Annotated in this window: 45 protein-coding genes (2 of these 45 cut by a window edge); 20 read left to right on the top strand and 25 right to left on the bottom strand. The window is 57.2% G+C overall.

All coding sequences use genetic code 11. The features are described from left to right. Positions 1-2000: the 3' portion of a hypothetical protein gene (locus ACRZ95_RS13685; protein WP_170679589.1), read on the top strand. 361 nt of this gene lie to the left of the window's left edge; the window shows 2000 of its 2361 coding nt (coding positions 362-2361); its start codon lies off the left edge, out of view; its stop codon occupies positions 1998-2000. Positions 2001-2003: 3 nt separating this feature from the next. Beyond that, entirely contained in the window at positions 2004-3803 is a 1800-nt protein-coding gene (locus ACRZ95_RS13680) for a DUF2357 domain-containing protein (RefSeq protein WP_170679587.1), read from the top strand. 53 nt (positions 3804-3856) lie between these two features. Here ACRZ95_RS13680 and ACRZ95_RS13675 read toward each other — a convergent pair whose 3' ends face one another. Further along, entirely contained in the window at positions 3857-4330 is a 474-nt protein-coding gene (locus ACRZ95_RS13675; RefSeq protein ID WP_170679585.1) for a DNA mismatch endonuclease Vsr, read from the bottom strand. A gap of 516 nt (positions 4331-4846) precedes the next feature. On the opposite strand from ACRZ95_RS13675, the gene ACRZ95_RS13670 reads away from it, so the two are divergent. Next, positions 4847-5683, top strand: a complete 837-nt coding sequence (locus ACRZ95_RS13670; RefSeq protein ID WP_170679583.1) for a pPIWI-associating nuclease domain-containing protein — start codon at positions 4847-4849, stop codon at positions 5681-5683. Between the two features lie 374 nt (positions 5684-6057). Here ACRZ95_RS13670 and ACRZ95_RS13665 read toward each other — a convergent pair whose 3' ends face one another. The 3 genes from ACRZ95_RS13665 to ACRZ95_RS13655 all read right to left on the bottom strand — a co-directional run bounded on the left by ACRZ95_RS13665 (position 6058) and on the right by ACRZ95_RS13655 (position 11007). Next, a complete protein-coding gene (locus ACRZ95_RS13665) occupies positions 6058-7302 on the bottom strand; it encodes a hypothetical protein (protein ID WP_170679581.1) in 1245 nt (414 codons plus the stop codon). Beyond that, a complete protein-coding gene (locus tag ACRZ95_RS13660) occupies positions 7299-7706 on the bottom strand; it encodes a plasmid mobilization protein (RefSeq protein WP_170679579.1) in 408 nt (135 codons plus the stop codon). Before ACRZ95_RS13660 ends, ACRZ95_RS13665 begins: the two co-directional genes overlap by 4 nt. Positions 7707-8130: 424 nt before the next feature. After that, entirely contained in the window at positions 8131-11007 is a 2877-nt protein-coding gene (locus tag ACRZ95_RS13655; RefSeq protein WP_170679577.1) for a toll/interleukin-1 receptor domain-containing protein, read from the bottom strand. Positions 11008-11110: 103 nt separating this feature from the next. Between ACRZ95_RS13655 and ACRZ95_RS13650 the strand changes: the two genes are divergently transcribed. The 3 genes from ACRZ95_RS13650 (at position 11111) to ACRZ95_RS13640 (ending at position 12857) form a co-directional block, all read left to right on the top strand. Further along, positions 11111-11497 carry a hypothetical protein gene (locus tag ACRZ95_RS13650; protein ID WP_170679575.1) on the top strand — a complete coding sequence of 129 codons (387 nt, stop codon included), beginning with the start codon at positions 11111-11113 and terminating at the stop codon, positions 11495-11497. Positions 11498-11556: 59 nt separating this feature from the next. Then, on the top strand, positions 11557-12006 hold the full coding sequence (locus tag ACRZ95_RS13645; RefSeq protein WP_170679573.1) for a hypothetical protein: 450 nt from the start codon (positions 11557-11559) through the stop codon (positions 12004-12006). Positions 12007-12179: 173 nt separating this feature from the next. Further along, positions 12180-12857, top strand: a complete 678-nt coding sequence (locus ACRZ95_RS13640; protein ID WP_170679571.1) for an NUDIX hydrolase — start codon at positions 12180-12182, stop codon at positions 12855-12857. Between the two features lie 494 nt (positions 12858-13351). On the opposite strand, the gene ACRZ95_RS13635 is transcribed toward ACRZ95_RS13640, so the two are convergent. The 7 genes from ACRZ95_RS13635 to ACRZ95_RS13605 form a co-directional block, all read right to left on the bottom strand. Then, positions 13352-13579 (bottom strand): hypothetical protein, encoded by a 228-nt coding sequence (locus tag ACRZ95_RS13635; RefSeq protein WP_170679569.1) that lies wholly within the window; start codon positions 13577-13579, stop codon positions 13352-13354. Positions 13580-13656: 77 nt separating this feature from the next. Further along, positions 13657-14904, bottom strand: coding sequence for a hypothetical protein (locus ACRZ95_RS13630; RefSeq protein WP_170679567.1), 1248 nt, complete (start codon positions 14902-14904; stop codon positions 13657-13659). Between the two features lie 642 nt (positions 14905-15546). Further along, positions 15547-16089, bottom strand: coding sequence for a DUF3833 domain-containing protein (locus ACRZ95_RS13625; protein ID WP_170679565.1), 543 nt, complete (start codon positions 16087-16089; stop codon positions 15547-15549). Further along, positions 16086-16703 carry a DUF3833 domain-containing protein gene (locus ACRZ95_RS13620; protein ID WP_170679563.1) on the bottom strand — a complete coding sequence of 206 codons (618 nt, stop codon included), beginning with the start codon at positions 16701-16703 and terminating at the stop codon, positions 16086-16088. Before ACRZ95_RS13620 ends, ACRZ95_RS13625 begins: the two co-directional genes overlap by 4 nt. After that, entirely contained in the window at positions 16700-17923 is a 1224-nt protein-coding gene (locus ACRZ95_RS13615) for an MFS transporter (RefSeq protein WP_170679561.1), read from the bottom strand. The genes ACRZ95_RS13620 and ACRZ95_RS13615 overlap by 4 nt, the downstream gene beginning before the upstream one ends. Then, positions 17923-18366 carry a hypothetical protein gene (locus tag ACRZ95_RS13610; protein WP_480555068.1) on the bottom strand — a complete coding sequence of 148 codons (444 nt, stop codon included), beginning with the start codon at positions 18364-18366 and terminating at the stop codon, positions 17923-17925. The genes ACRZ95_RS13615 and ACRZ95_RS13610 overlap by 1 nt, the downstream gene beginning before the upstream one ends. 55 nt (positions 18367-18421) lie before the next feature. Beyond that, positions 18422-19753 carry an FAD-dependent oxidoreductase gene (locus tag ACRZ95_RS13605; protein ID WP_170679559.1) on the bottom strand — a complete coding sequence of 444 codons (1332 nt, stop codon included), beginning with the start codon at positions 19751-19753 and terminating at the stop codon, positions 18422-18424. A 228-nt stretch (positions 19754-19981) separates the two neighbouring features. On the opposite strand from ACRZ95_RS13605, the gene ACRZ95_RS13600 reads away from it, so the two are divergent. Next, positions 19982-20707, top strand: a complete 726-nt coding sequence (locus tag ACRZ95_RS13600; RefSeq protein WP_170679557.1) for an SDR family NAD(P)-dependent oxidoreductase — start codon at positions 19982-19984, stop codon at positions 20705-20707. 16 nt (positions 20708-20723) lie between these two features. Here ACRZ95_RS13600 and ACRZ95_RS13595 read toward each other — a convergent pair whose 3' ends face one another. Next, the gene (locus ACRZ95_RS13595; RefSeq protein ID WP_170679555.1) at positions 20724-22376 is read right to left on the bottom strand and encodes a Y-family DNA polymerase; all 1653 of its coding nucleotides are present in this window, start codon (positions 22374-22376) and stop codon (positions 20724-20726) included. Positions 22377-22437: 61 nt separating this feature from the next. Then, positions 22438-22725, bottom strand: a complete 288-nt coding sequence (locus ACRZ95_RS13590) for an I78 family peptidase inhibitor (RefSeq protein WP_170679552.1) — start codon at positions 22723-22725, stop codon at positions 22438-22440. A gap of 130 nt (positions 22726-22855) precedes the next feature. On the opposite strand from ACRZ95_RS13590, the gene ACRZ95_RS13585 reads away from it, so the two are divergent. Further along, entirely contained in the window at positions 22856-23968 is a 1113-nt protein-coding gene (locus tag ACRZ95_RS13585) for an S-(hydroxymethyl)glutathione dehydrogenase/class III alcohol dehydrogenase (RefSeq protein ID WP_170379545.1), read from the top strand. Between the two features lie 54 nt (positions 23969-24022). Here the strand turns inward: ACRZ95_RS13585 and ACRZ95_RS13580 are convergent, their stop codons facing one another. The 3 genes from ACRZ95_RS13580 to ACRZ95_RS13570 form a co-directional block, all read right to left on the bottom strand. After that, positions 24023-24961, bottom strand: a complete 939-nt coding sequence (locus ACRZ95_RS13580; RefSeq protein WP_170528657.1) for a DMT family transporter — start codon at positions 24959-24961, stop codon at positions 24023-24025. A 142-nt stretch (positions 24962-25103) separates the two neighbouring features. Continuing rightward, positions 25104-25517, bottom strand: coding sequence for a group III truncated hemoglobin (locus ACRZ95_RS13575; RefSeq protein ID WP_170679550.1), 414 nt, complete (start codon positions 25515-25517; stop codon positions 25104-25106). Between the two features lie 48 nt (positions 25518-25565). Next, on the bottom strand, positions 25566-28484 hold the full coding sequence (locus ACRZ95_RS13570) for an error-prone DNA polymerase (protein WP_170679548.1): 2919 nt from the start codon (positions 28482-28484) through the stop codon (positions 25566-25568). Between the two features lie 111 nt (positions 28485-28595). On the opposite strand from ACRZ95_RS13570, the gene ACRZ95_RS13565 reads away from it, so the two are divergent. Next, positions 28596-29060, top strand: a complete 465-nt coding sequence (locus ACRZ95_RS13565; protein ID WP_170679546.1) for a DUF1203 domain-containing protein — start codon at positions 28596-28598, stop codon at positions 29058-29060. Here the strand turns inward: ACRZ95_RS13565 and ACRZ95_RS13560 are convergent. Further along, positions 29057-30049, bottom strand: a complete 993-nt coding sequence (locus ACRZ95_RS13560) for an ABC transporter ATP-binding protein (RefSeq protein ID WP_170679544.1) — start codon at positions 30047-30049, stop codon at positions 29057-29059. The two genes, ACRZ95_RS13565 and ACRZ95_RS13560, sit on opposite strands and share 4 nt — an antisense overlap. Before the next feature lie 87 nt (positions 30050-30136). Here ACRZ95_RS13560 and ACRZ95_RS13555 point away from each other — a divergent pair, with 87 nt between their 5' ends. The 4 genes from ACRZ95_RS13555 (at position 30137) to polA (ending at position 34563) form a co-directional block, all read left to right on the top strand. After that, positions 30137-30316 carry a zinc-finger domain-containing protein gene (locus ACRZ95_RS13555; RefSeq protein ID WP_170379537.1) on the top strand — a complete coding sequence of 60 codons (180 nt, stop codon included), beginning with the start codon at positions 30137-30139 and terminating at the stop codon, positions 30314-30316. 90 nt (positions 30317-30406) lie between these two features. Next, the gene (locus tag ACRZ95_RS13550; RefSeq protein WP_170679542.1) at positions 30407-31069 is read left to right on the top strand and encodes a YrbL family protein; all 663 of its coding nucleotides are present in this window, start codon (positions 30407-30409) and stop codon (positions 31067-31069) included. Positions 31070-31223: 154 nt separating this feature from the next. Continuing rightward, positions 31224-31694 (top strand): hypothetical protein, encoded by a 471-nt coding sequence (locus tag ACRZ95_RS13545; protein ID WP_170679540.1) that lies wholly within the window; start codon positions 31224-31226, stop codon positions 31692-31694. Positions 31695-31764: 70 nt separating this feature from the next. Next, positions 31765-34563: a DNA polymerase I gene (gene polA, locus ACRZ95_RS13540; protein ID WP_170679538.1), complete on the top strand. Its 2799-nt coding sequence runs from the start codon at positions 31765-31767 to the stop codon at positions 34561-34563. Positions 34564-34606: 43 nt separating this feature from the next. Here the strand turns inward: polA and ACRZ95_RS13535 are convergent, their stop codons facing one another. Both ACRZ95_RS13535 and ACRZ95_RS13530 read right to left on the bottom strand, forming a co-directional pair. Next, positions 34607-34837 carry a DUF2798 domain-containing protein gene (locus ACRZ95_RS13535; RefSeq protein ID WP_170379529.1) on the bottom strand — a complete coding sequence of 77 codons (231 nt, stop codon included), beginning with the start codon at positions 34835-34837 and terminating at the stop codon, positions 34607-34609. 49 nt (positions 34838-34886) lie between these two features. Then, positions 34887-35666, bottom strand: a complete 780-nt coding sequence (locus ACRZ95_RS13530) for a TIM barrel protein (RefSeq protein ID WP_170679536.1) — start codon at positions 35664-35666, stop codon at positions 34887-34889. Positions 35667-35883: 217 nt separating this feature from the next. On the opposite strand from ACRZ95_RS13530, the gene ACRZ95_RS13525 reads away from it, so the two are divergent. Continuing rightward, entirely contained in the window at positions 35884-36783 is a 900-nt protein-coding gene (locus ACRZ95_RS13525; RefSeq protein ID WP_480555063.1) for a DMT family transporter, read from the top strand. On the opposite strand, the gene ACRZ95_RS13520 is transcribed toward ACRZ95_RS13525, so the two are convergent. Next, a complete protein-coding gene (locus tag ACRZ95_RS13520; protein WP_480555061.1) occupies positions 36780-37370 on the bottom strand; it encodes a DUF1285 domain-containing protein in 591 nt (196 codons plus the stop codon). The genes ACRZ95_RS13525 and ACRZ95_RS13520 overlap by 4 nt on opposite strands. Positions 37371-37422: 52 nt before the next feature. Between ACRZ95_RS13520 and ACRZ95_RS13515 the strand changes: the two genes are divergently transcribed. From ACRZ95_RS13515 to ACRZ95_RS13500, 4 genes are read left to right on the top strand one after another with little or no spacing between them, the layout of a single operon-like run. Further along, positions 37423-38430, top strand: coding sequence for an AAA family ATPase (locus ACRZ95_RS13515; protein WP_170679529.1), 1008 nt, complete (start codon positions 37423-37425; stop codon positions 38428-38430). After that, a complete protein-coding gene (locus ACRZ95_RS13510; RefSeq protein ID WP_170679527.1) occupies positions 38427-39302 on the top strand; it encodes a DUF58 domain-containing protein in 876 nt (291 codons plus the stop codon). The genes ACRZ95_RS13515 and ACRZ95_RS13510 overlap by 4 nt, the downstream gene beginning before the upstream one ends. Beyond that, the gene (locus ACRZ95_RS13505) at positions 39299-42061 is read left to right on the top strand and encodes a DUF4159 domain-containing protein (protein WP_170679525.1); all 2763 of its coding nucleotides are present in this window, start codon (positions 39299-39301) and stop codon (positions 42059-42061) included. The genes ACRZ95_RS13510 and ACRZ95_RS13505 overlap by 4 nt, the downstream gene beginning before the upstream one ends. Continuing rightward, the gene (locus ACRZ95_RS13500) at positions 42058-44100 is read left to right on the top strand and encodes a hypothetical protein (RefSeq protein ID WP_170679523.1); all 2043 of its coding nucleotides are present in this window, start codon (positions 42058-42060) and stop codon (positions 44098-44100) included. Before ACRZ95_RS13505 ends, ACRZ95_RS13500 begins: the two co-directional genes overlap by 4 nt. Before the next feature lie 43 nt (positions 44101-44143). Here ACRZ95_RS13500 and pbpC read toward each other — a convergent pair whose 3' ends face one another. Next, positions 44144-46204, bottom strand: coding sequence for a penicillin-binding protein 1C (pbpC, locus tag ACRZ95_RS13495; RefSeq protein ID WP_480555058.1), 2061 nt, complete (start codon positions 46202-46204; stop codon positions 44144-44146). Beyond that, a complete protein-coding gene (locus ACRZ95_RS13490; RefSeq protein WP_170679520.1) occupies positions 46201-51624 on the bottom strand; it encodes an alpha-2-macroglobulin family protein in 5424 nt (1807 codons plus the stop codon). Before ACRZ95_RS13490 ends, pbpC begins: the two co-directional genes overlap by 4 nt. A gap of 116 nt (positions 51625-51740) precedes the next feature. On the opposite strand from ACRZ95_RS13490, the gene ACRZ95_RS13485 reads away from it, so the two are divergent. After that, positions 51741-53948 carry a response regulator gene (locus ACRZ95_RS13485; protein WP_170679518.1) on the top strand — a complete coding sequence of 736 codons (2208 nt, stop codon included), beginning with the start codon at positions 51741-51743 and terminating at the stop codon, positions 53946-53948. 73 nt (positions 53949-54021) lie between these two features. On the opposite strand, the gene yaaA is transcribed toward ACRZ95_RS13485, so the two are convergent. From yaaA to ACRZ95_RS13470, 3 genes are all read right to left on the bottom strand, one after another. After that, on the bottom strand, positions 54022-54792 hold the full coding sequence (gene yaaA / locus ACRZ95_RS13480) for a peroxide stress protein YaaA (protein WP_170679516.1): 771 nt from the start codon (positions 54790-54792) through the stop codon (positions 54022-54024). 33 nt (positions 54793-54825) lie between these two features. Then, positions 54826-56865 carry a DNA helicase RecQ gene (gene recQ, locus ACRZ95_RS13475; protein WP_170679514.1) on the bottom strand — a complete coding sequence of 680 codons (2040 nt, stop codon included), beginning with the start codon at positions 56863-56865 and terminating at the stop codon, positions 54826-54828. Between the two features lie 78 nt (positions 56866-56943). After that, entirely contained in the window at positions 56944-57231 is a 288-nt protein-coding gene (locus ACRZ95_RS13470; RefSeq protein WP_170472916.1) for a YggT family protein, read from the bottom strand. A gap of 129 nt (positions 57232-57360) precedes the next feature. Here ACRZ95_RS13470 and ACRZ95_RS13465 point away from each other — a divergent pair, with 129 nt between their 5' ends. Next, positions 57361-57671: the beginning of an MFS transporter gene (locus ACRZ95_RS13465; protein ID WP_170679512.1), read on the top strand. The gene runs 1057 nt beyond the window's last position; the window shows 311 of its 1368 coding nt (coding positions 1-311); it begins with the start codon at positions 57361-57363; its stop codon lies off the right edge, out of view.

Genomic DNA, 57671 nt, shown 5'->3' with positions numbered 1-57671 from the left:
TTGGGGTTCTAGTCCAACTGGAGTCATACCCTGGAGAAGAAAGGTTTTTATCTTACGAAGAATTTGCCTATCTTTGGAATGACGATCAAAAATGGAGCTTATCTCCACAAAAGTTATTTCATGAGGTCGTTACAAATAGAGAGTCCCAAGTTTTTACCGGAAATAGGATTTGGCTCGGGGACCTGGAAGACGAGTATGGCATCCCGAGAGACAACATGGGAACGTTTTTCACTAAGTGTTTGGGTCAAACAGGTCTTTTTGAGTTCAAAAAACAAGATGGTGGAAACGCGGGCGTAGCAATTGCCATCAGCCAAGACCTCGATGCAGTACGAAGAGGACGAATACGGTTTATCATCGATAATGAACGTTTGTTCGACGGAGGCGACTGGCCGACGTACATACAAAATCCAAATGACGATCTGCCCGCAGCGGTCTCACGGAAAGATCAGACCGACTTTCTTCCCTCGACAGCGGAAGATTTAGAACAGTCAGATGAACCGATAGAAAATCTGGTGGAATCATTCGTGGCATCAGCACGGCTTTCGGGATTAAACTTCGACAAGGAGCTAGTGAAACGGTTCGTCGCTTCCTTGATCGCCAAGCGTTTTGTAATTCTGACTGGTCTCAGTGGGTCGGGGAAAACAAAACTGGCTCAGGCATTTGCCCGTTGGCTCACGAGTCGTTCAGATTTTGACAACTCAGACGTAAATGTGGGTGATACGATCCCCAGCGAGAAAACCAACTATACTGTTACCGGTGTGGGAACTACTAGTATTGAATTGGATAGTGAAGCTTCGAAGCGGGTTTGCCTTCCATTTGGTCTCATCGAGGAATGGGTCACTGCGATAAAGGAAAACAAGTTAGATCGTGATACATCAGCGAGGAGCATTCGCGAGTTAGTAGCGAAGAACAGCGAGTACAGTAGTCAGCTAAATTCTTTCGAAACTCACCTTAAAGCCCTCGCTTTCTTTTTCCAGGATGCAGTAAGAACCGGCAGTGTTGAAGGGCAATATGAACTAATTTCGGTTGGACCAGATTGGACAAGCCGAGAGTCTTGCCTTGGCTACGTGGACGGGATTAATCCCAATAGATATGTGCGAGGGACTGCACTAGTTGATTTGGTGCTTTTAGCTACCGCCAACCCGCACAAGCCCTATTTCGTAGTTTTGGATGAGATGAACCTGTCTCACGTTGAACGCTATTTTGCAGATTTCTTGTCTTCTTCAGAAAGTGGAGAGGATATATTCTTACACAGCGAAGCAAGTGATATTGACGGCGTTCCAGCTTCGATTAACTGGCCCAGGAATCTATTCGTGGTGGGAACAGTTAACGTCGATGAGACCACGTACACGTTTTCTCCCAAGGTTCTAGATCGAGCTAATACAATAGAGTTTCGTGTGAATCGCAGCCAACTCGACGCTTACTTGGAGGCCCCTAAAGGAGCTGTCTCGCTTAACGCAATCGATGGTAAAGGTACAAAATTCTCAAAGGCCTTTTCTCAGACTGCTTCAGAATTAGATGCTTCTACGGAAGAGCAAAAAAAGTTGCTGTTCGAATTGCAGTTGCTGTTTGATATTCTTTCCAAATTTGGCTTTGAGTTCGGCTTCAGAACCGCTTTTGAAATAAAGAGATTTGCTAAAGCCTTCACTAGATTGGATGAGGGCTCCGATCAGTTCAATGAAATGCTCGATGCCCAACTCCTTCAAAAAATTCTACCAAGGTTTCATGGATCGCGGCGCAAATTGGAGGGTCCACTTTGCGCTCTGGCCCAATATTGCATCCTTGATCGATCTTGGAACGATGATGAAATTCTTGGTAACGGAGACGAGCTGAGAGAACGTTCATTTGAAGCGAGCACTCTTGTTGAAACGAAGTTTCACCCTTTGTCACCGGAATTCGAAGGCGCGGAAGGCGTCCTGTTGCCTTTAAGTTTTGACAAGATTCGGCGCATGCTAAGGCGTTTGGAAGAAGAAGGCTTTGCCAGCTTCGCTGAGGCTTAACAGATGCATCCTGAGGTAGTGATACCGCTCCTTGGCCCCAAAGGAAGAACTATAGCCAACCTACGCGTTGTATCGACGTCGCGGTCGGTTTCGGATCAATCGATTAGCATCCTGAACGAGACTGAGGCGAAACTGTGGGGCGAGGAGCCCATCCAGTTGCTCGAAGGTCGGAGTTACGATTATGAGATCGAGTTTCCATCAGAAGGGATGTCATTGGCAGGGGGCGTTTTTCAACCGGGACGTCTAAGCAGCGGACTTGTCGAGCGCGGCAGGTTGGAGACAGGTGAATTCACTGGGTGTTTGCCTATCGTGCTTTATGATGCGCACGGTCAACTGAGCGGCAAAAATGCAATCGAGGTTAGATCGATCAAACTCGATTACCGTTCGCACTACCGCACGATGCTCGAGGACATTGCAAACCACACAATTGATCTACTCCTTGATGTTCGAACGCCGTCTTTCACTCGGCTTAACTCCGGTCAATCAAGGGACCCATCAACACAAATTCAAAAGTTTTTTTTGATTAAGAACAGCATCGAAAGTCAGACGTTCATGAATGCGATGTTGAGAATAATACATCGACCTCACGAGAAGACTGTTCGAACCGAGCTCGAAACTCCAGTTTCACGGGGCATCCGCCCCCGGTCATCCTCAATTCGAGAGCTTTCCTACCGGCAGCCAAGAGAGAGAACCCCGTCTGATCATCCTCTGTCAAACAAATTGGGGAGCTTACCTCGTTCAGTTCGTCAGCATCATGCGGCTCCAACACGTGACACCGCTGAAAACCGTTTCGTGAAGTTTATGCTGCGCTATTTAGATCAATTTTTGGCTGATGCGTACAAGAGTATTTCAGACTCCGATGCCCTCAGGTACAAGTCCATACTTTTAGGCATTGCGTCGACCCGATCTACTCTGGCGCCACTACTTTCAAACGACTTGTTTAAAGAGGTTTCTAATCACTTTAATGGGGTCCCGTTTTCTAGCCCTGTATTGCTCAGAAAACCGGGCTATCGGGAGTTATTTCAGATCTGGTTGTCATTGCAGGTAGCCGTTCAGATTTTGTGGGAAGGAGCTAACGATGTCTTTTTGGGTGGAAAAAAAGATGTCGCTACACTGTATGAGTACTGGGTGTTTTTTGAACTTTGGGGGATTGTAAAAGAGATTTTTCAAATGTCGGATTCCTCACTTGGTACACTGATAGATGTGGGTTACAACGGTTTGTTTATGAAGCTCAAATCAGGAAAAAGACTTGATTTCTTAGGGCAATGTAACAGTTCATCGACCAAGTTAAGTGTTCGCTTCTCATACAATCGCACGTTCTCGAGAAAGTCGAAGCCTAAGGGCGATCCTGCAAAAAGCCACCCCAACCCTGGTACTTGGACCAAAACAATGCGCCCCGACTACACCGTTTCTCTGTGGCCCGCGGAAATGTCCGAAGAGCAAGCCGAGTTCTCAGAGGCCATCAAACACATCCATTTTGATGCAAAATACCGCGTGAACATTATTTCCGAAGTCTTCGGAGATGAAAAAGAAGATGAAAGAGAAACACGCAGCGAAAAATCTACTGCCAAACGTAGTGACCTATTAAAGATGCATGCTTATCGGGATGCAATTAGGAGAAGTGTCAGCGCGTTTGTTTTGTATCCTGGTGACGAAGACTGCTGTTGGAGGCAGTTTGAAGAAATTATTCCCGGCTTGGGCGCGATTGCAATTCGTCCTGGTGATCCGACTTCCCGCGATGCGCTGAAAAGCTATCTCTTGGAGGTCTCCAACTACGTGGCGTCTCCACATAAAGTCACCTAGTCGCGCTTGTCTTATCTCCTGGAGCGTTGGAATGCAGTACGGCAATTGCAGAGCTAGTCAGCATCATTGTGCAATAGTATTTGCGCGGAAAATTCTTTGTGTGGCCCCACTGAATTGCAAATGAAATCTGCAACCTGCTGAACCAATACCTCGCTGATGTGAGGCATTATTGCGCACTCCCAAACCACAGCCGTACGCCAGCCTAGGACATGTAGTCGCCTGATCGCCTTTACATCCCTTTGTCTGTTAGCCTCAAATTTTCGACTCCAGAACTCGGTATTTGTAGCCGGTGTTGTGGCCTTCGAACAGCCAGTATGCTGGTGCCAGAAACAGCCATGAACAAAGATAACTGTATTCCATCTGGGTAAAACGATATCCGGCGTACCGGGCAAAGTTCGCGCATTGACTCGAAAACGAAAACCTTCCCGGTGTAACGCCTTTCTGAGGCCAACCTCCGGCTTGGTGTTCTTGCTCCGAATGCTCGACATCATTCGGGATCTGGTTTGGCTTTCAACAATGTCTGTCATTGAACTGGCATAACACTTTCATCGACGAATTCGAGCTTTCCTTTCGCGTTGAACCCGGTGCAGGGCTTTCTTGAAGTGACATGCTTAAAAAACGAATGCGGCCGTCTAGTAATCTAGCAACCTTATTAAACCGGAAACTCCATCGGCACAAATCGAGCCCTTGCAGCTGGATAGGTGACTGAGGGGCCAATGGAAGCGCGACTTTCTCGTTCAGTCGGAGCCGTTGGGCGACCGCAACTGTTGTCGATCCCGCTAGCACCCTGGCAACAATCCGTCAGTTTAAAGCGAGCGGCTAGTTCAGCGGTCCTTTTTTCATGCCCATTTTGAAACGCCCATCAAATACTAGTAGGCGTTGTGTAAAAATTGCTTACGAAACCTCTTGAGCGAGAAAATGAAGGCGTGACTACCAAGTTTCAGTTAAGCGAACTATGTAGAGCCGACTTTACTTTTAATTGAAGAAGGTGAAATTTGATCTGCAAATGGCTGTGTCGATTTTGCCTAAAGGACGACCGAAAAGTGACTAACGAAGGTACACTGGATTCAATTCGAGAATTCTCAGGTTCAAAGGATGATGAGTTTTTGAAGGCGCTTATGTTTAGCGTCGAGCGGCTGTTGTTGGATGACAAAAATCCGGCTCGGCTCAACTTAATCGCTTCGTGCTTTCGAGAGATTTTGACCTATCAGCTCGATATGTTTGCCCCTCACGACGATGTGCAAAAAAGTTCATGGTATGTGCAAGATCCGACTGCCCAAAAAGCGACGCGCGCGCAACGCATTCGTTATGCGGTGTCCGCAGGTTTGCCAGACACTACACTTATTGAAATTGGTGTTAATGACCTTTACTCGCCCAAGGAGCTCAGAGACCTGTACAACGAAGCCAGCAAGTACACACACGTTAGGCCGGATCGGCTAGGTCACTCGGATGAGGAAGCCGAGCGTTTTGTAGTTGATGGCATTAGCAGCCTAGAAGACTTTCTTATTGAGATTGATGAAATCCGCAACCAAGTCGGGCAGCACTTGCAAGATGCTATTTCAGAGCACACCGTTCAAGAATTCATCAGAACTGTAATTGACGAGCTCGATATTCTGTCGACCCATACTCGAGTGGAAGGCTTACCAATGATAGATGAGTGGTATGTAGAGAACATAGGACACACACAGGTTCAGATTAAAGTTATAGGTGAAGTGGAGGTCGAACTGAATTATGGCTCAGGAGGAGACCGTCGACGTAGTGAGGGAGCAACTTTGTATGAAGAGTTTCCTTACACGATGATCATTCAATGTTCCGTCGAGAAGATTAAGAGTCTGGAGACGGTGAGTGTGGAGGTTGACACGTCTTCTTGGTACGAATGATCATCAAGAAACCAAGCTCCCAGGTATGAAATTTCATTTGACGAAGTCTTTGATGGCCGATGCGTGCAAAATCCGTGCCGTCCTTCGTGAAACAGCTAGTAAGCGACCAATCTGAATCACAAAAATCGAGTAAGTCCACTAGTGCTAACGAAGTTTTTTGGTCAGCTCGAAAAGTTTCGGGTCATACCAGGTGTCACATTGTTGATTAGACTGTGCCTGCTTGGAACCCTCGCCATCTGCATTTGCGTCGCTCCTTCGTGAGCGCGCCAGTAGTGGCCGTTGAACGAGACAGGGGCTTTGGTTCGGGCAGTGAAATATCTAGTCGACGGCACCTTTGAAAGCGGATCTCCGGCAGGTTGTGAATTTCCATCGCTTTACATTTTTGGTGCATACGAAGCTGGCCTACCACCAGCTCGTAGAATACGGACAAGGGCGGCGACTCTGTCTGCCTGGCGCTTTAGGATTGCGGCCAGTTTTCGCATTAGATTTGGGTCGCGAATGTCGGGGATTGGCTCAAGGCCGGTAGCGTCAAACGCGGCGGCGCTGTTTCTGCCGAGTTTGTCGATTTTTGATTTTAGATAATCGGCTGCTGAGGCCAACTCTTGTTCTTCGCTTAGGTCTTGGTGATCGCTTGAAAGATTTTCAGAAGCGCATTCTGGCGCTGTATGATTGCTGTGTTGCTCTTCAATACCCGGTTCTGGCTCTCGATGATCTGAGATAGTAGATCCCGAATTGAGGTTTGATCTTTCGGTGTGTTCGAATCTTCGTTCATGTAAAAACTCCTTTGTTTCATGTATGAATTGAGCGACTTCTGGCGGTTTGATTTTCAAGGTGCGGTTGGCGTTATGATCCTTCATGCCTTTAGGCAATTCGATCATTATGTGTGATCGGCCCCTGCCTTCCGCAACTGCGTCGGCTAGCCCCAAATCCTGTTGGTCGATAAACTCTGCCAGCACTGCGGGCTGCTGGTGGCGGGGCAATTTAGCCAGTTCCTTGAGCCTCTGACGCAATGCCGGCAGGTTGAACCCTTGCCGCTTCGCGACTTGGTGATCATTTGAGGAGTAAGCCGCCTTCGGCTTATTCTGGTCGCGAAAAGCTGCGGCCAGTTGATCGGCTAGCTCGTTTTTGCCCATCTCACGCAAGCGCATTTCGGCAAAGTCATTGCTCGCTCCGCCGGTGAGCTTGTGACTGAATTGCAGCTCACAAAGGCGCGAAACCGTTTCGTCTTTCGCTTTCGATCTGAACAGTTTGTAAGTCTTTCCGCTCTCGCTGTCTTGAGCCGGTCTCACTAAGTGGTAATGATCATGCAGGCGCCCATCGGCACGGCGACTTTGGTGGCGGGTCAGCGTTTCGGGGTCATTGGGGTTGAATCTGTATTCTTCGCGGATTGCCGTGATGGCGGCGGCGATCTGGTCGGTGGACAGCTCCTGGTCGGGGGATATGATAATGTGTAGCAAGCCGTTTTTTCGACCTTTGAGCTGAGCAAAATCATCAGAGACCAAGAGTTGATCAGCTTCGTCGCGGATCACTTCGAGATATTCATTCTCGCCCTGCTGTGTGACATAGCTGCAAATTCGGAGGCCGTCCCCCGATTTTATGCCACCCGTTTTGATAATCATTTTGACTGCTTCAGCTTGCCCAACTCCTCACGAAGTTCGGCCAAAGGCTCCGCCCATGCTGAGATTCCGGCCGTGATAGCTTCGCCCATTTTGCCGAATTGAGCGGAGTTCAGGGCGCCGCTTCGGTGTGCCTCGTTGATGCGCCGCTGACATTGGTTGATGTTGGCCGCGATGCCGACAAGTTGGCGATTGATAGCTTCGAGTTTTGAACCGTTTGGTGGCGCAAATGCAGTACGGCTAAAGATCATAAAGCGAGCAAAATCAGCCTGGCTCAGTTCGTTTTCGCGCGCCCAGATCTTGAGCTTGTCGGCTTCGCTGTCGGTCAAGCGCATTTTGAACATGCGGGACCGACGAAGCTGGTGGCCCGGTAATCCTTCCGGGGTCTGCGGGGTCGTGTAGGTCATTACAAAAATCCTCGTATTTGTGTGGCTCGGTGGGGGTCAAGGGGGAGGCATAGCCTACCCTTTGCAAGTTTCCGACAAGACCCCGCAGGGGTCTGTCAGTCCCACTTGCTTCCCTTCAATGGACAACTACTAAGCAAATTGTCGGAAACCAATAAAATACAAGCTTTCTATCAACATACGGCTAGTGTTCGGCGCATATCCCGTGGGACTAGTGCAATATCTACAAGACAAAATTAACCACTTGATAAGCTGTCTAACCGACAGCTCTGGTAAATTTCGAACGTAAGAAAAATTCCAAAGTTATGTTCAGGCCAGACCTGTGTGCAAGCTGAAGACAAATTTTTGGCATAGAGAAATCAGTATTGGCCAACACATCAGTACCGAACAGATGAAAGGTTTTATTCTTCAGAGCTGTTGTCCCAGATTAAGGCACAAAGTTCCTGCAAATTTCTTCGCTAAACTGAGTATTATACTCAGACTGAACCGCATTTTTGGGAATCGGCATAGAGGCGCAAGCGATTTCGAATATCGTTCCGCCTCCCTCGGGAAGCTCAAACAGTTGGAATTGTCCGTCATCGGTTGAGATGAGTACAAGCTTGCCATCGGCGGAGGGCTGAATGGTTTCAACAGATCTTATGTCGGCTGGAGATCCCATCCATACTGTCGCATCGTTTTCGAGGTCGCCATAAAATAGGGAATAATTCTCTCCCACAACGTTCTTACCTCCTCGTATGACGCGATATCCTCTCATGCTGAAGGTCTGTTCAACATGGTCTACCCCGGGAATAACCAATGAATCTATGGGTTTGACCAAAGTTCCATTCGAATGCAAGTTTTGCCAGTTTTCGTAGTTTTCGAAGGTTTCTATCTTTAGTGTACCGTGATCGAAGGCGAGTTTAGAATACTCGTCCAGCGAGAGTACATCACTTCGCCAAACCGATTTTGCACCTTGTTCACCATTGAGTTCGAAGATTTCTAAGCCCCGTTCCGCGTAAGAAACCAGTACTTCGCTATCATTTCTTAAGATGGTTATCCCATTGACTAAACCGTCGTTTGGAAGCTGATAGCTAAGTAGTTTTTTACCGCTAACGGACGATATTGTGTCAACCCTTCCATCTTGGTTTGCTACGATAACTGTCTCGCCAGACGAGCTAATAGCAATAGAAACTTGTCTGGCGGATTGTCTCCCCAGGTCAAAGTGACTTGTATGGTCTTCACTAATTCTGTGAATCAAAAGTTGGCTCGTTCCGCCGTATTCTGTTTGATCTAAAACTGCCACAAAGGTGTTTGCATCATCAGAAAGACCGAAGATTTCGTACCCACCGAACTCACTAAACTTCTTACTCCAGAGATGCTGGCTGTATCGCAGTAACCTGATGTTTTCGCCAATGCTAGTAATTGCAAGTCTGTCATCTAGAAAACGTGCATTTTGGTCTAAGTACTGCCCCTTAATCCCGTAAGAGAATACTTCTACCTTATTTGCGATATCAAAAACATGTACCCTTTCACCGGTATCAGCAATTAGATTGCTGCCATCAGGACTAATCGCGACTGAAGAAACAACGTCATCCACGCTCATGACTCCTGGAGTCTCACCCGATGAAAAAAATCTACCAAAAGCTCTCTGGAATGAGTTGACTGTGTCTGTCGTGCTTAGAATTTCTATATTGCTTCGCCCCGAACCATCCGGCTCGTTTACTGAGATGACAAGTTGACTTAAATCTGCGTTAAAGCTGGCTGCATCGATGTAGTCCACCAATTTGGCAGTTGTGACCTCGTTTGTTTCCAGGTCAACGAATGTTGTATCACCACTTGCGAATGCAATCGCCAGTTTTTTCTCGTCTTCTGAGAACGCCATCGCAATCGGACTCCCTCCATGCTGAAGTGGGGCCGGAATTCGAACCCATTCTTCAAGTGAAAGGTCTCTGATGGAAAGCATTGGTCCACCCGAGAATTGGGCAACGACGGCTCCATATCTTCCAGTGGCACTCAAAGCGACAATAGGGGCGTATGGCTGTGAATTTGGTAACTCCAGAGTCAACATGTCTGACTTGGAGGGTTCGTTCAAATTGTTAAAGAGAACACCGTGAATGACCTTACCATTCTCTGGGGCTTCACCATCCTGGCGAAAGGTGTTTGCAACCCACTGCTCGTTTCTACTTACCAAAATCGGCCCCGACTTCCATTGAGCATTCTGTAGATCAGGACGAAACTTGGCCAGATAGTCGGCCAATACCGTTCTCTCAGAAATATGAGGCAACACATCTGAAAAATTCTGTTCTTGTAAGTCGATCACTGTCACGGTTCCCAATTCATCGCCGAGATAAATGGAGTTTCTTGTTTGGCTTGGGAAGAAAAACCGCCAGCGATTTGAAAAACGTAAGACTTCTGCCTGGTTGGATAGCGCATTAGATAATACTTCCAAAGCTCCCGAGCTATCCACGGACTCTGATGCTATTTTGTCATGTATAGCCCATGCGGACATTACTTTAACGATTGCTTCAGTCATATCGCCCTTTAGTATGTACTCCCTTGCTTCTGCAATGTTCCCATTGAATTTTTCGCCTAATAATTGGTTTTCTTGATCTCTCCTGTCTAAGTAGCTGAAAATGCTAAAAATAACTAAAAATGCAGCGACAACAGACGACAAAAGACCGGCTACTTTTTTGACGCGGTTGTTCCTAATATACTTTTTGGCCGGATTGAAAATCGACTGGCGTTCAATTCCAAGAATATCTGAGATCAAGTTCGCCCAGTCTGAACTCTGCTCCCAAAACCAATGTTTGCTTCTGAAGTCTGGTACAAGCGGGTTACCGTTTTCTTTGTGCTTTCCATCAATAAAATCAAGATCACGGATTGCAGTTGGAAAACAATCTAACTCACCTCCTTTATCAGATGGGCTTCCTGCAATGATCACTGGGTGAATATCTCGTACTCGACCTCTGTCGATGAACTGTTGAACCTCTTGGTTAACCTTCGAGTTTTTTTGTGCTGCGTTAGGAGAGCAAAGTACGATCAGTTTCTGAGACCGATTGACCTGCTCTGAAATAACGGCGTCCGCTTCACCGCGGTTTTTTGGCATGTCGTCTTTATCTAAGAAGACTTTGCCGCCGGTTCCTGAAGCAGGATGAGTTATTGCTTCAGCCATAAGCCTCTTATTGGCGACTAAACGAAGCAGCATCCGCTTAAAGCGACGAGCCTGCCGTTCGTCATACTTAGAATAGCTGATGAACACCCAATAATCTAGCTCAGCCAATGTAATAACCCTCAATCCGAAAAAAAGACTAACATTTTTCCCCATTGAATCAACATCCTATGTGAAAAGTGTAGATTTTCCAACTTAGTGTATTGACGACACTTACTGTTTGTGTAAAAAATACACTTACTAAAACATGGAGAGAAAAATGAAACAGAATTTCTATTCGATCATCGCTTCCGTAATGGTATCGGCAACGGCCAATGCGGCTACAGCTGAAACTTACTCGGTCTGGGAAGGCATGTATGTTGAAGCTGGCAGTCAATACGTGTTCCATGAATACCTGGAGCGTGGTGTGACTTACGAAGTTGACCTGTACGGTTGGGACGAAAATGGTGACCTGGACTTTGAAGTCCATGGCCAAAACCAGTTCGGCCAAATCACGAAGATTGTTGAGCGCAAATCGAACCATAACTTCGAGTTTGTGCGCTTCACTGCCCCCTATTCTGGCTACTTCAATTTCTTGATTGAAAACTGGAACAAGCCTTCGGCGCAGTACTACGACTTCGCGATCATGGAAGTGGTTTGGCACTAAAGATTGCCAAACGACACAGTATGAGTTTCCGACAACTGACCTAAGTATAGGAGAAAAAAATGAAAATGTTTACCAAAGTACCGCTTGCCGCAGTCACGATTGCGATTGCGGCAAGTAGTGTCAACACCGCAAGCGCTGAAGGTTTTCTGGCTGGATTGGCGCGCGACATTGGCATTATCGACGAAAACCAACGGCGCGCTTTGGATGATTGGCATGCTGCCAACGGTAGCCCGTTGGATCGCGTTCCCGGGGCTGCACTAAGTATGGTTAACCCAGGTCTTGGAGCCGCTTACGAGGCCAACCAACAGTTCATCCAGATGAAAGATCAATGGGAGCAAAACTACGCGACCGGCTCGTTCCCTCCGGCAGTAAACCCGGGTCACTACTCAGTGCCCATGCTTCCTGGCGGTGCTCCGCTACCCGTTCTGAAGGGAAACACATTTGGCGGCGTTAACAGCATCGCCACTATGCCTCACCCGGATGTGCAGACGATTTGGATGGGCAACTAAAAGATGCTGAATAAGCTAGTGTTCAGAACTGCGTTGGGCAGAAGACCACTGCCCAATGCACTTTTTTCTTTTAACCCTTTTTTGTATATAGACGATCAAAAAAAGCAAAATTTCTTCCTTGAGCGAACTCCGATATATGTTAGTGTACACCATACACGAACAAGGGCAGAGCATTGAGTTATAGCTACCAATACCCGCACCCAGCAGTGACAGTAGATACTGTAGTCTTCTCTGTTTTGGACGAAGCGCTACAAGTCCTTCTTATTCAAAGACGCAGTGAACCGTTTAAGGACTGGTGGGCACTACCTGGGGGATATGTACGTATTGACGAAGACCTCGAACAGGCTGCCCGACGAGAGTTGTTAGAAGAAACCGCTGTAAGGACTGAACAGCTGCAAGGAATGCCGTTTTTTCAGTTTAGCGCATACGGACAGCCGGACAGAGATCCCAGAGAACGCACGATAACTGTCTCGTTTTTGACGGTAGTGCCTATGAATAGAGTTGCTCTAAAAGCAGCGACAGACGCGAAAGATACTAAGTGGTTCGCTGTGAGTAACCTTCCAACGCTGGCTTTTGATCATGACAAGATACTAGAAGATGCGCGGAAATCGCTTGGCAAGCTCACGTCCGAAGGCCCAGAAACAGGGGGGGCAGCGGCGTTTTCTTTTCTTCCAGACGAATTCACTCTTTCGCAAGCACAATCAGTTTTTGAGGTGTTAAAGGGAGAAAAGCTAGACAAACGAAATTTTAGAAAATGGGTAACTTCAAACTGGGACCTGGTGAACTTGAATAAGAAAAGCTCTGGTGGAAGGCATAGGCCTGCTGAGCTATACTCTCTCAAAGACACCTAACTCGGCTGTCAGATACCAGCTTCACAGCTACAATGAACTTATTTCCCTGGAGGATTTCTCAGCCACTGGGCTCCTAAACTGATAAATCAGGATCAATTCTTATTTCCCAGGCAATGATCTCTTCGACCTCACTACAGCCTGACCCTTTGGAATCCTTTGGCAATTCCGGGAGGCTTTCTAGAATGTCAATTACCCGAGCAGGACCATCTCGGCATTGTTCTTTCCACCAACCGGATCTTAGGCGAAGCTCGTCGACAAATTTAGCAGCGACCGTATTGCCGCATTCCCGGCATTCCCAGTCGCTGTTGTTTTTGTTGTGATACTGCGGGCCGCAAGTTGAGCAACGAAGCATCAGGTGCTGTGTCGGAATTGGTAAATCCATACTCTGATAATAGTTCAGAATGATGAAAATAACGTTCTATTGAACCTATGGTACGCTAACGACCGGCGCCCAGGTTTGGGCCACGAGCAAAAAAGTCCCGAACCTACATGAGCTATTTAATCAACCTTCTGCAGCGCAACGCTAAGCTTTGGTAGATGTCGCAAAGCTCGATTTTAAGCTTGCGCCATTCCACATCGATTGGCGTCAACTCAAGACTATCGATTGGCGAAATTTGGTCACAAAGAACATCCAGAGTTTCTTCAATTTCTTCCGCCCGCGCCTCCAAGTACAAGGCCTTGATTGCTTCCTGAAGACAGTCTGAAGCGTTTGGTTGCTTCATGGTAACCCTCCATGTTCTGGGATCTAAGAACACCTGGTTTCGAATTTTTGACGGCTTCCGTAGCGTACTTGAACGATTCATCGCCTAAGGCTCTTGGAGATAAAGAATCGACCATTTCGGTGCTTATTTCCTTCGATAAATCCTTGGGAAACGTCATACTTTTCGCCGCGAATTCTTCCGCCAAAAGCTCTCCCTCTCTCCTTCTTGAGCTCATTATTTACCAACCGCCCTCGAAACATTCGTTGAGAAGGTTCTGCTTTTGCGAGATAAGCCGCTAGCCAATAACCACTAAATTCCGGTGAACCATCGCACACCTCGACACCAAAATGCCAAGAGTCACTAGGGCTACATGCGATTTCACCCTTGGATCTCTTATGGAGTGGCCGACGGGTTTTCGAAGAAGTTTCACCCAAAGCACGCCCAAGAAAACAGACGAAATCCCTTTGGGTCTCAACGGGAACGTGTAGAGCAACGTGAAGATGTTCCCCTTTTTCTGCGAGCGCTTCCCGAACCCAAATGTATGCCGTTGTGCAATTCCGCTTGGCTCTTGTTAAGAACTTCCTGATTTTTTGAGCAACCTGCTTTGCTCGCTCATGAGGGTGCATATCCAGCCAATACTCAGAGAGCTCTCCAGTAAGCTTGGTCCAGTTTACAGTGAGGATTGCATTCAGTGGGTATCCGTTCTCAAAGCCGACTGATGCAGCATCCAAAAAGCGGGCTTGGGTCTTGGGAGGTAAGCAATCAGATGCCATAGACGAAGCTCCAACAGCGCCATCTGTCCGATAGTGCTGGGAACCGCAGGTAGTCTGGCCGGCAACCAAACAGGCTTCATACGAGGAATGAATCGCGCGAGCCTTACTATAGGGGGGTGTCCGTAAATCACTAGTTTGAGCGCTGTTTTTGGGTTTAACTGGTTGCCTTCTAGACTTTCGGTGCATCTTCGATAGCCTCGGTTTTTGGCCTTTTTTCGAAGTCTTGATCATCAAAGAAAAAATAGAGAAACCACGCAACCATGGGTCTTTGTAGGATACTGGCAACCCTTGAATAAAAGCGGGACTACAACCCGCATTCGCAGTATGCAGTGGGGTCGCAATACGGTTCGCCGAACAGCGAATTCCTTTAGTAAAGTCAATGCACGTTTCTGGAGGGTTCGCCAGAAAAAACTGTTTGTTTTCAATGCTGGGTACATTCCTGCACGGCTCACCACTTTTTTCAGTGTCATTAACGCATAAGAGTGCGTTTTGAACGCATATATGTGTTTCTGCAAGGTTATGAGTTTCGCCTGCACACATATGGTTAAATAGTCGATAGTTCTGGAATTTCATTCATATTATCAGTTAGTTAACCGCATTTCGTTTGGAGCGGGTCAAAAATTGCACTCTTATGCGTTACTGACATTCAGAGAGATCGAAGGAATGGATAAGAGTGCTTTTCGCTAATGGTGGGAGACTTGTATCCAAGCGAAACACTTGTGCGTCAATGCCAGGTTTTTGTGGATCGGTTTTGATTCCGCCAAAACGGGAAGCGCTTGAGGTAGAGGTGCCGGTCAGTGATACCACCTTTGGTTGCTTGTGAAATTTCCATTTATATTCAAGCGTGTTCAATGGCGACTTTCGAGTGGATTTCCGCTTGCGCGATTCGAAAAAATTGGCAGATTCAGCAATATTTGCTATCCTTTGGCTAAAGGGCGTTAGAAACCCGGGGGCAAAAATCGAGCAGAAATCCGGAAATTCCTCACAGGTGGTGTGGGTAAAAATACCTGAACATCTCAACGGCACCCGACGCGGGTTGTTCTTCTTGTGGGCCGAGGTCGAGCGTGCTCAAGTGAAGGCCAAGGCCGCGCCACCGCCCTCTGAGTCGCGTCAGCCCGAGTCGAACAAGATATTCGGTTGGGTTGATGAGTTTATCTTCTATGAACGCGACAGGGCGGAGCAGCCAGATCAGCGCGCCGAGGCCCCGTCGGGCCGTCACAGTTTCTCGAAGAACAGGATGACCTCGCCTATACGGACGCCAAAACGCGAAACATAGGCGCGGTTCAGCAGACGGTCCTCTTCCAGAAGCCACATCCAGTCGTCAAAATTGACCCGCATAGTGCCCTCTTTGATTGGCAGGTCGATCTTGTATTTCCAGTTGAAGGTATCGCCGCGCTCGATCCCTTCGGCCACACCAAGAACACCCGGAGCCGTGCCGGTCCAGGTGTCTTCGCCGGTTTTAGTCAGGGTCCAGACACGTTGTTCGGTTGCGCCGTCATCGTAGACGAAATCCTCGACCAGGGTCAGGGTTTCTCCGTCCCATGTGCCGTCAATCTCAACCGTGAAACGGCGCGGCACGTTGCCCAGAATGTCCTGGAACTGACCATAAGCCACGGTTTTGCCTTCGAAGAACTCTTCGAGGTTCAGATGCCGGTCGGACAGAAAGCTTTTGGGCACCCGCGGTTTAGCCGAGCAGGCCGCGAGCAGCGTCAGGCTGGTGATTGCGACCAGTGAGATCAGAAAACGAAGCCGGGTCATTGTAGCGGCCTGTTTTCAGCGTCCGCATCATACCCGTTTGCTCCGGGCACATGCGCGGTCTGCACCTCGGGAGCGGGTCGCATGGTTGCCACCAGTTCCGCCACCTTGAGGCCGAATTTGCGCATCTCTGAGCGGTTCATGATCGCTCCGTTTTCGGTCAGATACATCCAGTCGGTGACGTCGAGCGTGTGCCCTCCGGCGTCTTCGGGCAGGATGATCCGGTAGGACAGCTTGACGGTCGAGCCCGAAATCACGCCCTTGCCTTCACCGACGATATCGTCCGCTGTGGCTGTGAACGTGTTGCCGGTGCCCAGTGTCAGATACCACTTTCGGGTCATCTGCTTGCCGTTGGAATAGGTGAACCACTCGGCCAGAGTGCCCGTGTTTCCATCCCATTCACCGACCATGCGCGCGACAAAGCTGTTCGACATCTTGCCATTGGGGCCGTAGATCAGCCCCTCGGACAGGATATCTCCGTTCAGGTGTTTGGTCAGGGAAAACTCCGGCCCCGTTCCCGAATAGTCAGCCGGAGATTGTGAGCGAAAGCTCAGGAACCGTCTTTTGACCGCCACGATAACGAGGATGGCGAGCAAAATCACAACAATCGTATTCATTTGGCTGGGACCTCCGTAGGCAGGGTTAAGACCATCCCAAATGCGCCCAGCTTCAGGATGCAGGGCAGCAGGGCATAGGCGAATGTGACTGTGTTTAGAGCCTGTGCCGAGTTGGCTTGACCGGGTGAAAAGCCGCTGCGTTCCAGCAGGGGCAGGGTGAAAAAGGCAGCGAGCGCGAGGCCCAGCTTGCCAGCGAAAGACCAGATGCCAAACGCGGCGGAGGCATTCAGCCCCGCGCGTGTCAGCACCACGGAAAACATGGCGGGCAGGATCACGATATCCGCCCCTGCGGCTGCGCCGGAGGCTAGGCAGATCAGGGCAAAGATGGTCAGCTCTCCGGCTGAGAGGGTGGCCGCGCCGATGAAGGAAGCGATGCCCAGCGGCATGGCGATCATCAGCGTCTGTTTCGGGCCGATCCGATTGCTGAGTCGCGCCCAGAGGGGCACGCTGGCCCCAGCGCTGAGGAAGAACAGGATCAGCAATGGGCCAGCCATTCCGGAAAGTTGCAGTTTGTCCTCGACAAAGAACAGAAACAGCGTGGCGGTCAGGGCTACCGGCAGGCTGTTGATCAGCGCCAGAACCAACAGGCGGAGGGCGCCGGATTGTCCGAGCGCGGTGAATGAGATGCCCTCGCCCGTGATTGGCGTACGACGCCACATTGGTATGGTTACGATCAGAGTTAGGAGCGCAAGCGCGCCCAAAAACAGACCAAAGGCGGGGTAGCCCTGTCCCTGTGCGCCGAAGGCAACGAACAGAGCCGGGGCACTGGCGGCCAGAACGACTCCGGTCAGTTGCCCGCCTTCGCGGAAGGCGGCGAGGCGCATCAGCTCTTGCGGGTCGGCCTGTTTGGCCAAAGTTGCACTGCGCCCGTAAAGCAGGATGGTGCCTAGGCTGTAGGCCGAAAACAGAAGCACGAGGATGGCGACCAGCGCGCCAACGCTTGCCCCATCCGGCAGGCCGAACAGCAGCGGAAACCCGACCGCCAGCCCCAGCGCCGCCAGAGCTGCAAACAGCAGCTGCGCGCCCGGCCAGCGGTCGATGGCCCAGCCGATCAGCGGGTCTTGCACCAGATCGACCAGCCGGATCACCAGCAGCACGGTTCCGATCACCCCAAGGCCAATGCCCAAATTCACCGCCGCAAAACGCGGCAGGTGAATATAGAGCGGGATACCCGCCGCAGCGAGCATCAGCGCATAGAGGCTGACCCGGGGATACAGCATCACTGCCCCTTCAATTGCCGTGTAAAACTGGCGGACCGAGTGTTGTCGCCAAGAAAAATCGACATGAACGATTTCTTGATGCCGGTGTTGGTTAGTGTGCAGGTTTGTGCACCATTGCGCCAAAACCCAACTTTGTTAGGTCCTTCAGATATGGCCAGATAGCTGTCACCTTTGCTGACTGCCTGAAAACAGGTCTCTAGCTGGGCTTTTGTCGGCGCGGGATTGCCTTGCCTTGCCATCTCATCCAGCGTCGACTCTACAAGAGCCTTTTGTGCGAGGTTTTTTCGATAAGTCAGTTGCAACCCGAAATCCTCGGTCCAATTGAATGCCGCTCCAGCGGGCGTGAATAGCTTGGCGTCATAGACAGGCAGGCCCAAGAACCTAAATGTCGAGCTGCCCAAAAGCTTGGGATCGCTCAGTTCGCTGGACAGAGGCGATGCCACTGCCTCACCTGACGAAAGCAAGGCGAGAGACAGCAGTGCTGCGCGGAAAGTAGGTCTATTCGGCGGCCACATGGATGGCCGGATCTTTTTCAAGAATGCCATTGTCAGCTCCGGTTATGTGCGGGGCGCCGCGCAAGCGGTCGACGACATGCATCGCGCTGGCGATCCCGTCTTCGTGGAACCCGTGCCGGTTATAAGCTCCGGCGTACCAGGTGTGATTTTGTCCCTGCATGTCGCGAATTTGCCCCTGCGCTTTCAGCGCGGCTTTATCGAAAACCGGGTGGGCAAACTCGACTTGGTCATAAATCTTGTCCTCGGCAATTTGCGAAGACGCGTTCAACGATACAAAGAGCGGATCGCTGTCCGGGATGTTCTGCAAGCGGTTCATCCAATAGGTCACGCCGACATCCCCGGCTTGCGAGCGATAGGTCCAGCTGGACCAGCAGGCGCGCCGCTTTGGCATCTGGCTTTCGTCACAATGCAGGATCGCGTGATTGGGCTGATAGCGGATCGCGCCAAGGGCCGCGGCCTCATCCGCCGTGGCATTGTCGCCCAGAATGGCCAGCGACTGGTCCGAGTGGGTCGCAAGGATGATCTCGTCAAACTGATCGGCGTGGCCCTGGCTTGTAACCGTTACGCCGGTCTCATTCCGCTGTACGTTATCTACCGGAGCCGCAAGACGGATGTCGCATCCGCGCGACCGCAGCGCGGCATCTATCCGGCGCACATATTCAATGCTGCCACCTTTTACCGTATACCACTGATGCTGGTTAGCGCGCCCGCTGGCCAGCAGGGCGTGGTTGCGGAAGAACTGCACCAGTGAGCGGGCCGGAAATTGATCCACAAACTCAACCGGCGTGGACCAGATCGCGCCGCACATCGGCATCAGGTAGTTGTGGCGGAACCAATGACCCAGACGCATCTGGTCCACCAGTTCTCCGATGGTTGTGTCATCATCCTTCGCCGCATCCGGGGCCTCTTTACTGAAGCGCAGAATGTCCGAGATCATCTTGTAGTAAGACGGGCGCAGCAGGTTGCGTTTCTGAGCTGTCAGAGTGCGCAGCGTGTTCAACCCGTATTCAATGCGGCCATTATCGATGGTCGCGCCAAAGCTCATCTCGCTTTTCTCGACGGGGACGTTCAGCTCATCAAACAGCTTGGTCAGGTGGGGGTAGGTCCCATAGTTGAAGACGATAAAGCCGGTATCGACCGGTTGGTCTCCGTTCTTACCCGCCATCACCGTTCGGGCATGCCCGCCAAGGCGCGGTTCGGCCTCGTAAACGGTAATATCGTGCTGTTCTGAAAGGTAGTAAGCTGCGGAAAGTCCTGAAATGCCTGCACCTATGACTGCGATTTTCTTGCGCTCGCCTCGCGTTTCGTCGAACATGTGATCCCCTTAAGTGCGACATTTATCTAGGGATACGTAGCAGGTTCTGACGCGGATCAATCAGGTTAGATTATATTTCCCAACGCACTATATTGTGACTTCGTGGCAAAATTCACTCAGCTGGGGATGATCCGACCGGTTGGCTTGGTCGTAAAATATACATGATAGCTGAAGCAGAACCGAAACCGCGCATGGGGCGTTGTTTCATGGTTCGACGTTAGGGCAGGCATGACCGGTTTCGAAGGAAAGACGTATTGGATTGTAGGCGCGAGCGAAGGGCTCGGGCGCGCTTTGGCCCAAGGGCTAAGCGAGCGTGGTGCGCATCTTGTCCTGTCGGCGCGCAATGCGGATCGGCTGGCCGAGATCTGCGCAACCCTTCCCAGTGCGCGCGCGGTGCCTTTTGACGTGACCGACCTTGAGGCCGTGCGCCGTGCCGTGGCTGAAGTCGGAGAGGTCGATGGTCTTGTCTACAACGCCGGAGCCTATGAGCCGATGCGGACCGGTGATTGGGATACCGAGGCGGTCTTGTCGATGACCGACGTGAACTACACCGGTGCCCTTCGGGTGTTGGGTGAAACCGTGCCGGGCTTCGTGAGCGCCGGACGCGGGGATATCACTCTGATCGGCTCTTTGTCCGGCTATCGCGGCTTGCCTGCGGCGGTGGGCTATGCAGCTAGCAAGGCGGCCTTGGTCTCGCTGGCCGAGACCATGCGGTTTGATCTGGCGGGTACTGGCGTGACGGTTCGGATCGTCAATCCTGGCTTTATCAAAACCCGCCTGACCGAGAAGAACAATTTCAAGATGCCCATGCTGATGTCGGCCGAAGACGCGGCAGAGCGTGTGATCAAAGCGATGTCGCGCCGCCGGTTCCGTACTGATTTTCCGGCCCCGTTTTCCTGGGTGATCCGGTTGCTGGACTATCTGCCTGACATCCTGATTTATCGTGGAAAATAGACCCTAATTATAGCGTCTAGCCAAATTGCCCCTGGCAGAACCAGCCTGCGGACATGGTGCCGCCGTGCCCATAAAACAGCCAGAGCCTCTCCCCCTGTTCGGTCACCACAACCCAGTAATCGCGCACACCGCTGCGCCAGTTAGGGTCATCCAGCCACCATTCTGGCGCGATCCGTTCCGGGCCAGTGGCCTGTGCCAATTGCCAATCACGCCCGCGCCAGCGAAAGGCGGAGGGCACATCCGGGGTTTCCGGGGCCATCACCGGCTCGGGCTGCCACATCTGCAGGGGGCGCGGGCGTGGCGGCGCAGGCCAATCTCGCGCTGGTTCGGACCATGCCGCTGCTAACACTTGCGCGGTTTTCTCGGGGATATGCGATGCCGCAGGGTGACGCCGAGTGATGACCTCCAGCCCCACCCGTGCGCCCAGTTTGGCCATAAGGTCTTCGACGGCGGTGTTGCCCTCAAGCCGGTTGCGGGCCACACGGCGGGCCTCGGCATGACCAGCAATGGTGCGGGCGTGGATGGGTTCCGTCTGCACCGCCTCAAGCCGCAGCATGTCAATGCCATAGCCCGCGTCGATCTTTTCGACTTTCATCTCTAACAAAGGGCGAATGCGGTGTTTGTCATGAGTTGGCCGGGCCAGCCCAACCTCGATGACCTCGGCCGCCTGATCGGCACGATGAGCCTCAAGCCGCAGGGTTCGGACGCCGCGCCCCTTTTCTTCCAGCTTGGAACAGAGTGTCGGCAGAACCCGGTCGATGGCGGCCATCACATCCTCGACCAGCCCAATCGGATTGGGCAGAGTCATCCGCACCGCGAAGTGATGCGGCGGGCGGGCCGGAGAGACCGGCTCGGGCGCGCTGCCCATCGCCTGATCCAGCCGCAAAACCAGCCTCCGCCCGAACCTGCGAGTGAGGGAGGCGCGGGGTTGGCCCAGCAGATCCCCGATCCGCCGCAGGCCCAGACGGTTCAGCTGCGCGACCACCTGATCCTCCAGCCGCAGCGCCGCGATGGGCAGCGGGCTGAGCGCGCTGTAGGATTGCCCCGGCGCGGCGATCCGCGCCCCGCCGCCCAAGGTCACCACCTGCGGCGCGGCCCCGCCCTTGGTCCAGTGTCGTCGCTTGCTGGCCCGGGCGCGGGTTGCGCGGGCCTCTTGGCTGATGGCGTCGCCGTTGCGGTCTGATATGGCCTCTTGCCCGGCATAGCGCGCCAGCGCCCAGGCCGCGCCCAATGTGTCGGCAATGCCCATCTGCACGCTCAGACCCATATCGGCGCAGTCGACCTCCAACACGCGCAGCAAGGCCTCTTCCCCGCCAAACAGATGCGCGCAGCCCGAGAGGTCAACGATCAGCCCGTCCGGAGCCTCTTCGGCGACCCAAGGGCTGAACTTGCCTGCCCAGCGGCGCAACGCGGTCAGGAACGCGGCCTCGGCCGGGGCATTGCGGTGCCGCGTGATCAGGGACGCACACATGGCATGTGCATCGCGCACCGGCTGGCCCACCTGCAGCCCGGCGGCCTGAGCTTCGGCGTTCAGAGAGGTGATCACCTGCATGTTCGACTGCTCGGCCACTACAGCCAAAGGCCCGACATGCAGCCCCCGCGCGGCGCGGATCAGCCGTTCAGCCCCCAGACGGGGAAACCAGAGTGAAAGTATTCGGCGTTTTGGCATCGGCAGACATCAAAATGTTCCCATTTTGTTCTTATTCGAGAATCAGCGCCGGAGTCCACGCTTACCCGCAGGTCAGGCGCTGAATGATGCCCGCCCCGTTTACGAAGACATTCAGCCGGTCGATGCGGTAGTCTTGTGTCGCAATGTCATTGGGTCCTAACACCCGCGCGCGCTCGGGCAGGCTGGCCTGAATGGTCGAAACCGGCTGGCCGATGGAATCCGCAAACGGATCGCCTTTGCAGAAGGCCAGATCGACAGGCGCAGCCTCGGACTCAAGGTCTGCTCCTTCCAAGGTCGAGGTTTCGGCGCAGGCGGCCAGAAGGATCAGGATCGGGATAAATCGGTGCATTGGCGTTCCCCAGTATGACAATGTCGTTTCTGCAATATCAAATGTTTAGCCAATCTGCCATGAAAGTGCAGTTGAAAACACCCTGCATTTGACGCAGGGTCGGGTCAAACAAGACTGGGAGACAAGCACCATGCGCACCCGTGCAGCCGTCGCCGTTCAGGCTGGCAAACCTTTGGAAGTGATGGAGGTGAACCTCGAAGGCCCCAAGGCGGGCGAGGTTTTGGTCGAAGTGAAGGCCACCGGCATCTGCCATACCGATGAATTCACCCTATCCGGCGCAGATCCCGAAGGCCTTTTCCCGGCCATTCTGGGCCACGAAGGCGCAGGCGTTGTGGTCGAGGTCGGTCCGGGCGTCACCAGCCTGAAGCCGGGCGACCATGTAATCCCGCTCTACACACCCGAATGTCGGGAGTGTGAATACTGCCTGCATCCAAAGACCAACCTGTGTCAAGCAATCCGTGAGACTCAAGGCAAGGGCCTGATGCCCGATGGCACCTCGCGCTTCTCGACCTTGGATGGCGATCCGATCCTGCACTACATGGGCTGCTCGACCTTCGCCAACCACACTGTCCTGCCTGAGATCGCGCTGGCCAAAGTGCGTGAGGACGCACCTTTCGACAAGATCTGCTACATCGGCTGTGGCGTTACCACCGGCATCGGCGCTGTGATCAATACCGCCAAGGTGGAAATCGGCAGCCGCGCCATCGTGTTCGGTCTGGGTGGTATCGGCCTGAACGTGATCCAGGGCCTGCGCCTTGCCGGAGCCGACCAGATCGTCGGTGTCGACCTGAACCCATCAAAGGTCGAAATGGCCACCAAGTTCGGGATGACCGATTTCGTTAACCCGAAAGAGGTCGAAGGCGATCTGGTGCCCTATCTGGTCAACCTGACCAAAGGCGGAGCAGACTATACGTTCGACGCGACTGGCAACGTCGGCGTGATGCGCGACGCACTGGAATCAGCGCATAAGGGCTGGGGTGAGTCGATCATCATCGGCGTGGCACCTGCGGGGGCTGAGATCTCGACCCGTCCGTTCCAGCTGGTCACGGGCCGTTCCTGGCGCGGCACCGCCTTTGGCGGCGCGCGGGGCCGGACCGATGTGCCGAAGATCGTCGATTGGTACATGGAAGGCAAAATCGAGATCGACCCGATGATCACCCATACCATGGGTCTGGACGACATCAACCATGGGTTCGACCTGATGCACAAAGGCGAGAGCATCCGCTCGGTGGTTGTCTACTAAGGCTCTAAACCAGTTGAATTCGCCAAAGCGGCGCGCTGTCTGGCGCGCCGTTTTTCATTCGCCGGGTCGCGATGCGCCCGTATCTGACCTTGGTGATCGCACGCGCAGAACCGGCGTGTTAGCCGAGGTGGTGTTCGACCGGCTTTCGCGCCAAACGACGAAGATGCCCGAGGCGATGATGACGCTTGCGCCGACCGCGACCCAGCCGTCCGGGTGTTCGCCAAAGAAGATCATGCCGAACAAGGTGGCCCAGATGATCTGGCTGTACTGGCTGGGGGCCACAACGCCCGCTGGCGCGGCACGATAGGCCAGGATGATCAGATGTTGCGCGATCACCGAGAACACGCCGACCAGCGCCATCATCGCCAGATGTAGGAGCGATGGCGGTTGATAGACTGCCGGTTGCATCAAGCTCATGACCACGATGGCCAGCAGCATCGGGTAGAGGATCAGCACGGCCGAGCGTTCCTCATTCCCGATCTTGCGCACCAAGACAGAGCCTAACGCGCTGCAAAACGCGGCTGTCAGGGCGGCCATGTGGCCAAGGGTGATATCCGTTGCGCCAGGGCGCAGGACGATCAGAACGCCGATCAAGCCGACGCCGACCGCGGCCCAACGCTGGACACGCACGACTTCTCCTAGAATCGGAATCGACAGGACTGTGACGAACAGGGGGAAGGCAAACAGCAGCGAATAGACCTCGGCCAGAGGCAGGACCGAAAAGGCATAGAAAGCGCAGACCATGGATGTGACCATCAGCGCCGACCGGAGCAGGACCAGCCATGGGTGGTGTGGCAGGAAATTCCCGGTCGTGCGGTCTGTCAGGATCGTCACCGCCATAGGCACAAAGGAAAACAGCGTGGCGAAGAAGATGATCTGCATCACCGAGTAGGTCCCGCCCAGCACTTTGATCAGCGCGTCATGGCTGGCAAAAACCGCGAATCCCAGAAACGCGAAACCAAGTCCCCGGAGGGTGGTGTTTTGAGTGCTCATGATCTGGCCTCAGGTGATGTCGGTGTGGTGGCTTTAAGCCGGCGCAGCCAAATGGGCTGTCTTTTCCCTGAGTAGACGCATTTTCCCGGACCGCATAGCCCCTATTTTACCGCTAACACAGCAAGGCCGTCATGTTGTGAGATCAACGCAGGATCGGCGGCGCGTCCTTGGGCTGTCGGGCGGATTGCACGCCCGCCTTCATCCCCACACCGATCCGTCGGGCCAGCGCGACCCAGGGGGTGGCTGTTTTCTGAGGTAGGGTTTGGGTGGCGACCTCCTCGAACAGGTCCAGCCAATGAGCGAACATCTCGGGCTGCACGTCGGGTCTTTCGCTATGTACACGTTGCGGATTGCCGTTGTAGCTGCGCTCATAAAGGATGGCGTTGCGCCAGAAGGCGGCGATCTTGTCCTCATGCGCGGGCCAGTCATGGACGTGCTTGTTGAACACCGGCCCCAGAACAGCATCCTCGCGCACGCGGGCATAGAAGGCACGGACCTGCGCGTTGATCTGGTCCGGCGTCGCAGGAAAGCGCGGGGGCAAGGTGGGTCTGGTCATGGTGGTCTCGGGTTTCGACTCTAGCCCGGGACATATCCGGGGTGCAGGTCAGGCAACAGGTGTGGTTTTGTCGCGCGGCTCGGGCGTCAGCAGGTGCCGGATCAGGGCCACCGGGTGCGCCTTCAGGCTGAGGCGTGTGGCGACGTAATCCTCAACCACCTGTTCGCCCAATGTCATCTGCGGCAGGTAGGCTTCGGGTTCATCCAGCGTCTCGCCCTCCAGATCCTGTGAAAACAGCGGCAGAGGCTTCGCGGTCGCAATCGCCTTGGCCTGCCACAGAGCCTCGCGCCGGGTCAGATCGCAGGCGGCGAAAGCATCGGCCTCTGCCAGACGTTCGATTACCGACGGGCCCAGCCCCGCGCGGCGCCAGACGTCATCCACTTGGGTGTAGCCGTTGCCCCGTGCGGCGGTCAGCCAACTGGCGTCCTCCTCGCTGAGGCCCTTGATCTGGCGGAACCCCAGCCGCAGGGCCAGCCCACCATGGCCGTCAGGTTCCATCACATTGTCCCAGAAACTGGCATTGATGCAGACCGGGCGCACCTGAACGCCGTGTTCGCGGGCATCCCGCACGATCTGGGCAGGGGCATAGAAGCCCATCGGTTGCGAGTTCAGCAGCGCGCAGGCGAAAATCCCCGGATGGTGGCATTTGATCCAGGCCGAGGCATAGACCAGCAACGCAAAACTGGCCGCGTGGCTTTCGGGAAAGCCATAAGACCCGAACCCTTCGATCTGTGAAAAACAGCGTTCCGCGAAATCCTGCTCGTACCCGTTGCGCTTCATCCCGCGTAAGAACAGCGCGCGGAACTCGCTGACATTGCCATGTTTCTTGAAGGTCGCCAGTGAGCGTCGCAGCCGGTCCGCCTGTTCTGGGGTGAACCCCGCGCCGACAATGGCGATCTGCATCGCCTGCTCCTGAAACAGCGGCACGCCCAGTGTTTTGCCCAGCACATCCCCCAATGCGTCCGAGGGGAAGCTGACCTCCTCCTCGCCATTTCGCCGCCGAATATAAGGATGCACCATGTCGCCCTGAATCGGGCCGGGGCGGATGATGGCGACCTCGATCACCAGATCGTAGAAATTGCGCGGCCGCATCCGGGGAAGGAAGTTCATCTGCGCCCGGCTTTCCACCTGAAACACCCCAATAGAGTCTGCTTTGCACAGCATATCGTAGACCTCGGGGTCCTCGGGCGGCAGGGTGGCGAGGGTATAGCCGGTCTGGTGATGCTGCCCGATTAGGTCGAACGCCTTGCGGATACAGGTGAGCATCCCGAGGCTGAGGACATCGACTTTCAGGATACCCAAGGAGTCGATATCGTCCTTGTCCCAGCAGATGACCGTGCGCCCCTCCATCGTGGCGTTCTCGATTGGGACAAGTTCGTCCAGCCGCCCCTCGGTGATGATGAAGCCACCCACGTGTTGTGACAGATGGCGGGGGAAGCCGTCGATCTCATAGACCAACATTAGAGTCTGTTTTAGCCGTCGATCTTCAGGGTCGAGACCGATTTCGCGCATCCGATGCGCCTCAAGCCCTTTGGTCGAGAAAAAGCCCCAGAGCTGTGAGGACAGGGCCGAGATCGTGTCCTCGGTCAGACCCATGGCGCGGCCGACCTCACGAATGGCACGCTTGCCGCGATAGTGAACGACCGTGGCGCAGAGGCCCGCGCGTTCGCGGCCATAGCGGTCATAGATATGCTGGATCACCTCCTCGCGGCGCTCGTGTTCGAAATCGACGTCGATATCGGGCGGCTCGTCGCGGGCCTCGGAGACGAAGCGCTCAAAGACCATCGTGCCCATCTCGGGGCTGACCTCGGTGATGCCGAGGCAGAAGCAGACCACCGAATTGGCCGCTGAGCCGCGCCCCTGACACAGGATATCGCGCGAGCGGGCGAAGTGGACGATATCGCGGACGGTGAGGAAATAGGGTTCATATTTCAGCTTGCCGATCAGCCTCAGCTCATGGGCCAGCATCTTTTTGGCCTTCTCGGATGCGCCTGCCGGATAGCGCCATTTCAACCCCTCATGCGCCAGGCGGTGCAGGCGTTGGGTCGGGGTTTCCTGTTCGCTAACTTCGTTGGGGTATTCATAACGCAGCTCATCCAGCGAGAAGGTGAGCTGCTCGCTGAGGTCATGGGCGCGGGTGACGGCCCCCTCGTGACCTTTGAAGATCCGCAACATCTCTCCCTCGGAGCGCAACCGCTGTTCGCCATTGGCCAGCGCGTCGCGGCCCAGCTCATCCACCTTGCGGCGTAGGCGGATGGCGGTCAGCACATCGGCCAACTTGCGACGCGCGCCGTGGTGGATCATCGGCGCGGCACTGGCGAGGGTGGGGATATCGAGTTGCTTTGATTCAGTCTCTAACAAAGAGAAATGTGTACTATCTGCGCCATCATACCGAGGGTGCATCAGCAGATGCATCCGCCCACCAAAGCGGCGCGTCAGCTGTTGCGCCTGTGTCCGCCACGCGCTCGCGCCGCCCTTTGACCGGTCTGCTTGTGGCCAGAGCAGCAGGTGGAGGCCGTCGGAAAACTCCAGCAGGTCAGACAGGTGCAAGATGCAATCGCCTTTTTCCGCACGCAGGCGACCTTTGGACAGGATGCGGCACAGGTTTCCCCAGCCTTGCCGGTTCAGGGGCAGAGCGGTGACGGTTGGCGCGTCGGTGAAGATCAGCCGCGCTGCCGGGATCAGGCGCGGCACCGCGTGGATCGGGTACGAGGGTGGTTTGGGGATGTGATCGGGGCAGGGCGGGCCTAGGCGCGTGTTCTGCGCCTCCCACTCCAGCCGTTCGCGCACCTTACGGGCGATCTCGCGGGCTTGGGTGTGGGCACGGACGATCCCGGCGACCGAGTTGTCGTCGGCAATCGCGATGGCGGGCAGGCCCAGGGTCACGGCACGCTCCATATACTCCTCGGGGTGAGATGCCCCGGTGAGGAAGGTGAAGTTTGACGTGATCGACAGCTCGGCATACATGGCGAGTCACTATTATATTCACGTTTTGTTCTTTTTCGAGTCCTTTGCGCAGGAACCGGGTCGCTTGCGGCTGATCAGGAGGGCATGGTTTGGGAAAAAAGGAGACCCGAAATGTTCAAGATCACCGCACTTCCCACTGACGAAGTTCGCGCCCTGCAGGCGGGCGGGCCAGATGCCTACGGCGCCACGCCAGAGCGGGCTGTTTCCACCGGCGCAGGCAATCCCTGTCGCCATTGCTTGCAGAACATCCCAGAGGGGCAGGACATGCTGATTTTGGCGCATAGACCCTTTTTAGAGCCACATCCTTATGCAGAAACCGGACCGATCTTCCTGTGTGCCAAACCATGCAACCGCTACGAAGGCGATGAATTGCCTGAGATACTGAAGTCTTCCCCCGACTACCTGATCAAGGGCTATGGTGAGGATGATCGGATCGTCTACGGCACGGGTGCCATCACGCCAACGGACCAGATGGGCGCCAAAATCGCTGATATCTTTGCTCGATCGGACATCGCTTATATTCACGTCCGATCAGCGCGGAACAATTGCTATCAGGCGCGGATCGACCGGGCCTAGAGCTTGACCCGGTGCATGCCCCGGCGCGGCTGATCCTGATCATCGGCCGGGGTGTCATCCGCGCGCGAAGAGGTCAGCGCAAGGAACACATCTTCGAGGTCTGCTTCTTCAGTTCGGACGTCGCGGATGCGGATATTGGCGGCACGAACCGACTCCAGAACCTGTTCGGCGCTGGTCTGGGCGCTGCGATACTGCAGCACAAGGCTGCCATCGTCGCGCAGAGTGGCCTCGACACCATCCGTCATGGGCAAATCGGTGACGGGGCTGTCAGGTGCGATCACCATCGTCCGGCTGTCCATGCGACCCAGTAGGTTGGCCGTGCTGTCCTGGGTGATCTTTTCACCGTGATTGATGATGGCGATCTCGTCGCACATCTCTTGCGCTTCTTCCAGGTAATGCGTGGTGAGGATGATGGTCATGCCTTGCTCGTTCAGCTTGCGCACATTGGCCCAGAGCATCTGGCGAAGCTCGATATCCACGCCTGCCGTCGGCTCGTCCAGCACAAGGATCTTGGGGTGATGCACCAGCGCCTTGGCCAGCAGCAGCCGACGCCGCATCCCGCCGGACAGTGTGCGGGCATAGGCCTCGGCCTTGTCGCTTAGGCCCACCAGTTCCAGAATCTCATCACTACGGCGTTCGGCCTTGGGCACACCATAGAGACCAGCCTGAACCTCCAACGCGCCTCGAGGGGTGAAAAAGGGGTCGAGGTTCAACTCTTGCGGCATGACACCGATGGCTGCGCGGGACGAGCGTGGGTTCTTGTCCTGATCATATCCCCAGATCGAAACATGGCCCGAGGATTTCACCACCAACCCGGCAAGGATGTTGATCAGGGTCGACTTCCCCGCCCCGTTGGGGCCCAGCAAGCCAAAAACCGACCCGCGTGGCACGGTCAGGTCAACGCCCTTCAAAGCGTGTTTCTCGGGCTGGCCTTTGCCGCTGCGATAGGTCTTGCGCAGCCCTTCGATCCTGATTGCCGCATCGCTCATGTGGCTCTTGCCCCCGGTTTACTCATCGCTCATAAACGCACCTAATGCATGCCCGCGAGGCCGACAACCAGTGAAGGATCGCCAGCCGTGACAATCGAAGCGCCGGAAACGAAGATCGTGGAAACTTCTCGTGTTGCCTGTGATGGCGGCGAAGGCGCGTTGGGACACCCGAGGGTGTGGCTGCAGATTCCAGAGGACACGGGCTGGGTCGAATGTCCTTATTGTGATTGTAAATATGTGCTGGCGGATGGACATTCACAAAACTGACGCATAACTGTTACATCAACGGCGGCCGTGGTTGATTTGGCTTTTCATGGCCGGTACAGCCATTTGTCTACGGTATGAAACGGAACCCAAATGCTCTTTCCAGCGCGGCCTTTACAGCTGTCAGAACAGGATCTTTTGGCACGTGGTGGTCAAAGAAACGTATATGCGTGCCCAGGTCGGCCAGAGCTGCTGATCAAAATCACCAGACCGCGTAAACGCCCTATTCGGTCGTACACCAAGCGGCTGATCCAGCAGGTGTTTCCCGATGCAAAATATCGTAACGCCCTCAAAGAGATGGAATGCGAGTTGAAGGCGGCCTTGAAAAGCGGCTCTGACATAGCGAAACTACCTGTCGCGCGCGCATTCGGAATTGTTCAGACTGATGTCGGCCCGGGCATTATTGTAGAGCGGATTCAGTCTGAGGATGGGCAACTTGCTCCGCAGCTGTCATCGGTGTGCAAACAGGGCCAGTTGACGGACGACGTTCTGAGCGAACTCAACAGTTTTGTGCATCGGTTGTTTCAGCTTCAGATCGTAGGGCGCGACATCCACCCGGAAAACATTGTCTACGGGCTGCGCAATCAAACCAGAATATTTGTTCTAATTGACGGGTACGGAGAGCGCAATCTGGTTCCTTTGCGCACGCTGAGCCGTCGTTTGAACAACCGTTCGCTTAGCAAGCAGATGCAGTATATCGCTGATCGCACGGGGCTGCACTGGGACAAGTCGCAGCGGGTCTTCCGCACTACATGACAGCCCCGATAAATGGGGCGCTGCAGCGGGTGCGGTCTTTTCCATGATTATCATGGCACAAAACGATCCCTAAGAGCTCCTTACCCGCCCTCTGCCCAAATCTTGCCGCGATTGTGGTGGTACTAAGGTGGTGCAGTCAGCATAGGTGAGTGTGATGGCGGACATTTCTGCTACGGATACTGCCCGTCCGGTTTTCGGATGGATCGGGTTTTGTACGGCGTCGGTTGCGTTGTTTGCGGCGCTACTGGTGTTTTGGGCCGGACCGTTTGCGCCGCAGCAGTCCACCGGCGTGTCACTGGGGGAGCTGGCGGCCGAGCTTGGAAAATCCACCCTGCGTGCCGCTGCAGGTCTCGAGCAGCCCGAACCCGTCGCCCAAACCCGTGATCTGGACGATTTCCTGCAAATCGGTGTCGCCATGCTGGGCGGATTAGCCATTGTCGTCTCTGTTATTGGCATCTTGCGTCATGAACGGATGCGGCCTGCCATCGCCGGAGTGAGTATTGGCGTCGGCGCTATCCTGTTTCAGTTCTTCGCGATGACGTTTTTTGCTTTCCTAGGCGTGCTGGTCATCATGGCGCTGCTTCACAGTTTCTCGGATGTGTTTGGCGGCCTCTTTGGCGGTTAACTGACGTTCCTCACTGGTCAGTCGCGCGGCCCTGTGGCAGAACCGTCCCTGACCGACAGGGAGCACGCGCATGAGCAATTTCGGAAAAGGATGTCACCTGCATCTGATCGACGGATCGGCCTTTATTTTTCGGGCCTATCACGCGCTGCCTCCGCTGACGCGCAAGTCGGATGGTTTACCAATTGGCGCTGTGTCGGGCTTCTGCAACATGCTGCAGAAATATGCCGAAGGAAATGCCGGCCCCGATGCGCCGACCCATGTTGCGGTGATTTTCGACAAGGGCTCGCATACGTTCCGCAACGATCTCTATGACCTCTACAAAGCCAACCGCGAGGCGATGCCCGAGGATTTGCGGCCGCAGATGCCGCTGACCCGTGAGGCGACGAAGGCCTTCAACATCGCCTGCAAAGAGCTTGAGGGCTATGAGGCCGACGACATCATTGCCACGCTTGCCGTGCAGGCGCGCGAGGCTGGTGGGCGCGTGACCATCGTCAGCTCGGACAAGGACCTGATGCAGTTGGTCGGCGGCGGCGTTGAGATGCTGGACGCCATGAAGAACAAACGCATCGACACGGATGGCGTGTTCGAGAAATTTGGCGTCGGGCCAGATCGCGTGGTTGATGTGCAGGCGCTGGCCGGGGATAGCGTTGACAACGTGCCGGGGGCCCCTGGGATCGGCGTCAAGACGGCGGCCCTTTTGATCAACGAATATGGTGATCTGGAAACACTGCTGGACCGCGCGGAAGAGATCAAACAGCCCAAGCGCCGCCAGACGCTGATCGAAAAGCGTGATCAGATCGAGCTATCGAAGAAGTTGGTACAGCTGGATGAGAACACGCCGCTGGATTTCACCCTCGACGACCTAGAAGTACAGGACCCCGATCCCGATACCTTGCTGGGCTTTCTGGCGGAAATGGAGTTCCGCACCCTCACCAAACGGATTGCCGACAAACTAGGGGCCGAGGCCCCGGTTATCGCCGATGCGCCCGCGCCAATCGCGGAAGAGATTGTTGCTGAGGCGATCCCGTTTGACGCGTCGAAATACGAATGCGTTCGGGACGCAGGCGCTTTGCAGAAGTGGATTGATCAGGCCTATGAACGCGGCTGGGTTGCCGTAGACACCGAGACAACCGGGCTGAACGAAATGATCGCCGATCTAGTCGGCATTTCGCTTTGTATCGAAGCAGGGGAGGCCTGCTATATCCCGCTGACCCATAGAGATGGTTCAGCGGATGATCTATTCGGCTCGGATGCGCTGGCCAAGGGGCAGATGCCGCTGGATGAGGCTCTAAAACTGCTGAAACCGCTGTTCGAAGACCTCTCGATCCTCAAGATCGGGCAGAACATGAAGTACGATGCCAAGATCTTTGCGCGCTACGGAATCGAGGTGGCTCCGATCGATGACACGATGCTGATGTCCTACGCCATGCATGGCGGTGAGCATGGGCATGGGATGGATACATTGTCCGAGCGCTATCTGAGCCACACGCCGATCCCGATCAAACCGTTGCTGGGGTCGGGCAAATCGGCGATCACCTTCGACAAGGTCGCGATTGATGAGGCCACGGCCTATGCAGCCGAGGATGCGGATATCACGCTGCGCCTGTGGCAGTTGTTCAAGCCGCAACTGCATCAGGTTCAGGTGACGACGGTTTATGAAACGCTCGAACGCCCGCTGGTGCCGGTTCTCAAAGAAATGGAGATGCACGGCATCAAGGTCGACCGCGATGTCCTCAGCCGGATGTCGAATGCCTTTGCGCAGAAAATGGCCGGTTTAGAGGCTGAAATTCACGAATTGGCCGGTGAGAACTTCAATGTCGGCTCCCCCGCGCAGTTGGGTGAAATTTTGTTCGACAAGATGGGCCTCGACGGTGGCAAGAAGGGGAAAACCGGGAAGTACTCGACCGGGGCCGATATTCTAGAGGACCTCGCGACCGAGCATGAATTGCCGCGCCGGGTGCTGGACTGGCGACAGCTGTCGAAGTTGAAGTCGACCTACACGGATGCGCTGCAGACCCATATCAATCCGGACACGGGCCGCGTGCATACGTCTTATTCGATCACCGGGGCGAACACGGGCCGCTTAGCCTCGACCGATCCGAACCTGCAGAACATTCCCGTCCGGACCGAGGAAGGCCGTCGCATTCGTGAGGCGTTCATCGCTGAGCCGGGCAATGTGATGGTGAGCCTCGACTACAGCCAGATCGAGTTGCGTATTCTGGCGCATATCGCTGAGATACCGGCCTTGAAACAGGCCTTTGCAGACGGGCTGGACATCCACGCTATGACGGCGTCCGAGATGTTTGATGTACCGTTGGATGAGATGACGCCGGATATCCGCCGTCAGGCCAAGGCGATCAACTTTGGTGTGATCTATGGCATCTCGGGCTTTGGCCTAGCGCGCAATCTGCGCATTCCGCGGGCCGAGGCGCAAGGGTTTATCGACCGCTATTTCGAGCGTTTCCCGGGTATTAGAGCCTATATGGACGACACGGTCGCCTTCGCCAAAGAGAATGGCTATGTGCAGACCTTGTTCGGACGAAAAATCCATACGCCTGAGATCAACGCCAAGGGGCCTCATGCCGGGTTCTCGCGCCGGGCGGCGATCAATGCTCCGATTCAGGGGACGGCGGCAGATGTGATCCGGCGCGCGATGGTGCGGATGCCTGAGGCGATCAAGGGGTTGCCGGCGAAAATGCTGCTGCAGGTCCACGACGAATTGCTGTTCGAAGTCGCCGAAGATGCGGTGGATGAGGTGATCGGCGTTGCGCGGGATGTGATGGAGGGCGCCTCGGACCCTGCCGTGAAGCTAGATGTGAAACTGGTTGTGGATGCCGGTCAGGGGGCGAACTGGGCCGAAGCGCATTAAAAGGCGCTGCTCATCAGGCCCGGCGGACCCTCTTCGCTGCGGGTCAGTCCTGCGGCCTGACCATGCGGTTGACGAACCGTTGCACACTGGGGCCAAACAGAAGGATTACGGTAAAGGCGATGGGCCAACAAAAGGCCCATGAGGCCATCCAATCGCTGAGGGTGGACGGGCCAAAGCCGATGGCTTTGACTGTTGCGATCCCGGTGACGATGCAGGACATTAGCCCCGACATGATCAGGCTGAACACGGCGCGGGCATAGCGGGCAGGGATCATGAGGCGGTTCCTTGATATCTACAGTACGACGGACGGTGTTAATTGCGGATCAGAGATCTGCATTGGCAAGAACTGCCTTATGCATCCAATCCAGGGATGAGCTCGTCAAAGCTGTTGAGGGAGTGTATTCTGCACTGACCCATCCTTCATAGCCAGAGACCTCCATCGCCTTGAACAGAGTCTGAAAATCCAGATCTCCGCTACCCGGTTCGGACCTGTGGGGTGCTGCGCCGATCTGGGCGTGGATGACGCGATTGTGAAAGCGATCCCAAATCTCCAACGGATCCGAGTGGATCATCTCTGAGTGAAAGCTGTCATATTGGAGGCCCAGATTGGGACGATCTACGCGGTCCAAAACCTCCGCGGCCAAATCGTAGTCGTTGAGGAAATAGCCGGGTTGGGACACGGGGTTCAAAGGTTCGATGGTAAAGGTTTGACCGGGGGCTGTATCGGCGGCCCATTGCAGGTTGCGAACAAAGCAATCCAGCGCCTCAGGCCCCGATGCATAGCCGGACATGATGTGGATCAGGCCGGGTTTGAGCACATCGGCATAGCGCAAGACGCGGCGGATATCGGATTGGAACCGCGCCTCACCGCCGGGAACGGCGGCATAGCCCGGCTCACCCCCGGTGTAGTTCGGGGGAGGCGCGTTGATCAGCACAAGCTCCAGCCCGTTGGCCAGAAGGGCACGGCTGGTCTCTTTCGCGGCCAACTCATAGGGGAACAGAATTTCAACGGCCTTGAAGCCCGCCTCGGCCGCGGCCTGGAACCGCTCCAGATACGGGAGTTCGGCAAAGAGCAGAGAAATATTGGCGGCGAATTTGGGCATGAGAGGCCTTTGGGTCGGTGATCCGCCCAAGCTTAGTCTCCACCGATTTTCGAGGAAAGGGATTGAAAACGACAGATTGTCGAAAATCGACAAGAAGGCAGGCCCAAGTCCAGAGATGTTTGGGCTAACACGGCGAATCATTTTTCTGCGCCGTTCCAACAGAAGGTCCGATCCCATGGCGATGAGCCCTGATCCTGTGCGCGGGAACACTCTTCCTATGTCCACTGGCCGCAGCTCGGCCTTGTCTGGAAACGGTTTGGCTGTGGCCTCCATGCTGACCTGGGCGGCGGGGTTTCCCGCGGCCGAAGTGTTGTTGCAGACCTGGCCTCCAGTCGCGCTTTTCGTGGCGCGGCTGGCGCTTGCCGTGGCGGTCATGGTGCCTTTGTGGTTTGTGATCGACGGGCCAAGCCGGGTTTTGCGCGCCCGGTGGGGTCATGCGATGCTTGTTGGAGGGACGCTCGGGGCCGGGATGTTCCTGATTATCGTGGCGCAGAAGCTGACAGATCCGGTGACGGTTGCCATCATTGCCTCCTGCGCGCCATTGTTTGCGACACTGATCGAACTGGCAACCGGGGCGCGGCGGTTGCGCTGGAATTTCGCGCTGGGCGTCTTGGTGTCGATCATTGGCGGTATGATCGCGACCAGTGCAGTGGCGCCCGCGCAATTGGGTTTGGGCGCGATCTGCGCCATCGCGTCCACCGGGTTGTTCTGCTGGGCGACCATGGCAACAGCGAGGGATTTCCCCGAGCTGAGTCAAACCGGGCGCAGCACCATCACCTTCTTCGGCGGCTTGGTTGTCGCTTTGCTGCTGTTCTTCGGGGCACGCCAAGTGGGTATGGATGTCATGCCAACGGCGCAGATTGATGTTCAACAGATCGGAATGCTTGGGATCTATGCCCTGGTGTCTATGGGCCTCAGCCAGGTTCTGTTTGTCGGATCCGTTGGGAAACTGGGCGTTGCTTTGGCTTCGTTCCACATCAATATCGCACCGTTCTACGTGATGCTGATCATGCTGGTGCTGGGGGAAGAGTGGAACTGGACCCGCGCTTTGGGCGCAGGTGTCGTTGCGGTGGCCGTCGTGCTCGCGCAGGATCGCAAAGTTGCAAAGCCGGCCTAGTCCGGCAGGTCTTCTGACTTGATCAACTGGAAGAAACGCTGTTCGGACCAAACTCCGAACCAGCCCTCGTGATGGGTACCCATCTCGACCAGCCGGTAAAAGCTCTTGCGGTCAATCCGGGCTTCAAGGCCATCACGGATCAGTATGTATGGAGAGGGTTCCTGGGTCTGCGGGTCCATGACAACGCGGATAGGATGATCTGGTCCGGCCACCGCGACATCGCCAACTTTGGTGGTGAAAGTCAGAGCCTGCGCCTGCCCCTCGCCCAAGGCATCGACGTCCACCGCGATGAACGGCGCATCCTCGACGGTGATTCCCACCTTCTCGACCGGGGTCACCAGATAGTATTTCCCGTCTTCCAGCTTAAGAATTGAGGAAAAAAGCTTCACAAGCTCGAAACGGGTGATGGGCGAGCCTAAATAACTCCAAGTGCCATCTTTGGCGATCCGGATGTCCAGATCACCGCAAAAAGGGGGATTCCAGAGGTGAACGGGGGGTAAACCCTTGGTTTTGGTCGCTTTGATCGAGGCCGCAAGACCGTCAGGGGAAGGTTTCACAGGTTTTTGTCCGCTCATTGCTTTTGCCATTTCCTCTCAGCGCGATAGACTTCATCTATAATAGTCCACGGAAGGGAAAGTCATGTCCGAACCTGCCGACCTCGTGTCCGAGATCGAAGCGTTGGAAAACAAGCTGCAAGAGGCAAAATCCTCGATCACTCGCCGCTTCATCGGGCAGGAGAGGGTCGTGGACCTGACCCTGACGGCGCTGCTGTGCGGGGGGCATGCCCTGCTGATCGGTTTGCCGGGTCTGGGAAAAACCCGACTGGTTGAAACGCTGTCGACCGTGATGGGCCTGCATGGCAACCGTATTCAATTTACGCCCGACCTGATGCCGGCCGATATTCTGGGATCCGAGGTTCTGGATACAGCCGATGACGGCACCCGCCATTTCCGGTTTATTTCGGGGCCGATCTTTTGTGAGCTGCTGATGGCGGATGAGATCAACCGCGCCAGCCCTCGGACGCAGTCGGCGTTGTTGCAGGCGATGCAGGAGCGCACGGTGACTGTAGCGGGCGAAGACCGCGTGCTGGGTACACCGTTCCACGTGTTGGCAACACAGAACCCGATTGAGCAAGAGGGCACCTATCCGCTCCCCGAAGCTCAGCTGGACCGTTTCCTTGTGCAGATCGACGTAGAGTACCCCGATCGTCAGACCGAGCGGGATATCCTTCTGGCCACCACCGGTGTGGCCGAGGACGAGGCGCATCAGATCTTCAGCAAGGAAGATCTGTTGGCCGCTCAGGTCCTGTTGCGCCGGATGCCTGTGGGGGATTCGGTTGTGGAACTGATCCTCGATCTGGTCCGCGCCTTCCGCCCCGACGAGGCGGGCGTCTCGGATCGCGTCGCTGAAACCGTTGCTTGGGGTCCCGGTCCGCGTGCGGCGCAGGCGCTGATGATGACCGTGCGGGCGCGGGCGATGCTGCAGGGGCGCCTGGCCCCGAATGCCGAGGACGTTCTGGATATGGCGCGCCCGGTTCTCAGCCACCGGATGGCGTTGAACTTCGCGGCACGCGCGCGGGGCGACAGCCTTGCCGACCTGATCGATGGCACAGCGGCAGGCCTGATCCGCACTGAGGCTGCCGCGTGAATGCTGCGCTGACCCTTCGCCAACGTTCCGAGGCTGAGGCGTCCCGGCTGCCGCCTCTATTGGCGCGCGCCGAACATCTGGCAGGCACTGTTCTGTTGGGTGACCATGGCCGACGTCGATCCGGCATGGGGGATGACTTCTGGCAATATCGGCCCGCTCAGATCGGAGACAGCCGCCGGATGATCGACCATCGCCGCTCGGCTCGCGGGGATCAGCAATTCGTGCGCGAGCGCGAGTGGCAGATCGCGCAGTCGGTCATGCTGTGGGTCGATCAGGGGGCCTCGATGCGTTTTGCGTCGGACAAGGCGCTGCCCTCCAAGGTGGATCGCGCCAGGCTGTTGGGTCTGGCGACTGCGATCCTTCTGGTGCGCGGGGGCGAGCGCGTTGGCTTGACGGGTACAACCCTGCCGCCCCGACGCGGGAACGCACAGATCATTCGTTTGGCCGAGGCCTGGTCAGAGGACTCGGAGGTCGACTACGCGCCACCCGAACACCGGGCCATGATCCCGCACGCCCGTGCTGTGTTCATCTCGGACTTTCTTGGCCCAATGGATGAGGTCGAACTGGCCCTGACCAAAGCAGCAGATCGCGGCGTTCGGGGCGTTTTGTTGCAAGTCCTCGATCCGGGGGAAGAGACGTTTCCCTTCGCGGGCCGCACCATTTTTGAAAGCGTCGGCGGCACCATTCGGCATGAAACCCTGAAGGCCGGAGAGCTGCGCGACCGGTATCTGGATCGCCTTGCCGAGCGCAAGGATGCGCTGACGCATCTGTGCCGCGCGACCGGCTGGCAATTGGGTCTGCACCACACCGGAGAAAGCGCGCAATCGGCTCTATTATGGCTCTATCGTGCGCTGGACGGGGGTGTTCAATGACCGTTTTGGCGGGCATCGGCTTCACGGCGCCGTGGGTGTTGTTGGGGCTACTGACCCTTCCGATCCTGTGGCTGATCCTTCGCGCGGTCCCACCCGCGCCGATCCGTCGGATGTTCCCTGCGGTCACACTGTTGCTCGGCCTCAAAGACGATGAGAGCGTATCGGACCGGACACCCTGGTGGTTGCTTTTGCTGCGTATGCTGGCGGCGGCGGCGATCATCATCGGTTTGGCCGGTCCCGTGTTGAACCCGTCGCGCGATCAGACGGGCACTGGCCCCCTGATGCTGGTACTGGATGCAAGCTGGGCCGGGGCGACGCGCTGGTCGTCGACGTTGGACCAGATCGACGCGCAATTGACCGAAGCCGGACGCGCGGGCCGCCCAGTCTCGATCCTGCGCCTGACCGAGCCGGAGCCGCCCGTGTTCCAGGCGGCCGAGGCGTGGCGCAACCGTTTGCCGGGCCTTGTTCCGAACCCGTGGCAACCGACCGAGGATCAGGTTGATCAGGTCATCGCCGCACTGGATCAGGTCGAAGGTGGGTTTGATACGCATTGGTTCAGCGACCGCTTGGGCTATGAAAAACACCCAGAGTTAGTGTCTGAACTGCAGTCCCGAGGGCAAGTCACCGTCTACCGCTCGAACGCGGCGGCGCTGGCGCTTTTGCCTGCCGTTTATCAGGACGGCGTCATTCAATTGACCGCATTACGGGCCGAACCGGGCCCGGAGGAGAGCGTGACCGTTCTGGCGCAAGGCCGCGACCCTGCGGGCACGGCGCGGGTATTGCAATCGGCCGAGATGACGTTCGCAGCTGGCGAGACCCAGGCCCAGATTGACCTCGCCCTGCCGTCGGAGCTGCGTGCCCGGATCACACGGTTTGAGCTGCAGGGCCAGCGCTCGGCCGGGGCGGTGACACTGACCGATGACAGCCTGCGACGCCGCGAAGTTGCGCTGATTGCAGGAACCCTCAACCGCGAAGGGTTGGAGCTGTTGTCGCCGCTGCACTACCTGACGCAGGTTCTGATCCCGACCGCCGATTTTGTTGAGGGCGGCCTGCCCGAGGTTCTGCCAGCCAATCCCGATGTGATTGTTCTGTCGGACGTCGCCCAGATCTCGGGTCCGGAAGAGGTTGGCCTGATCGAATGGGTCGAACAGGGCGGCCTTCTGCTGCGATTTGCAGGGCCCCGCATGGCGGCGAGCGATCTGGGGCGCGATGAAGAGGATACGCTGCTGCCCGTTCGCCTGCGCAGCGGCGGGCGCACCGTTGGCGGCGCGATGAGCTGGGGGGAATCCAAGACACTGGCAACGTTCCCCGAGGACTCGCCCTTCTACGGGTTGCAGATACCGAATGACGTGACCGTTTCCACTCAGGTCATGGCGCAACCAGACCCTAACTTGGCCGATCGCGTGATTGCGTCGCTGTCAGACGGCACCCCTCTGGTCACCCGCAAGGCGCTGGGTTTGGGGCAGGTTGTCCTGTTCCATGTGACCGCCGATGCCGAATGGTCCAGCCTGCCGCTGTCTGGCCTGTTCGTGGAAATGCTGGACCGTCTGGCCGTCGCCTCGGCCGCGAAATCGCGTCAGGTCGCGCAATTAGAGGGCACCACGTGGGAGCCGGTCCAGATCATGGATGGATTCGGTGCGTTGTCCGATGCCGGTACGCTGGCGGGTGTGGATGGGGTTGAGCTGGTGTCAGGGCAGATCGGGCCCGACCTTCGCCCCGGTCTCTATGAAAGTGGGAAGCAAAAGCTGGCGCGGAACGTTTTGTCCGAGGAGACAACGCTCAGCCCTATTGCATGGCCCGCAGATGTGCCGATCCGTGGGCAGGAGGCCTCAACCGAGACGCCCTTGGGAGGAATACTTCTGAGCCTCGCATTGATCCTATTGACCGTGGATGTCATCGCGTCCTTGGCCTTGTCGGGCCGTTTGGGGCTGGCGAAGGCGGCGGCGATGGCCATGGGGGCCGTGCTGCTGGTGCCCGAGGCGCAGGCGCAGTCGCCCGATGAGACTGACTTTGCCCTCGCCGCAACCCATGAACTGGTTTTGGCGCATGTGCTGACGGGCGACAGCCAGGTGGATGACATCGCGCAGGCCGGGTTGCGAGGATTGGCTCAGACGTTGAACTACCGCACCTCGGTTGAACCCGCTGCGCCGATTGGCGTCGATCTGGAACGGGATGAGTTGGCTTTTTTCCCCTTGCTCTACTGGCCCATCACGCAGGATCAGCCGCGCCCGTCGGATGAGGCTTATGCCAAGCTGAATGCCTATCTGCGCTCGGGCGGAATGATCCTGTTTGACACGCGCGATGCGGATATCGCGGGTTTTGGTGCATCCAGCCCCAATGGGCGCAAGCTGCAGCAACTGGCTACGCCGCTAAATATCCCCGCGTTAGAGCCGATTCCGAACGATCATGTCCTGACGCGAACCTTCTATCTTCTGCAGGATTTCCCCGGACGCTACGCCGGAACAGATGTCTGGGTCGAGGCCGCTCCGCTGGATGCCGAACAGATCGAAGGGATGCCCTTCCGCAACCTCAACGACAACGTGACGCCCGTGGTGATTGGCGGCAATGACTGGGCTGGGGCCTGGGCGGTGGATCGCAACGGACAGGCCCTCCTCCCCGTCGGGCGTGGCTATGCGGGGGAGCGTCAGCGCGAGCTGGCCAATCGCTTTGGGGTCAATCTGGTGATGCATGTGCTGACCGGGAACTACAAATCCGATCAGGTCCATGTACCTGCTCTGTTGGACAGGTTGGGACAATGACCGGAACCGTTATATTTGATCCGCTGATCCCTTGGCCAATACTACTTGCGGTCGCCTCGATCGCCGTTGCAGGTGTGGTCTTGGCGGTCTGGCGTGGGTTGTCCGGATGGGCGTTGCGCGGGTTGGCCGTGTTGGTAGTGATCGCGGCACTTGCCGGTCCGGTCTATCAGGTCGAAGACCGCGCGCCGCTGACAGATATTGTCCTGATGATCGAGGATGAAAGCGCCAGCCAGACGCTCTCGGACCGGGCCGATCAAACCGCCCAAGCGGCTGAGGCCTTGGCGGCCGAAATCGAGTCGCGTGACAATACCGAACTGCGCCGCATCCGCGTGGGTGACGGCGATGGCGACGAAGGCACGCAGGTGATGGCCGCTGTGAATGCGGCCCTGGCCGAGGAGCCGCGTGCGCGGGTGGCCGGTATACTTGTTGTCTCGGACGGGATCGTTCATGACGTTGATCAAGCGCCCGACTTGCCTGCGCCACTGCACCTTTTGCAGACCGGGCGTGAGAGCGACTGGGACCGCAGGCTCATCGTCCGCAACGCGCCTGCCTTTGCCATCATTGGTGAACCCGTAACCCTGACTCTGCGCGTTGAAGACAGCGGGGCGGCTCCGGGCGGGGCCACCAGCGCGCCGCTTGAGATCTCGGTTGACGGGGGCGAGCCGGAGGAATTCCGTATACCCATTGGCGTGGATGTCGAACTGCCGATTTCTCTGCCGCATGGTGGGCGGAACGTCATCCAATTCACGGTCCCGGAGGCCGATGGTGAGCTGACCGATCGCAACAATACCGCATTGATCCAGATGAACGGCGTGCGCGACCGCCTGCGCGTCCTGCTGGTGTCGGGCGAGCCGCATCCCGGCGGACGAACCTGGCGCAACCTGCTGAAATCCGACAGCTCGGTCGATCTGGTGCATTTCACCATTCTGCGCCCGCCCGAGAAACAGGACGGCGTCCCGGTGGATGAATTGTCTCTGATCGCCTTCCCGACACGTGAGTTGTTTCTGGAGAAGATCAATGATTTCGACCTGATCATCTTTGATCGCTACAAACGCCGGGGCATCTTGCCTGCGATCTATCTGGATAACGTGGCCGATTATATCGACAACGGGGGCGCTGTGCTGATCGCCGCAGGCCCTGATTTCGCCACCGCGGACAGCATCTTCCGCTCGCCCCTCGCGGGCAGTCTTCCGGCGCAACCGACGGCACGGGTGATCGAAGAGCGCTATGTTCCCATGGTCAGCGATCTGGGGCATCGGCACCCTGTGACCACCAATCTTGGCGATTCCGAGGATTGGGGCGCGTGGCTGCGCCAGATCGATGTGAATGAGCGCTCGGGCCAGGTGCTAATGACCGGCCTTGAGGACCGGCCGCTGTTGGTATTGGACCGGGTCGGTGAGGGACGGGTGGCCCTGTTGGCGTCAGACCACGCCTGGCTATGGAGCCGCGGTTTTGAGGGTGGTGGGCCTCAGTTGGAACTGCTGCGCCGTCTGGCCCATTGGATGATGAAAGAGCCCGAGCTTGAGGAAGAGGCGCTCTGGGCTGAGGCCAACGGCCAGTCGATGCGGATCATTCGCCAGACCCTCGAGGAAGAGGTCGGGCCGGTCACGATCACCCGGCCCAATGGCGAAACGCTTGAGATCACCCTTGAAGAGGTCTCACCCGGACGGTTCGAAGCGCAGTATTTCGGACCCGAGATTGGCCTCTATCGCTTGCAGGAAGGCGATTTGATGGCCGTGATCGGCCTCGGTCCTGCGGCACCGAAAGAGTTCGAGCGCACCATCGCAACAGGGGACGTGTTGGGACCTGTGATCGCCGCCATGCGCGGTGGCGTAATCCGGCTGGAAGAGGGCTTGCCCTCAATCCGCAACGTGCGCGCTGGGCGTCCGGCGGCGGGGCGTGGCTGGATCGGTCTGACCCCGCGCGAAGCTTATGAGACGCGGGACGTTACTCAAGCCGGCCTGCTGCCGCCATGGCTTGTTCTACTGCTGGCCGGTGGCTTCCTGTTGGGCGGTTGGTTGCGTGAAGGTCGTCGCTAGATCGCTTGGGGTCAGACCTGCGACTCGAATACTCTGCCATGCTTTAGTCGATCCGAACTGACACCCGATCCGACGCGCCATGGGCGTCCACCACCACGAGTGCGGAATATCCACGACCCGGGTTCGGTATTTCGAACTCGCGATGCCGTTGCCCCGTCAACACCGGAACGCCATCCGCTAGAAGCGAAAACGGTCCAACCCCGCCACGCAGTTTGACGGTCACTGGGCCTCCACCCGTCTCTAACACAGAGTTATTGGGCGGAAAGATCAAGTCCGGGGCGCTTGGGTCATCGTCGAACGCTGCCCCTCGGGGCTGAAAGCGTTGCAAGGGTTGAGGCAGTTCAGCGGCCCCCACGATCAACGTTGAAGGGGGCGGTGGGCGCAATGGCGTGGCAGTCGGTTTCAAATGGCCGAAGGCTTCGAACAGCAGGGGTGCTGCCAGCTCTCCGCCGAAGGCACCGGGGACTGGAGTACCATCCGCGCGCCCCAACCAGACGCCGATCACGTGCTGGCCGTCAAAGCCAATCGCCCAAGCATCCCGGTGCCCGTAAGACGTGCCGGTCTTATACGCCAAACCAAACGCGGCGGCCCCCGGAGGGGGGGCAAGACCGGCCAGAATATCGCTCACCTGCCATGCCGCGACATCTGACAGAACCCGAGGCGTCTCAGTGCGGTTCGCCAAGGCGTCATGGCGCAACGTTGGTCCTCGCCCACCTGCGGCCAGCGTGGCGTAGAGTTGCACCAGATCGTGCAAGCTCAGTCCAATGCCGCCTAATGAAACGGCAAGGCCCGGGGTGCTTCCGTTCAATTGTGGGGATGCGCCGGCTTGCTGTAGGGCGGCCATCACGCGCGCAGGCCCAAGCTCATCCGTCAGCCGCACAACCGGGATATTGAGCGATAGTTGCAGCGCGTCCCGCACCCGTACATCGCCGCGAAAGACGCCATCGAAGTTCCGCGGCGCGTAGCGGCCAAACATAACCGGGCTGTCGCTGATCAAAGTTTCGGGATGGGCCAGCCCCTGATCGAAGGCCAACCCATAGACCAGAGGTTTCAGCGTCGACCCCGGAGAGCGTAGCGCCCGTGTCATATCCACAAACCCTTGCCGCGCCTCCGCGTAGCCCGAAGAACCGACCGAGGCCAGAATCTCTCCGCTGTGGTGATCAGCCACGATCAACGCCCCCGAAATACGCGGTCCCGCTCGCGCCGCTGCCTGCGCCACCAGAGGTTCCAGCCGCTTCTGCAGCCCGGCATCCAGTGTCAGGTCCAAAGTCTCAGCTTCCGGGTTTTCACGCCGCGCTCGGTCTGTGAGGTGAGGGGCCAAGCGGGGAAATGCGCGCATCTGATCCGGGATATCTTCGGTCAGCGCGCTGTGCGTCTCGGACGCGGTCAGAACCCCGTAAGACAGCATACGCTTCAGAACCCGATCTCGCGCGTCTCGGGCGGCCAAAGGGGCGCGGTCCGGGCGTCGAACCTCGGGCGACTGCGGGAGGGCAATCAGCAGGGCGGACTGCGCGGGGGTCAACCGCACCGGGTCTTTTCCAAACCACGCACGGCTACCTGCGCGGAGGCCTTCCAGATTGCCACCATAGGGCGCGTGAGTCAGGTAGAGGTTTAGAATCTGCTGCTTGCTCAGCCGTCCTTCCAGTGCCAATGAGACCCTAATTTGGCGAATCTTTCCGCTCCAGCGCCCGGTTGAGCCATCCTCGATCAGTCGCGCGACCTGCATGGTTAGGGTTGAGCCACCCGAAACAGTACGTCCGTTCCATAGGGCTTGCCCAGCCGCGCGGAGGAAAGCGAAGGGGTCGATGCCGGAATGCGACCAGAACCGTTTATCCTCATACCGGACCAGCATTTCGATGAACGCCGGGTCCACCGAGCCGGGGCGCATCCGCCAGATGCCATCTTCGACCGGGAAAGCCCGCAAAAGGGCTCCGTCCCGGTCCCTGACTTCGACAGAGGTTTCGGCCAGTACAGGTGGCAGGACGGTCGCGTCTACCCACGCATCCAACTGGTCCCGCGCAAAGGCGGTCAGGTAGAGCGCAGAGGCCAGTGCCAGCAATACCGGGGCGAACCCCTTGCGCCGATATGACGGGCGCAGGATCACTGCACCTCAACGCGCCCAGTATCCGTCCGCGCGCGATTTTGCGGGCGATACATATCCTCGACCGAGGCGGCTGGGTGGTGGAACGTACCGGGCGTGACGGCGCGCGCCACATAGGCCAGAGTCACCGTCTCGCCCCCGGACAGATCGACCGCCGCCAGGAAACGGTCTGCGCGGAACTCGGTATGGGTCGCGTCGGACAGGTCCAGCCAATCCAACGCGCGCACATCGCCTGATCGCAACAGGTTGGGGTTGTCGATCTCGATCCCCGCAGCCAGAGGGTCATCGATCATCAACCGCGCGCCGCCGCTCTCGAACGGTGTGACGGTTAGAACGGTTACAAAGCGGTCACTGGCGGTGAAGGTAGACGGGTCCAGAGGGTCGCCTTCAAGCGAGTAATAGGCTCTGTTTATGGCGTATCCGGTGCCTCCCGATTCGGGCGGAGCGGTTGGAATGCCCGTCACTGTCAGCGTGATATCGGTTGGGTTGGCTGCGGTAGCCGAGATGTTCAGGTCATCCGTAAACCCTGCCTCACGCACTTGAACGAAGGGGCCCGAGACCGGCGCGCCGTTCACCATCAACCCCGAGTCGGATGGGTCTGTTACAAGCGCATGCGCGGCCAACAAGGACCATGAAGCCTCCTGCGTCGACAAATGCGCGCGGCTTGAGGTGACACGCTGGATCAGCGCGTCGCGATCCACCGCCTGACTACCCGCATCGACGGCAAGGGTTAGCAGCCCGGCGGCATCCCGCAGGTCTGTGCCGTAGTCGACTCGCCACAGGTAGCGCTCCTGCGCGGGTCGGCGCTGCAGCAGCTGGGCCGCGCGGGCGAACATGGCATCGGCGCGGGTCTGATCTCCGTAGGACGCCAGCGCCGCCCCAAGTTGCGCGGCGGCCAATGGGGTGTCGAAAGCGTCCCCCTTGGTATCGGCATAGTATCGCAGGTCACCCATCGAGGCTGCGCCTTCGCGGGCCAGCACCATCAACGCATAGGCGATATCTTCACCGCCTTCGTCGAAATCCGGGGCATAGTTCACGCGGTTGCGCAGGTTATCCATGGCCTGCGCGAAGGCGCGGTCCGACACCGGGTGGCCTTGCGCTCGGGCGCGCGAGAGGAAGTCGGTGACATAGGCGTCCAACCAGAAATCTCCGCTCTCCGCCCGCCAGAGGCCAAACGCTCCGTTCGGAGCCTGCCGGGTCAGGATACTGCGGATCGAGTCGCTGATGCGTTGATCCACAATCGGGCCGTCACCCAGCCCCGACGCTTGCGCCACGGACGACAGGTACAGCAGCGGCAGCGCCTTGCTGGTGATCTGCTCAGTGCAGCCATAGGGGTAGCGGTTCAACTGATCCAGAAGGGCGGGCGTGTCGAACTTTGCCAAAGCGCCCGCAGACAGGATCGCCTTTGCGGTGCCGGGCTGGAAGCCATCGAACACGTCCTGGGTGAACAGGAAATTGTCGCCTGTACCCAGCGAAAACCGCCGTGTTTGAGCCACAATAGGGTCGTTTGCGCGTACCGGCATCCGGAGGGTTTGCGACAAGTCACGGCCATCCGGCGTCGTGATCGCCACGCTGATTTCCGGGTCTCCGACGGAAAGCGCGCGCAGCGGGATGTCGAACACCGCCTTACCGCCATCCTCCAGAACAAAGCTGGCGGGTGCTGTTCCCAACTCCAACCCGGTTGAGGTGGTCAGTCCCAGTCCCATCTCACCTGACGGGCCATCGGCGTGGACGACTTCAAGCAACATCCTGCTTTGGTCGCCTGGGGCCAGAAAACGGGGCAGGCTGGCTGTGACGACCACGGGGTCGCGCACGATCATCTCGGCCTCGGCCTGTCCTACGGCTGCCGCCGACCAGGCGACCGCCATCAGCCGTACGGTTCCGTTGAAGGCGGGCAGAGGGATGTCGACCTCGACCTCTCCGTTTGCATCCACCTGAACCGGGCCGCTGAAAACGGCCATCAGGTCTTGCGTAGGCGGAGGGGATTGCCTCTGCATCCCCGAATTGTCTCCACCAGATCGGATCGTGCCCATTGCACCGTTCATGCCGTCGATCAGGCGGCCATAGACGTCACGCAGGTCCACACCCAGACGGCGCTGGCCGAAATAGTAACCCTGCGGATCGGGGCTGTCGAAACCGGTCAGGTTCAGAATACCCACATCCACGGCGGCCAGCGTCAGCCAAACAGGCTCACCTTCGGGCGAATTTTCGACCCTAACAAAAGCTTTCTGCGTCGTTCTGGGAGAGGTCGCCTGCGGCACATCAATGCTCACATCCAACAGACGCCCGACAGGCTCAACCGTTGCGTGGGCGACGCCCATCGCCCGTGCCGGGTTCTGGCCGGCGGCGACATCCATGGGGCGGATCACGGTGGCGGTGACATAGGCTCCGGCACCCCAATCCTCGGTCACGTCGATCGGGATCACGGTTTCGCCCTCTGGCACGTCGACCATCTGGCGGTGGATCAGACGGTTCGAGAGGACCTCGATCTGCGCCACGCCTGCCATGCGCGGCACGATCCGCAGTTGCGCCGTCTCACCCGGGCGATAGCTGTCGCGGTCCAGCGACATCTCTAACCGGTCGGGCGAGGTGGAGGCGTCTGCCGCCTGGTACCAGCCCGCGCTGAACTCCACGGCGGTTTCCGCGTAAGCGCCATCGAGGCGTTCGACCACCAGTTCATACTGGCCCCAGTCGACCGGTTGCGACAGGTTCAGTGGGTCTGCACCTGTCTCAACCTCACCTGTGGCAATACGGGTACGTCGCGTGGTCGGCTCCCAATTCCAGTCGCCATAGAGCTGATACCATTGATAGTGGGTTTCCAGCCTGTTCAACGTCCAACGCAGGCGCATGGGCTCAGCGGTCAGGTCCGGGGACAGGCCGATGATTTGGAACGCGGCCTCGGTGCCCTCGGGGATCACATCCTCGAAAAGGGTGCGGATACCGATCATCGCCTGTGCGGATTGGACCGAAGCAGTTAGGCGGCGTTCGACAGGGCGGCCCGATCCGTCCGTCAGTCGGGTGATAACTTCGACCTCAAGAGGTTTTCCATTTGTCTCTAACACGGGGATTTCGATGGCAATTGAGGCCTGCCCAGAGGCATCCGTCTGCGCATCACCGAAATAGGTGCTTTTGGTTGAGGTCTCGGCGTCGTAGCGCCCAAACTGAAAAGTTTCAAAGCCCGGAACGGCGTCGGTTGGGCGGGCGATGACCTGACCATCAATGCTCAGATCCGACCCCGGCGCGCCGAAAAGATAGCGCGCGTCGATCTGCAAGGGCGGCGTATCGCCGGGGCGCAGAGGGGCGTCCGGCAGGCTGAGGTCAAAGTCGATGCGCTCGGGCAGGAAATCCTCGACCAGCACAGTTTGACGGGCCAGAGCGTCGGCTTTGGGGTCGGACTTGATCTCAATCTTCCACGTCCCGCGCGGCACATCCGGGGCGACGGGCAGGCTGAAGACATGGCCGCCCGCAACACCGCCATCCGAGACCGCGCGGCGATACTCCACCCCATCGGGGCGATAGAGAATGGCAGTCAGGGGCAGGCCTTCGATGGCCTGAGCTTTGTTGTCGCGGGATAGAGCTGTGATGTGAATGACCTCTCCGGCGCGATAGGCGCCCCGGTCCGTGGTCAGGAATACATCCACAGGACCCGCAGGGGCACGCCCTTCGACCCCGCGATCCGACAGGTCAAAAGCAGGGTCGGTCAGAGAGAGGAAGCTGAAATCGGATTCCCCATCAGCCACCATCACCAAAACCGGTGCGCTGGCGCCTTTGCCGCGGGTCAGGCCCGCTTCGAACTGCGCATAGCCACTGTCATCTGTCTGCGCCTTGGCAATCACCGCGTTGGCGTTTGAAACCAGCGAGACCTCGATCCCCTCGCGCGGGGTTGCGTCGTGCAGACCGCGTACGGTGACATGCAGCCCGTCTGTACCAAGGGCTGTGCTGATCCCCAGGTCGGTCAGCACAAACCACTGTGTTGCGCCTGGATCATCATAAGGATCTGCCCCGGGGACGCGCGCAGTCAGGGCATAGATCCCAGCGGGTTGATCGGCAATCGCCTCGGCCATGGGCAGACGGGCGGTCATGCTTTGGTTCAGTTCGTTTGCGATCTCGGCTGTTCCGGTCCAGACATCCTCGGCAATCTCGTCCGAGAATTCACGTTCCTGCCATTCGCTGAGGGGGCGGCCAAAGAAATCCTGCTGCACGGCCCGGATCAGGTTGCGATCGCTGACACGTCGCAAGGTCAGGTCCAGAGAGCCGGTATTGACCGTCTCAACCGGTAAGGCCGCATCCGCCGATTTCGGCAGCACATAGCTGCGCCCCGGAAACCGGACCGAAGGAGCACGGTCACGCACGTAGTGCGTCAGTTCGACAGTACGGTTCAGGGCCTCACCCGAGGCCGCCGGAAGCCCTTCGCGCAGGGCAAAGCGATAACGTTGACCATGCGCAACGCCGTCCAGGCAAAGGCTTTTGCCATCGACCTGCACCACCAGCCCATCGTCACTGCGTTGCACAAACGGGTCGTAGTCGACCCCCGCCTTGACCAAGGGTTCCGAGAACTCAACGCAGATACGCGGCGCGGCGGCGTTGCTTTCCACCGTGCTGTCGATGATGCGGAACCCGTATTTGCCGATGGCATCGTCCAAAGCTGCCAGGACATCCTCACGCGGTTGCACCTGTTCGGCCAGCCGCAGTGCCGACACTATATCGCGACCGCGTTCGACCGCTTCCAGCGCGTCTGACATCACCATCAGCGCCGCGATTTGGGCCCCCGGTGTGTCCGCGCGCAGATATCCGTTGATGGCGGCGTTCAACGCGCGGGTGCGGAAGTCCTGCTGCTCCTGATATCCGTTCGGGTTCAGGCGCAGCAGCAGCCGGGCGTATTCAACCCATAGGTCGGACTCATCGCTGAGGGTCACGGCCTCCCCAGTCCACAACATCGCAAGTCGGTCCGTATCTGCGTTCAGCGCTGACTCCAGCAAAGTCTGCAGGTCACGACCTCCGGCAGAGTGGCGAAACCCAAGGTCGCGGGCCTGTTGAAACGCTTCGTTCAGGTCTTTCTGGCGAAGGAATGTGAGGGACTCAGCGCGCGTTTTCCCCAATAATAGGGTCTGTTCTGGGATGAATACTTTCTGTGCCGACACCGCGCCTTGATAGGGCTCCTGCCGGTTCACACCGCTTTTGGGAAAACAGGCATCCGACCGAGTGTTATAGGTGAAGGCCGTGCAGCTTGGATTGGCCGAACACGCGCGGATGCAGGACTTCAGATCCGTATCGAACAGCGCATCCAAATCCGAGCCGTAAAAATCCGCGTCTCGGGTCGTGATATAGCGGAACTCGGGCACGGCAGTCTGAGCCAGCGCGCCCAGGGTCAGGGCGAAAGTTGAAATGATGTAAGTTATTGAAAAAAATACAAAGCGGTGCATTGTGACCTCCTGTTTGGGGTCAATTTGACACGTGCGGCACCCCTCAGGCAACGGCTTAAACACTTTTTCACCGATTGCCCGGATGCTGACGGCAGAGCAGACCGGAATCACGCATCATGAGCCTTGCACAAAAACTGGCACAGGAACGACGCGCGCGCCTGGCGGCGGAACGGATGTTGGCGCTGAAACAGGCCGAGCTGTCCTCGGCCAACCGCAAATTGGGCCGCCATGCGATGGCGTTGACCAAGCGCATTGGCGAAACCCAAGCTGAAGTTGAGACCGTCAGGGACGAGAATGAAAAGGTCAAATCTGATCTGACCGAGGCCCATGCCAAGGTTGAAGTGGCCGAGCGCCGCCTGTGGCATTCGATCCAGACCATTCAGGACGGTTTTGCCTTTTTCGACGGTGGCAGTCGCCTGATCGGGGCCAATACCGCCTATCTGAGCGTGTTCGAAGGTTTGGATGAGGTCGCGCCAGGTATCTCGTACACCCGCATTCTTGAGTTGTTGACCAACGAAGGCATCGTTGACACCGGTGCGGAAAAGGCTGGGGACTGGCAGGCCCGGATGCAAAGACGCTGGGCTCGGGCCAATCCGCCACCTGAAGTGATCCAATTGTGGAATGGTCAATACGTCCGCCTGATCGACCAGCGTGGCAGTGGCGGCGATATGGTCAGCCTCGCCCTGAACATCACCGCATCTGTCCGGCATGAGGCCGAATTGCAGGCCGCACGCGACCGGGCCGAGGCTGCAAACCGCGCCAAATCGGCCTTTCTCGCGAATATGAGCCATGAAATCCGGACGCCCATGAATGGCATCGTCGGCATGACCGAGTTGCTGTCCGAAACACCGATGGACGAAGAACAGCGCCTCTATGTCAATACGATCCGCAACTCGGGCGAGGCGCTTCTGGTCATCATCAACGATGTACTGGACTATTCGAAAATCGAAGCGGACAAGCTGATCCTGCACCCCGAGCAATTCGATCTCGAACGCTGCATCCTTGAGGTTGCGATGCTGCTGCAGCCAAGCGTGCGTGACAAGGGCCTGACCCTGCTGGTGGATTATGATCTCTTCTTGCCGACGTTGTTCGTGGGGGATCCGGGCCGTGTGCGGCAGGTTCTCACTAACCTTGTTGGCAATGCTGTCAAGTTCACCAGCGAAGGGCATGTGTTGATCCGGGTGACAGGTGTCCCCCATACGGACCGACAGGAGTGTGATGTCCACATCGCCATTGAAGACACCGGCATCGGGATCGAGGACGACAAGATCAACCACATCTTTGGTGAGTTCAATCAGGTCGAAGATGAACGCAATCGTCAATTCGAAGGGACAGGGCTGGGCCTCGCAATCACAAAACGCCTGATCACCATGATGGGGGGCAATGTCTGGGTCGAAAGCGAAATTGGGCAAGGGTCGTGTTTTGGCTTCCGGGTGACTCTGCCCACTGCCGAGGGGCCTCAACCCTCTCCGCCCGACCTGCAAGGGCATCTGAAACACGTGATGCTGGTCGAGGATATGGCCGCCAACCGAGCCATTCTCGCCAAGCAGCTGGGGCGTCTTGGGGCAAAGGTCACAGTCTGCGCTTCCGGAGGCGAAGCGCTGTCGAAACTGGACCCCTCGATTGATCTGTTCCTATGCGATCATGACTTGCCCGACATGGACGGGATGGAACTTGCAACCATCCTGCACGATCGCGGCTGGACCGAGTTGCCGGTGGTCATCATGTCCAACAATCCGGGGGTCATTCACGCCAGCCCTGCACGGCATTTGATTGAAGGTGTTCTGCAAAAACCCATCCCCCGGTCCGAGCTTTACAGCCGACTGATCGCCTTGGGGGGTGCCGCATCCCAGCCAGATACGTCGCCTCAGCCTACGCAAGAGGCTCAGCCGAACGGGAACCGCATCATGCGCGTTCTTGCCGCCGAGGACAACAGAACCAACCAGCTGATCCTGAAGAAAATGGTCAAGGATCTGAACATCGACATGCGTTTCGCCGGCAACGGGCAAGAGGCAGTCGACCTCTATCAGGAGTTTTCACCCGATTTGATCTTCATGGACATTTCGATGCCCCGGATGGATGGCAAACAAGCCACTGCCGAAATCCGCCGCCGCGAGGTTGAAACCGGTCGTCACGTGCCGATCGTCGCCCTGACGGCGCACGCCATGGCGGGGGATGATCAAGGTATTCTAGAGGCTGGTCTGGATCACTACCTGACCAAGCCGTTGCACAAGACCCTCATCCAGCAAATGATCTTGGACCATTGCCCCGAAGACGCCAAACCTATCACGCCTGGAGGCAGTGATCAGGTACAAGAACCTTGAAAAGGGATTCCACCTTCATCTGGCCAAAAATATCTCGGGGAGCGCGAGGGGCTGGCCCCTCGCTTCCTGCCCTCTACGCGGTGTAAGGGCGCACGAAAACGGGCTTGTCGTCCTCCGATAGATCGGGCCGGTATTTATAGCCGCCACTGTCAAAATCCAGCAAACCGGCCGGATCGGTCAGGCGATGTTGAATGATATACCGCGCCATCGCACCGCGCGCTTTTTTGGCGAAAAAGCTGACGATTTTCGGCGTACCAGCTTTGTCTTCCATGAAGACCGGAGTGATGACCTTCAGGTTCAGCGCTTTCAGATCGACTGCCCCGAAATATTCCTGACTGGCGCAGTTAATCAGGACCTCGCTGCCAACCTCAGCCCCTTGCGCATTCAGTGCTTTGCTGAGTTGATCGCGCCAATATTCATAAAGGTTCTTGCCGCGCCGAGTTTTCAGCTTACTGCCCATTTCCAACCGATAGGGCTGAATCGCGTCCAGAGGGCGCAGTACGCCGTAAAGGCCGGACAAGATTCGCAGGTGGTCCTGCGCCCATGCCATCTCATCAGCGTCCAGTGAGGCCGCTTCCAGCCCCTGATAGGTGTCACCGGCAAAGGCCAGTGCGGCGGGGCGGGTGGCCTCAAGCTCGGGTGCGTCGGCGAAAGCGCGATAGCGGTCCCGGTTCAGCCGGGCCAGATCATCGCTGAGGTCCATCAGTTTCTTGAGGTCGCCCAGTGTCAGGTTGCGCGCGGTCTTGGACAGACGGATCGCATCGTCCTGAAAGTCGGGCTGCGTGGCCTCAACATCCCGTTCTGCCCAGTCCAGCCGCTTGGCCGGGGAAATCACTACCAGCATATCCGCCCTCGTTCCTTGCCTGATAGGGCGTATTTAGCCCTCTTGCCGCAGCACGTCCAGAAAGGCCGCCCCAAACCTTTCGTGACGACGATCGCCCAACACTTGTTCGATCCCGCGTGAGTCATCGGGCCGCATCTGCGCCACCTTCGCCAGTTGCGAGGCCGTGCAGCTGAGCGGCTTGTCGATCCCATCTGGCCCGCGGGACAATTGTGACTGCACCTCAAGCAGGCGATCATAGATTTCGCCCTGCTCGCGCCCGGCCAGCTTGCGCCGCACAGGGTGGACCGCTTCGACGGCCCCGGCGATGACCTCAAGGAAGGTGTCGCCATAGCGTTCAAGCTTTTTGGCCCCGACCCCTCCGATCCGGGCCATGCCGTCCAGTGTTTGCGGGCGTTTCTCGGCCATTTCGATCAGGGTGCGGTCGGGGAAGATGACATAGGCAGGCACGCGCGCGGCTTCGGCCAAAGCGCGGCGCTTGGCCTTGAGGGCAGAGAGCAGCGGAGCGTCTTCCTCGGCAACCATCTCCTTGACCGCCGGGCGGCGCGCGGCTTTGCGGATCGTATCCTTGCGTAGGTTGATCTGCGCCTCACCCTTCAGGATCGGTTTGGCGGCCTCGGTCATGCGCAGGGCACCGTGGCGTTCGGGGTCGGGGCGGACCAGATCATGGCCCATCATCTGCCGAAAGATCGCCTGCCATTGCGGGCGCGACCAGTCTTTGCCGATACCCCAGGTCGAAAGCGTATCATGGCGGCGCGCGCGGATCTTGTCGGTTTCATTGGCCAGAAGGATGTCGATCAGATGGCCACTGCCAAACCATTCCTCGGTCCGCAGGATCGCCGACAGCGCCATACGGACGGGAGTTGTGCCATCAAAAACCTCGGGTGGAGTGTCGCACAGATCGCACTTTCCGCAGGGTTCGGTTGTTTCTCCGAAATAGCCCAGCAGAGTCTGACGACGGCACACCAGCGCTTCGGCAAGACCTAGCAGTGCGTTCAGGCGTGCATGATCGGCCATGCGCCGTTCTGGTGGGGCGAGGCCTTCATCTACCTGCGACCGACGCAAGCGAATGTCATCGGGACCATACAGGGTCAGGGTTTCAGCCGGGCCGCCGTCGCGCCCGGCGCGGCCGATCTCTTGGTAGTAGGCCTCGATGGATTTGGGCAGGTCAGCATGGGCGACCCAGCGGATATCGGGTTTGTCTATGCCCATCCCGAAGGCGACGGTGGCGACGACGATCAGCCCGTCCTCGCGCGCAAAACGCGTTTCGACAATGCGCCGGTCCTCGGGGTCCATACCGCCATGATAGTGACAGGCTGAATGTCCTTCGTCGCGCAGAGCCTTGGCCAGCACCTCGGTCTTGTTTCGGGTGCCGCAATAGACGATGCCGGATTGGGTTTTGCGCGCAGCGGCGAAGTCGAGGATCTGTTTGCGCGGACCATCCTTGGCGGCAAATGCCAGATGGATGTTGGGCCGATCAAAGCCGCGCAGGAACTTGCGAGGGGTGCCACCGTCGAACAGTTTCTCGACGATCTCGTCCTGCGTTTCGGCATCCGCCGTGGCGGTGAACGCGGCCAGAGGCACGTTCAGGGCGCGCCGCAACTCTCCGATCCGCAGGTAGTCGGGGCGGAAATCGTGTCCCCACTGGCTGACGCAATGCGCCTCATCCACAGCGATCAGGCTGACATTGATCCGACGCAACATGCCCAGTGCAGACCCGGCCGCCAGACGCTCGGGCGCCATGTAAAGCAGCTTGAGCCGCCCGGCTTCGAGCGCCTCCCATACTGCATCGGTTTCCTCAGGCGTGTTGCCCGAGGTCAGCGCCCCGGCTTCAACCCCTGCCTCCTGCAAGCCTCGGACCTGATCGCGCATCAAAGCGATCAGCGGAGAGATCACCACCGTCACACCGTCGCGCAGCAGTGCAGGTAATTGAAAACACAGGGATTTGCCGCCGCCCGTTGGCATGATCGCCAGCACGTTTTCGCCTGCAGTCACGGCATCGACGATCTCTTCCTGACCGGGGCGGAAGTCGTCGAATCCAAAGACATCTCGCAGCAGGGGTGCGGCGTCGAACATGTGCGGGGTTGCCCTGTTTTAAGGTTTATCTGCTCTTAAGAAAGGACAATCACACACTAAGATTCGGTGAACAAGAGGTCAGACGAAATAGCCCGCATTGTTGATCAGGATGATCCGCGCCGCATAGACCCCGATCAGCACGACCAGAGGGGTCAGATCCAGCCCGCCCATATTCGGCAGGATGCGTCGGATGGGGCCGTAGATCGGTTCGAGTATGCGGTTCAGGCCGTACCAGATCTGCGCGACCAGCTGTTGGTGCAGGTTAAGCACCTGGAAATTGATCAGCCAGCTCATGATCACGTGGGCGAGGATGATGAACCAGACAATGTCCAGGATCAGCAGCAGGATTTGGATCAGCGACAGCATGGGTACTCCGTTCTTTCACCGAAAAAGACCTAAGCACACACGCCGCAAAGAGCAAGCCTGCGCCAACTGAAAGCTTGCGAAATGGGCCAAACACCCGTCTTATTGGACAAAAGAATAACTGGGGCAGTCATGGCAGAGATTTCCAATCGCAAGCGCATCTGGGGCTGGTGGTTTTTTGATTGGGCATCGCAGCCTTATCATACGCTGCTGGTCACTTTTGTTTTCGGCCCCTATTTCGCCGGAGTCGCCGCAGGGTATTTCACCGATGCCGGGCTGGACCCGCAAGCCGCCGCCGCACGGGCGCAGACGGTCTGGGCCAATTGCCTGACCATCACCGGGCTGATCATCGCTTTCGGCGCGCCTCTGCTTGGGGCAATGGCAGATGTTTCGGGTCGCCGCATACCGTGGATTTTTGCGTTTTCGGTGATGTATGTGGTGGG

The organism is Ruegeria sp. AI3 (genome assembly GCF_056541245.1).
Note: the sequence above shows the minus strand (reverse complement) of the source record. Positions and strands in the feature narration are given on the sequence as shown.

Excerpts from the sequence above, each read along its gene's own strand:
- ACRZ95_RS13680 (WP_170679587.1), top strand. The coding sequence starts at position 2,004 with ATGCATCCTGAGGTAGTGATACCGCTCCTTGGCCCCAAAGGAAGAACT.
- ACRZ95_RS13675 (WP_170679585.1), bottom strand. The coding sequence starts at position 4,330 with ATGACAGACATTGTTGAAAGCCAAACCAGATCCCGAATGATGTCGAGC.
- ACRZ95_RS13665 (WP_170679581.1), bottom strand. The coding sequence starts at position 7,302 with ATGATTATCAAAACGGGTGGCATAAAATCGGGGGACGGCCTCCGAATT.
- ACRZ95_RS13660 (WP_170679579.1), bottom strand. The coding sequence starts at position 7,706 with ATGACCTACACGACCCCGCAGACCCCGGAAGGATTACCGGGCCACCAG.
- ACRZ95_RS13655 (WP_170679577.1), bottom strand. The coding sequence starts at position 11,007 with ATGGGGAAAAATGTTAGTCTTTTTTTCGGATTGAGGGTTATTACATTG.
- ACRZ95_RS13650 (WP_170679575.1), top strand. The coding sequence starts at position 11,111 with ATGAAACAGAATTTCTATTCGATCATCGCTTCCGTAATGGTATCGGCA.
- ACRZ95_RS13645 (WP_170679573.1), top strand. The coding sequence starts at position 11,557 with ATGAAAATGTTTACCAAAGTACCGCTTGCCGCAGTCACGATTGCGATT.
- ACRZ95_RS13635 (WP_170679569.1), bottom strand. The coding sequence starts at position 13,579 with ATGAAGCAACCAAACGCTTCAGACTGTCTTCAGGAAGCAATCAAGGCC.
- ACRZ95_RS13630 (WP_170679567.1), bottom strand. The coding sequence starts at position 14,904 with ATGAAATTCCAGAACTATCGACTATTTAACCATATGTGTGCAGGCGAA.
- ACRZ95_RS13625 (WP_170679565.1), bottom strand. The coding sequence starts at position 16,089 with ATGACCCGGCTTCGTTTTCTGATCTCACTGGTCGCAATCACCAGCCTG.
- ACRZ95_RS13620 (WP_170679563.1), bottom strand. The coding sequence starts at position 16,703 with ATGAATACGATTGTTGTGATTTTGCTCGCCATCCTCGTTATCGTGGCG.
- ACRZ95_RS13615 (WP_170679561.1), bottom strand. The coding sequence starts at position 17,923 with ATGCTGTATCCCCGGGTCAGCCTCTATGCGCTGATGCTCGCTGCGGCG.
- ACRZ95_RS13605 (WP_170679559.1), bottom strand. The coding sequence starts at position 19,753 with ATGTTCGACGAAACGCGAGGCGAGCGCAAGAAAATCGCAGTCATAGGT.
- ACRZ95_RS13600 (WP_170679557.1), top strand. The coding sequence starts at position 19,982 with ATGACCGGTTTCGAAGGAAAGACGTATTGGATTGTAGGCGCGAGCGAA.
- ACRZ95_RS13595 (WP_170679555.1), bottom strand. The coding sequence starts at position 22,376 with ATGCCAAAACGCCGAATACTTTCACTCTGGTTTCCCCGTCTGGGGGCT.
- ACRZ95_RS13590 (WP_170679552.1), bottom strand. The coding sequence starts at position 22,725 with ATGCACCGATTTATCCCGATCCTGATCCTTCTGGCCGCCTGCGCCGAA.
- ACRZ95_RS13585 (WP_170379545.1), top strand. The coding sequence starts at position 22,856 with ATGCGCACCCGTGCAGCCGTCGCCGTTCAGGCTGGCAAACCTTTGGAA.
- ACRZ95_RS13580 (WP_170528657.1), bottom strand. The coding sequence starts at position 24,961 with ATGAGCACTCAAAACACCACCCTCCGGGGACTTGGTTTCGCGTTTCTG.
- ACRZ95_RS13575 (WP_170679550.1), bottom strand. The coding sequence starts at position 25,517 with ATGACCAGACCCACCTTGCCCCCGCGCTTTCCTGCGACGCCGGACCAG.
- ACRZ95_RS13570 (WP_170679548.1), bottom strand. The coding sequence starts at position 28,484 with ATGTATGCCGAGCTGTCGATCACGTCAAACTTCACCTTCCTCACCGGG.
- ACRZ95_RS13565 (WP_170679546.1), top strand. The coding sequence starts at position 28,596 with ATGTTCAAGATCACCGCACTTCCCACTGACGAAGTTCGCGCCCTGCAG.
- ACRZ95_RS13560 (WP_170679544.1), bottom strand. The coding sequence starts at position 30,049 with ATGAGCGATGCGGCAATCAGGATCGAAGGGCTGCGCAAGACCTATCGC.
- ACRZ95_RS13550 (WP_170679542.1), top strand. The coding sequence starts at position 30,407 with ATGCTCTTTCCAGCGCGGCCTTTACAGCTGTCAGAACAGGATCTTTTG.
- ACRZ95_RS13545 (WP_170679540.1), top strand. The coding sequence starts at position 31,224 with ATGGCGGACATTTCTGCTACGGATACTGCCCGTCCGGTTTTCGGATGG.
- polA (WP_170679538.1), top strand. The coding sequence starts at position 31,765 with ATGAGCAATTTCGGAAAAGGATGTCACCTGCATCTGATCGACGGATCG.
- ACRZ95_RS13535 (WP_170379529.1), bottom strand. The coding sequence starts at position 34,837 with ATGATCCCTGCCCGCTATGCCCGCGCCGTGTTCAGCCTGATCATGTCG.
- ACRZ95_RS13530 (WP_170679536.1), bottom strand. The coding sequence starts at position 35,666 with ATGCCCAAATTCGCCGCCAATATTTCTCTGCTCTTTGCCGAACTCCCG.
- ACRZ95_RS13525 (WP_480555063.1), top strand. The coding sequence starts at position 35,884 with ATGTCCACTGGCCGCAGCTCGGCCTTGTCTGGAAACGGTTTGGCTGTG.
- ACRZ95_RS13520 (WP_480555061.1), bottom strand. The coding sequence starts at position 37,370 with ATGGCAAAAGCAATGAGCGGACAAAAACCTGTGAAACCTTCCCCTGAC.
- ACRZ95_RS13515 (WP_170679529.1), top strand. The coding sequence starts at position 37,423 with ATGTCCGAACCTGCCGACCTCGTGTCCGAGATCGAAGCGTTGGAAAAC.
- ACRZ95_RS13505 (WP_170679525.1), top strand. The coding sequence starts at position 39,299 with ATGACCGTTTTGGCGGGCATCGGCTTCACGGCGCCGTGGGTGTTGTTG.
- ACRZ95_RS13500 (WP_170679523.1), top strand. The coding sequence starts at position 42,058 with ATGACCGGAACCGTTATATTTGATCCGCTGATCCCTTGGCCAATACTA.
- ACRZ95_RS13490 (WP_170679520.1), bottom strand. The coding sequence starts at position 51,624 with ATGCACCGCTTTGTATTTTTTTCAATAACTTACATCATTTCAACTTTC.
- ACRZ95_RS13485 (WP_170679518.1), top strand. The coding sequence starts at position 51,741 with ATGAGCCTTGCACAAAAACTGGCACAGGAACGACGCGCGCGCCTGGCG.
- yaaA (WP_170679516.1), bottom strand. The coding sequence starts at position 54,792 with ATGCTGGTAGTGATTTCCCCGGCCAAGCGGCTGGACTGGGCAGAACGG.
- recQ (WP_170679514.1), bottom strand. The coding sequence starts at position 56,865 with ATGTTCGACGCCGCACCCCTGCTGCGAGATGTCTTTGGATTCGACGAC.
- ACRZ95_RS13470 (WP_170472916.1), bottom strand. The coding sequence starts at position 57,231 with ATGCTGTCGCTGATCCAAATCCTGCTGCTGATCCTGGACATTGTCTGG.